This window comes from Yoonia vestfoldensis, from assembly GCF_002158905.1.
Lineage (GTDB): Bacteria > Pseudomonadota > Alphaproteobacteria > Rhodobacterales > Rhodobacteraceae > Yoonia > Yoonia vestfoldensis_B.
Genome location: NZ_CP021431.1, coordinates 3155162 through 3210275 on the forward strand (window position 1 = coordinate 3155162; position 55114 = coordinate 3210275).

A 55114-nucleotide genomic window follows, 5' to 3' on the forward strand; every position below is an offset into this window, starting at 1 on the left:
ATACGGTCAAAGCGAAACTGCCGGTATTCTCGGTCGCCATCAGCATTGCGTGCAATGAGATAATGCCGCGTGCCAACAATCACGGCGTGAGGCTCGACCAGTCGCTTGCGCGGCCCCGGATCACGCGCGCCTTGATACAAAATCTCGACCAGCGTGGGTCTTCGAAGCGAAGTGAACAGAAGATTTAGATATTCCTCAGACACCTTCCGGGTTGGCTCTGGTCGTGAGGCAAAGCCGTTCGCCAGCAGCAGTAGTTCTGAGTATTTCTTGGCCCCGTGCATCAAGGGGCGTGAATATGACGCCACAAGACGATCTCGGGCAGTCTCCAGCGCTTTGGCCTCGTCATGAGCGCCATCGCGCCCAGCGCGTCGGATCGCCAGATCAAGAGCTGCCAATTCCTTCTCTCTTAGAACACGGTGCTGGATGTAAGGCACATCGTGCAACGACCACCAACGGCGACGGTCATTATCGTCCCAAGTTTCGACGCCGCCAAACAGGTCTTCGAACTTGCGCAGCATCCGGCGCGCTGTGCGCTCCTCAACCTCGAATTCTTCCATAATGAGCCGCAAGGAGATACCTCGCCGACGCGCATTGGCCATTTCAGCCATCCGGTAGAGCTGTTCTGCTTTGACGAAAGACATGGGCAAAGCTTATTTTACGGTTGCAGCAACAAGGGGTAAGAGACTGCCCCCATAGGCAGTTTACAATCAATCGTCGAGGCCGAATCGTCATCGGTGATATGTCTGTAAGTGGTCAGCAAGCCTCAGATTGAAATGGAAATTTGCCGCTGGAGAGGCCTGCTCGGCTCGTCACGGCAAAAAGGCAAAGGAAGCTGCTGATGAGTTTACCGCAACGTGTTTTCTACACTATCCACGAAGCTGCCGCACGCTGGGGCTGCACGATATCTGACATCGCTGGCTGGGCTGACATGGGATCATTGAGGATCGTCACAGGGATCCCACCCGTGGAATGTGATGGCAAGCGCGCTGGCGGGATGGTGCAAATCCGACCAATGGATATCATTCCCATATTCCGCCGCTGCGGAACGGGACCACAATCCGCGCATCTTCAGCGCATTCGCCCACTCGAGGAGAAAGAGTGGCTGTATATCAGCGCACCTGAAGTGGGCGTCGTCGTCTCGATCGGGGACGTCATGATCCTGGGCGAAGATCTTCAGCTTTTCGAGGACGCACATAATCTTTTCGGTCGGATTGCCGAAGGCGCTGGGCTGAGCGAGGAAGGCGACTATGACTGGTCAGCAATGCATGTCGAAATCACGCGTCGCGTGTTCGAAGAAGGGCTGCCCGCCTCGCAAGGCGCATGGGTCCGCGAACTTCAAGACTGGTTCTCCGCGCAATCGGAAGACGGCACCTTCCCTGATGAACGCTCGATACGTCGACGGCTCAAACCCATTCTTGATGCCTTGAAGTTCAAGAGGCCGAAGCGGTGACACCATTGGGGTTGCTGTGCGGGGCCGTCGTTGCCGAAGACGTGTCTGCGTCGTGGACAAGGCGGGGCTTGGGCTTGAAGGCGCTGGCCACCGCATCGACGCCTGCGCGCAGTGGCGAGTCCATCAAGTGCGCATAGCGTTGGGTCGTCTGCATCTGGCTATGACCCAGCAGCTTGCCGATCATTTCGAGTGAAGCACCCCCGCTGACCAACAATGATGCAAAGGTGTGGCGTAGATCATGGATGCGGACATCTTCGATGTCGGCCTCTTTCTGAATGCGCTTCCAGAACCGTCGGACCTCCTGCACAGGGTGGCCCGGCGTGTCGCCGGGGAACAGCCAAGGGCAGCCAGGATAGTCAGCCTGAAGGCGCTGGCGCACAATCACAGCAGCCTCTTCAGAGATCGGCACGCGGTGTACGCGCCGTTGCTTGGTCGTGGTTGCAGGTTTTGTCCACGACAGATGTTCGAGGTTGAAATCCTCAAAACGCGCCTGACGGACCTCCCCCACACGCGCCCCGGTCAGCATGCACATCCGGATGATATTCGCAGCTCGCGCGTCTTGGGCCCCATCCAGCGCTGTGGCAAGGCGTGCAATTTCCTCTTGTGACAGATATCGCTCGCGCGGTGTCTCCATGCGGCGGCGAAACCCCATGGCGGGGTTATCCTCGCGCCACCCCCATTTGACGGCATAGGCAAACATCTTTCTGACCACCTCGCCCACGCGGTTGGCGCGTACCGGCGTAGGCTTGGACCCTTGCAGCTTGCGCGCGCGATTATTGGGGTTGGCTTTGGCGGGCCGCGCGCGTCCCTCGGCGACCTTGTTCAGCAGCAGTTCCACATCATACGAACTGACCTCGGTCACCAGCATCCGGCCCCAAGCCGGTGCGATAAACTTCGCCATCATCGATCGCTGATCGGCCGCGTTGAGCTTGGCCAGATGCGTCAGGTGCAATTCCATGTAGCGCGTAATCAGATCCGTGATCCGTGGCGCCTCGCGCAGGGCGTCACGGTTCGCCAGGGGATCGCCCCCGGCATCGATATACCGGCGCAGCTCCTTGGCCCGCGTGCGCGCCGCCGACACGCTCCATTCTGGCCAGCGGCCAAAGGTCATGCGACGTTGCCTGCCCGCATAGCGGTAATCGAGCGTGAAGGCGCGGCCGCCACCCCGATAGATGCAAACAGCAAAACCACGCACCTCTGTGTCAAAGATCTGGTAATCCCGGCCCTCGATGGGCGCGGCGTCGCGTACCACCACTTCTGTCAGTTTCTGTCTGTTCACCATCCGTAGACCTCTCTCTTGCCTCTGTCATGACGCGTAGATCGCGCCCCTTATCAAGCAGAGCATGGCGCGGGGGGTGGCAGGGAGGCACGGGGTGGCACGCCGGAGACACTCCGCCTGCCACCCCTTGTTTTATTGGGGAATTGCGCGCAGGGCCGTCTGAGGTAGGTGCGGCGCCCATCATGATTTCGCCCCACAGGCACCATTGAGATCCGGAATCACAATCAAAACCAGACGATAGTGGCACAATCTTCAATAAAATATGGGGGTGGCACGCGTTCATGCGCATTGCCACCCCCTGTTTGCACGCCAATGCGCGCGAAAGCCCACGAATAAACTGGTTTGCACAGAAACATGCGCGAGCGCGGAGCACGGCCAAATTGCTGCGGCGCAGCAGTGCCTGTGACTGCTGAGGTTAAAGTGACGAAAAGCCAATAAAACATGGGGTGGCACGGGGGTGGTAGTTTGCGTGCCACCCCGTGCCTCCCTGCCACCCCCAGCGATGTGCGTGAATGGTTTGCAGCATTTGCCCACCTTCGGGCCATCACACTGGAGACATAACATGCACGAAATCATGAACGCCAAAGGAGGCCGGGATACGTCGCAGGCTCTGCTGAGCGGTTGGATCAGCCGCGCCGATCTTGCCCAGGAACTCGAGGTCACTGAAGGGACCTTAAGGCGTTGGACATTGGAGCGCTGGGGGCCGCCCTGCATTCGCGCAGGTCGCAAGATCTATTACCGCCGCAGCGCCGTCATTGAATGGCTAGAAGACCAAGAAGCGGCAGACCTTCGCCGCGCGCGTCGGGGGGCACGCCGATGAGCATCCCCCTGCCCTACCGCCAACGGAGCCGGCGCGCTGAACGTGATGAGGCGCGCGCAGACTGGATTGACGAGCGGCGGCGCGAGGCCCGCATCGTCGTGGCCGACGTCATCCATCATTCCGACCATCTGCTGCGCATCGCCTGCAATGTGCTGGTCCGCCATGGCGAAACACCTGAGGAACGCGAGGACGCGCGGATCTTGCTGGTCGTGCTGGAGGCCAAGACTCCGGGGCGCGGCCATCATCACAACCAGGATCCGGAGGTGGAGCAATGAAGCGGCGTGGAACACCCGAGGCAGATCTGCAACGCGCTGTTGTGGTCGCCCTACGCTTTGCCCTGCCCAAGGGGGCGATCGTGCATCACTGCGCCAATGAGGTCACCGAGGCCGGGCCCCGCGGTGCGCGGCGGCAGGCAATCCTGGTTGGCATGGGCGTCCACCCCGGCTTTGCTGATCTCATCGTCCTGTGTGACGGGCGCGTGCTGTTTTTGGAGCTGAAATCTCTGAAGGGACGGCTCAGTCCTGCGCAGGAGGCATTTCGCGATGGTGTGCTGGCGCTGGGCTTTGGCTGGGCGCTGGTGCGCAGCCTCGATGATGCGCTGGGCGCGCTGGCCGAGCACGGATTTACCACAAGGGTCGTGCAGGTCGGCACACCGGACGCCCCGCGCGATGAAAGCACAGACGTGCGGAGGGTCACCTCATGAGCCATGCTGCCACCAACTGGGCCATCCAGCGCCGTGGACTCAAGCCCACCACCAAGATCGTGCTCTGGCATCTGTGTGATCGCTTCAATCCCGACTACGGCTGTTTCCCCTCCCAAGCGCGGCTGGCGCATGATTGCGAGATCAGTCGCTCGACCTTGAATGATCATCTTGGTCAGCTGGAAGCGGCGGGTTTATTGCGCCGTGTGCCGCGCATTCACCCCGTGACCAAACGGCAGATGCCCACGCGCTACATCTTGGGGTTCGAGCCCGGCTTTACCCCGCATGATACGAAGCCGTGTCCAGAAACCGGACACGGCGCATTGCCATTCGATGGGACAGTGTCAGGGGACCAGGATTCCTGCGCGGAACTGGCCGATCCCCAGGACCCGTGTCCGAAAACGGGACACGGGATTGGAGCGCGACCCGTGTCCGATTTTGCCCCTGACCCGTGTCCGGAAAATGGCCAAAGCCGTGTCCGAAATCCGGACACTAACCTTGTAAGAGAACCTTTAAGGGAACCAGTAAAGGAGGAGGAGGACGCGCGCGGGCGCGAAACCGGTTTTGATGATTTTTTTGGAGACCTGCTGAAAGCGCTGGGCTTCAATGCCGACAGCGCACTGCCCGCCTGGTGGCAAGGCTCGCCAGCACGGCAGCACGCCCAGCGCTGGATCGATGATCTGGGAATGTCGCAGGAACGGATCCTTGCCGTAGCCCGCGAGACCCGTGAGGCGCACCCTGCCCCGCCAGATGGGCCCAAGGCGCTTGATCGAGCGATGGAACGTGCGGTACGGCGCGAGGCGCAGCCAGCTGCCAATTCCCTGAAAGCTAAGAGCGGCAGCATATCCAAAAGACAGCCGCAGCCCAGCCCCGATGAAACGGCCGCGTTCTATGCAGCCAAGGTGAACTCCAACGAATACCTGCCCCAAAACATGATCAGCACTGCGACATGCGGATTGATGCTGGAACGCGGACTCGTCACCCTGGAACGCCTCCAGTTGCGGGGAGTGCTATGAGCAAGTTTGATCGCAGATTGCCACGGATGCGGGTACAGCCCAGCGCAGGCGGTAAGCCCAAACGCGCGCTGGGCGTGCAAGCAGCCCTCGAATGGGCCTTCCGGGTTGAGAAAGCCCAGCTGGAGCTACCTCCGCGGCTGGACGCCGATGAGGAAAGTCGCGGCTTCGGGCTGGAGTATGTTCTGATATATCGCGCCGTACTGGGCTGCAAGGTCGATGGCGGACAGTACAAGATGGGCAGCTACACCCATCCGGACGCCGAGGTCATCGCGGCCACGGTGGCCGGCCTGCCCGACAGCCATGGTGGGATCCGCATGGCCCTGCGCGTCACTGAGCTTGCACGGGCGGGAATGACACCTGACTGGATGCCGGGTGCGGTGCCGCGTTGCGTGCCCCGCGATATCCACCAGAACCGCTACGGCAAGCGCGCCGCAACCGAAGTGGTCGGTACCGCACGCGTCATGGTGCGTGGCAAGTGGCGGACAGTGGACGTTCTAATCTGCCCCGTCACATGGCGGCCCCATCCCAAGCAGATCGCATCGGCGCGGCGTGGCTATGAGGATTGGTGGGCGGCGCTGGATTGGGTGCGGGATGGGTTGGTAGCTGGCGGGATGTTGAGGGAAGTGGAGGTGACAAAGGTGATGCCGAAAGCGCGGCCTTGGGAAACCAGCTGATAACGTCGCACCCGGCCCAGACCGGCCATGCATGCGCTGAAACAATGCTGCAGTGCAGCCCGTCAGAGCGGCCATCCCTGGATCGTGCAGCATTTTTTGGATGAAACGTGATCAGCGGACAAAGCAACGCGTTAACACAGCTTCACCGATGAGCGTTCTCATCTCATCGGAACAACCCTGAAGCCACTGTGTTTTTCAAATTCGCCATTCAGAAGAGCCCCAGACTCCGTGAGCTCGACTTCCATTGCGTCATTCGCGCCTGCGAAGCGTCTCGTCGAGCCTCTGCTGCCATGTCCACCAGCAGGCCCGCCGCAAGGTTCAGTCCTGTTGTTGACTCCAGAAAAAGACCCGTGCTGGACGGCGCATAGATTACGGCGTCTGCGATCTCTCGGCTCCAATGACAGTATTCATCGGAAACCACGATGCATGCTCTGCCCTGTTCTTTTGCTAGTTTTGCCAGCTTGTTGCTTTCAGCCGCATACGGCACGACATCAAGTATCACGACCGCAGTTCGATCTGCTGCTACAAACGGGTCGTCGATCAGCTCGGCCAGCATTCCGTCATGTGCGGCCAGGAATTGGACCGCGCTTCTTGCGATAAGCAGTCGGCGGGCAAAGTCTTCGGCAATGCCACGGACAGATTGGAAACCCGTCACGAACACGCGCTCAGCCGAGTTTAGAATGTGTCCTGCCTTTGCCCACTCTTGCCCGGAAGTTTGCTCAAAGATGTTTCTGACAACCGCCAGCTCTGCTTCAAGCACGGATTGCCATCGCGTTCGGACCTCTGCACGCTCAACCCTGCCGATGCCTGAGACGACGTATCGTTCTCTGGCAAGAACCTTTAGCTCACGCATCCCTTCACATCCCAAGCGGCGCAGTAAACGGCCGATCGTGACCTCTGGCACTCCGACCCGCTCAGCCAAGGACCGCCCGGTTTCCATAGGGAGGACATCAAGATTAAGGAGCATAAACTGAGCTAATTTCGCCTCTTGCTTAGGCAACTGGGCAACTGATTCGGTCAATTTTTGAACAAATTCATCGTAGGTAAACTGTGGGTAGGACGCAAAGCCTGTCGACATTATCGTTCCTCACTCGTTAGAAAAATAACATTTGACAGATTTGTTACTCTTGAACCAACCTTCATGCAATACCAAAGAATAGACGTCTCCAGGCCGCTCTTAGGCCAAACAACAGGGAATTAAGAAAATGAAAAAAACGCTCAAAGCAACTCTCCTTGCCACATCTGGACTTATGATTACATCGGTCGCACATGCAGAAGGTTCGTTGAATCTTTATAACTGGGGCGATTACATCAACCCAGCAGTCTTAACCAAGTTCACCGAGGAAACCGGTATCGAGGTCACGCTCGATACATACGGATCAAACGAAGAGATGCTGGCAAAGATCCAAGCTGGCGCAAGCGGCTATGATCTCGTGTTCCCGTCCGTGCATATGCATGACATCATGTTCCAACTGGGCCTCTTGGCTGAAACCGGGATTGGGTCGAATCCGGCGTTCTCGAACATCGACTCTCAATTCATTCGCGCACAAACCGATCCCGAAGCGGCGTATTGTCTTCCCTATGCGTGGGGAAATGTCGGGATCGTCTACAATCGTGATAAGGCCGAGGGTATTACAGGCTTTACCGACATGTTCGCCCTGGCAGATGCTGGCGAAAAGATCATTCTGTTGGATGACCTGCGCGAAACGATTGGTATTGGTCACATCATGATGGGAACGTCAGTCAACTCGACTGATGAGGCCGAAGTCGAAGCGGCCGCCCAATACATTATCGACCGCTCTGATGCGATTGCCGCGTTTAGCTATGACAGCATCCCATTGGTTCAGTCCGGCGACGTTGCCGCCGCGGCTTGGTATGTTGGTGCCAATATCTTTGTCCAAGAAACACCCGATGCCATTGGCTACATCATCCCGGTCGAAGGCGCGACGATGTATCAAGAGGACATGTGCGCGCTTGCCGACGCTCCAAACCTTGAGAACGCAAAACTGTTTATGGAATTCTATCTGCGCCCCGAGGTGGCGGCCCTTAACGTTGAACAACAGTTGAACGGAACCCCAAACATCCCCGCCCAAGCGCTTATTCCTGCTGAAATTGCAGGGAACGCGACGATCTATCCACCAGAAGACGTCATGGAAAAGCTGCAATTGTTCGTCGATCTTGGGCGCGATCTGCAACTTTATAACCGTGAGTGGACACGTATCAAAACGTCCCAGTAGCATTTCGATAGCTTTACAAACGGGCGCAGCCCCTAAGCTGCGCCCAACATCAATTGTGCGGGGCTTCCTATGACAGAACTTCTGGAAATCGAGCACGCCTCAAAGCGGTTCGCAACGCCTGACGGGCGCTTTATCACCGCGTTGGACGATGTGTCGTTGAGCGTTGGAGCAAACGAATTCCTGACACTTCTGGGGCCGTCGGGCTGCGGTAAGACCACGCTATTGCGAACGATCAGCGGCTTTGAGGACTTAGACAGCGGCAAGATCCACATTGATGGCCGCGACGTTTCAGATTGGCCTGCGCATAAGCGGCCCGTAAATACCGTCTTTCAAAAATATGCCCTGTTCCCGCATCTGAGTGTAGCCCGCAATGTTGCCTATAGCCTGGAGATAGCCAAGGCGCCCAAGCCGGAAATTCAGGCCCGTGTTGGCGAAATGCTGGAACTGGTTGGCCTTGGCGGATTTGGGAATCGCAAGATAACCCAGTTGTCGGGCGGCCAACAACAGCGGGTTGCCCTTGCGCGGTCGTTGATCGCCCGCCCCAAAATCCTGTTGTTGGACGAGCCGTTGTCAGCACTCGACAAAAGCCTGCGCCACAAGATGCAGCAAGAGCTAAAGAGCCTACAGCATGAAATTGGGATCTCTTTCGTATTTGTGACCCATGACCAAGAAGAGGCGCTGACCATGTCAGATCGCATTGCGGTCCTCGGGCACGGAAAAATCCAACAATTGGGATCGCCTGAAGACCTGTATCGCCGCCCTTCCAGCGCGTTCGTCGCTGAGTTTCTGGGAGAGAGCAATATGTTTGATGGTCAGGTTTCGGCCAGCGGCCCGCGTGATGCCAAAATTGACCTGGTGCTTGGACAAAGCGTTTCCGTCGCGAAAGACAACCTGAGCGAGGGGCAAGCCATCAAGCTGCTTATCCGGCCCGAGGATGTCGTGATCAATCCGCCAACTGGATCAGTCGGACTGACATTTTCGGGAACCGTTTCGGAAACCTATTTTGTGGGAACGGACTATCAACTCGTCGTGCAGACCCCGAACGCAGGGCCGATACGTGTCACGACCCGCGTCGGGTTTGCGCAATCCCCAACTGTTGGCGCGGACATTACGCTCCACGTGCCAAATGATGCGATCCACGTGATCACAGACGAGGCTGCATGACCATGTGGAAACCCAAAAGCCTGGCGCAGCGCCGCAAGTTGATGCTTTTCGGCCTGCTCACCCCACCGACCGTTTTTCTTGCGGTTTTCTTTATCGTCCCTCTTGGGATAATGCTCGTATACAGCTTTCTCGAACCGGGTCTTTATGGAGGGGTCGTTTGGAGCTTTTCAGACCTGAACTATGGTCGCATTTTGGGATGGGCAGATACCAAGTACGAAAAGTTCGACCCGGTCTACCTCGGCATTCTGTTCACATCGGTCCGGCTGGCGGGGCTCACGGTGCTGTTAACAATGCTCATTTGTTACCCTGCCGCCTTCTGGATTAGCCGAATGAGCGCTGGGAAAAAGAACCTGTTCTTGTTCCTAATCACATTGCCGTTCTTTGTCAGCTTGGTGGTGCGCTTGTTTGCATGGGTTCTTATCCTGCGCCCGACTGGGTTTTTGAACCAGGCCCTCATCGGTCTTGGCATCATCAATGAGCCATTGGAAATCATCTACACCGATTTGGCGGTTATTATTGGGATGACCTACGTCTTTATTCCCTTCATGTTCCTGCCGCTCTACGCATCGGTTGAAAAACTGGACATGAGCTTGATCGAAGCGTCAGCCGACCTCGGCGGAACAAAGCTACAGACTTTTCTGCGCATCATCCTGCCTGCAACGCTGCCAGGCATTGTAGGAGGCTCGATCATCGTTTTCATCCCCGCGCTCGGCAATTTCATCGTGCCGTCAGTTCTTGGCGGAGCAAAGGTTCTGATGATCGGGAACCTTATCGAACAACAGTTCCTGTCTGCTCGGAACTGGCCGTTCGGGGCTGCTCTTGGAATGATGGTTATGGGAACAGTGCTGATTTTGCTGATCTATTATGTCCGGCTCTTAAGCCGGGAAGATAAAAATGCGGAAGCCAAATGATATGCTGAAATCCCTGCGAAAACGCATCAGCGCACTCTCGGTCTATGGCTTTTTCTTCTTTGCCTTTGTCTATGCGCCAATCCTATTGATCGTCGTCTTTTCGTTCAACGCGAACCCCGTCAATATGATGATCTGGGACGGCTTCACCTTCGAGTGGTACAAGACAATCTTTGGCTATCAGACCGCGCTGACAGAATCCGCGCTTTACATCGACTCGACAGAAAAACTGCACGATGCCGTTAAGAACAGCCTTTTGATTGCCTTTACGACGACGCTCATTTCAACAGTTTTTGGCACTGCCATCGCCTTGGCAGTCGCGCGCTTCCGGTTCAGGCTGCGCGGCTTCTACCGTGGACTGATGTTCGTCCCGATGATCATGCCTGACATCATTCTGGGCATCGCGCTATTGGTGTTTTTTGTCAGCGTGGGCATCAATCTTTCTGTCGTGACCATCATCATCGGGCATTGCACCTTCTTGACGTCATATGTCTTTGTTGTGGTATCTGCGCGTATCGCGGATATGGATGAGGCTCTCGAAGAGGCCTCGTCCGATCTTGGCGCAGACGGATGGACAACCTTCCGGCGGGTGACGCTACCTATGATCTTGCCGGGCGTCATCGGCGGTGCCCTTCTGGCGTTTATTATCTCAATGGATGACCTTGTCATCACTTACTTCATTGCAGGCGTCGATAGTACCACACTGCCCGTCCATATCTTCGGCATGCTACGCCGCGGCATCAAACCCGAGATCAACGCCATCGCAACCGTCATGCTACTCTTCTCGATCGTCATTGCCACGGTTGGGCTCTACCTCCGGTCAAGAAAGCCATAAAATGAACCTTCCCCATAGAAAGCCGCGCGCGCGTGACATCGGCATTCCGCTGAACGGCATCCCCGGCGCCTTGAATGCGATTACAGATGTGTCGGGTGTGCTTGTGGGCACATGTACACTTTCATCACACAGTGACCCGTCCTTGGCGCGGGGCCCTCTTCCAGTACAGACGGGCGTAACGGCAATCTTGCCGCGTGGGTTCGAAACTACCCCACACCCCGTCACGGCAGGTCAGTTCACCCTGAATGGCAATGGTGAAATGACGGGGGCACATTGGATCCGCGACGGCGGATGGTTCGTCGGGCCTATCATGATCACCAATAGCCACGCCATCGGCATGGCGCATCACGCCGCGACCAAATGGATGCTAGAGCAGTATGCACATGAATGGCAAAACAACCACCTTTGGGCATTGCCGGTCGTGGCCGAAACCTACGACGGTGTTCTTAACGACATTAACGGAATGCACGTGACCGCCGATCACGCCAAAGCAGCAATCATGAAGGCAAAATCGGGCCTCGTGGATGAAGGCAACACCGGTGGTGGAGCGGGAATGATATGCTACGAGTTCAAGGGCGGCACCGGTACGTCATCTCGCAAGGTCGTTTTGGGGGACAAAGAGTTTGTTGTTGGCGCGCTTGTCCAAGCAAATCACGGCTTGCGACCTTGGTTCACCGTCGCGGGAGTCCCCGTTGGGAAGCACTTATTGGATGATCGTATTCCCGGAATGCCAACTGAGCGAGGCTCCATTATTGGCGTGATCGCGACAGATATCCCCATGTCTTCTGGGCAACTTGAACGTTTGTCGCGCCGCGCAACAATTGGTATCGGTCGTGGTGGCACACCCGGTGGAAACAACTCCGGTGACATCTTTGTATCGTTCAGCACGGCAAACAAAGCCCAGATGCCACAGCTGGATGGCGTCTGGGTTACCAAGACAACCCTCAACGACGAACTGCTGGACAAGGTTTATATGGCTGGGATTGAGGCTGTTGAAGAAGCAATACTGAACGCAATGCTTGCAGCCGAGGATGTTCCGCTCGCACGCCCAGAGAACGGCATCTGTCGTGCGCTAAAACAAAATCAGCTGATGGAAGTATTAAAAACTAGAAATGTCCAAAGCTAATATTGCCGTCGCTCACCCCGTAATTTTCGTCGTCTTTCGATTCAGGATTGGCGCTGATGGTCTGGATTGCTAACTTTCGCGGCACTCAAGCATTTGAAGAGGTATGGCTCTGAGTTGACCTCTACAGTGCAACAGGGAAACGCGATTTCGTCGCCTGTATGTGTCCGCTTCTTTCAATAGAAACCGTCAAGCTCGCACTTGCAGCGAATGTCCGCAATCCGTCGATTCTGTGGAAAAACTAACGTTTGTGAGCGCAGAAATGGCTATTCCAAATGCGGCGTGAGCGCCTTTCCTGTCAGGCTTTTCGCGTTTGCTGCGGTGCGGGAAAGATCTTGGCCAGTTTCCGGAGGTTCTGGGCGGTTGCGGCGAGGAGGAATTCGTCATTTGCGCCGCATGGACCACGTAATCGCAGTCGGCCTAAGCCAAGGATGCGTTTGAGGTGGGCAAATAGCATCTCGACCTTTTTTCGGAGCTTCATCGAGATGTCGTATTGGCGGGTCTTGGCGATGTCGCGGGCGACTTGGCGGGCGTCTTCATGCTCTTCGCGGGTGATCTTCCGCGCCTCGGCGTTGGGGCAGCATTTGGCTTTGGATGGGCACGCTTGGCAGACGTCCTTCAATGCGCGGTAACGGGCTGTGCCCTTGCCGGTTGGTCCCCGGTTCGGGTCCGAGTAGTTGCGGCGGAACTGCTTCAGCTCATGGCCCTCGGGGCAGATATATTGGTCGTTCTCGGCGTCCCACTCGAACTCTGCCCGCGTCCAGGTGCCGTCGCTGCGTCCGGACTTGTCGAACACCGGGATGTGGGGCGCGATCTTGCGATCGACCAGCCAGCCCAGCATCGGTCCGGTGCCGTAAGCCGTATCCGCGATCAGGCGTTCGGGGTGCAGATCGAACCTGGCCTTCGCCCGCTTCAGCATGGTCTTGGTCGATCCGACCTCGGCCTGCCGGATCGACCTTGTGGCTTCTACATCGACAATCACGCCATGATCCGTGTCGATCAGGTAGTTGTCGGAATAGCTGAAGAAAGCGGGCCCCTTGCGCGCGGCGGTCCACTGGCTGGCCGGGTCCGAATGCGAGGTGAACTTGGGCTGGACCTCGCTGGCCGCACCGAATGCTGCCTCGTCCAGCGTGTCGAGATACTCGCGCACGGCACGGGGTGCATCCGCCGGATCAATCCGCGCCGCGTCCCAGTCGTCCTTCGGCGTAGAGTTCTGCTTGTTGGCATCGGCCTCGATCAGGCTGGCATCAATCGCCATGCGCTGACCGCTGACCAGACCTTCCGCGATGCAGCGCGCGACAGTCGTCTCAAACAGATGCCGTAGCAACTCGCTGTCGCGGAAACGCCCATGTCGGTTCTTTGAAAACGTCGAATGATCCGGGACCCGGTCACTCAGGTCAAGCCGGCAGAACCAGCGATACGCGAGGTTCAGATGCACCTCTTCGCACAGCCGCCGTTCGGACCGGATGCCGAAGCAATACCCGACCAGCAGCATCCGGATCAGCAGTTCGGGATCGACCGACGGACGGCCGGTGTGGCTGTAGAAACCGGCAAGATGGGTGCGGATGCTGTTCAGATCGACAAACCGATCGATGGAGCGAAGAAGGTGGTCTTGCGGAACGTGATCTTCCAGCGAGAACTCGTAGAAGAGTGCTGCCTGCGCTTCCTGTCTCGGTCCCAACATTGCTCAATTCTCCCGCTGGTCAGAAGAATTGAATCAGCAACTTACGCTTCGATCAAGCACGACTTTTTCAACAAAATACGTCCTGTCGGTTATAAAAACGCTGGCACAACGCTTCCTCTGGTGGTGCATTTTGCAGCACTTGGCTATTGGCTGAAGTATCAGATAGCGCATGCGGAGAAACACATCATGACGGCGACGAATGAAGACGACCCTCGCGGTCTTGCTCTTGCTGTGACGGCATATATCATGTGGGGGTTTCTGCCGCTTTATATGAAAGCTCTTGCCCATGTGCCACCGATAGAAGTGATCGCGCACCGGGTGATCTGGTCGGTTCCGATTGCCGCCGTGATCCTGCTCGTGATGCGGCGCACAGCCGATATCCGCGCAGCTCTTTCCAGCCCGCGCGCGCTGGGCATGGCAGCGGTGACTGCGGCGCTGATTTCGGTCAATTGGGGGATTTACGTCTGGGCGATTGGGTCGGGGCATGCGCTGGATGCTGCACTTGGCTATTATATCAATCCGCTTTTCAGCGTCGCACTCGGTGCCCTGCTGCTCGGCGAAAGGCCGCGCGGGGCTCAGCTTTTTGCAATCGCGCTGGCGGCAGTGGCGGTCATAGTATTAACGGTCGCGGCGGGCCAGATACCGATAGCGGCACTAGGGCTGACGTTCAGTTGGGGGTTCTACGCCTATTTCAAGAAGAGCCTCCCTGTTGGTCCGGCACAGGGCTTCTTTCTCGAGGTGCTACTGCTGACCCCACCCGCGCTCGCGATCATCACTTGGGCGAGTATGAACGGTCAAAGCCATTTTGTTACGGGATCAGTGATAGATACTTGGCTGTTATTGAGTGCGGGGCTTGTGACGGCGGTGCCGTTGATCATCTACGCCACCGGGGCCAAGCTTCTGCGGCTCTCAACGATCGGCATCCTGCAGTACATCGCGCCAACAATGATCTTTCTTACCGCGGTTTTCGTCTTTGACGAACCGTTTGGCACAGCGCGGATGATCGCCTTTCCGATGATCTGGACAGCACTCGTAATCTACACTGTTTCGCTCATCCGCCAGTCCCGTCACAAACGGCACCACAAAATGGTCACACCTGATCCAGTGTGACGGGGGAATGTTGAAGCTCTCACCAAAGCAGTCGTAATGCTAGATGACCAGTTACCGTTGGAAGACCGGCCGAGAACGCTCTTCTGTGCACCACGCAGGGCACCAGTACTGTTGACGGCGCTTTAAGCCGTCAACAACCGGTTCGGTAAAAAGACAATGGTCCTTGCCAATGGAGGCATGTCGCGATCCTAGCAACTGCGCACAAATCACCGCAGCCCACGCTGCACAACGCGGATCTCGGACCTGCCAGTGGTGAGTTGACACATGAGCATCGGGCTCACCCCCCTCCCATGGTTCCTCCGTGCCCCTTTATGTATACGGGGGGGCTTGGCGCGCCATTTCGCTAGCGCGTGGCTTTTTCACCGGGGAATCCACTTCGAAGCCAGTTTGGTCGGCGGCCAAAATAAAGTGACTCAATTACAAGGGGTTGGACGCTCAAAACTGGCTCTCAGGGTGGATTCTTGAGTGGTTTAGTCAAGAATCCACCTGGCCAAAAGCGAGCCAGTTTAGCCAAACAGGGAAGCCACTCCGGCCGTGGACCTTTTTGTGGTCAGCAGAACACGTTGATTCAAAACGTAAAAAGAGTTTGACAAAGCTGCCCCCCTTGACTCATACACAAATCATCGAAGATCTGCGCCCGGAGAATAACCCTTGCGGGCGCTTTTGTTTTCCTGACATCGCGGATCCTGTTCTGGTCGCCGATTATGCCGGCGTGAGCATCGGTATGTCGCCCCTGCCCTAAATGAGAACCGTCCATGGACCTCGTCTTTGCGCCGAGCCAGATTGAAAGCTGGTCGATTGCCCGGCTGCGCCCCTACGTGCGCAATGCCAAGATGCATAGCGATGACCAGGTGGCCAAGATCGCGGCCAGCATGGCCAAGTTCGGCTGGACTGTCCCCTGCATGGTCGCCGACGATGGCGAACTAATCGCCGGGCATGGCCGGGTGCTGGCCGCGACAATGCTGGGGCTGACGGATGTGCCGGTCATTCGACTTGGGCACCTTGATGAAGCCGAGCGGCGGGCCTACCGGATCGCCGACAATAAACTGACCGAACTGGGTGACTGGGACGAAGCCATGCTGCGCGACGAGATCGCGGGGCTGCTGGCGGATGATTTCGACCTGTCACTGCTGGGGATCACTGATGCAGAGCTCGATGCGCTGCTGCAAGACCCCGATGCGCTGGGCACTGATGGTCCGGTCGAGGGCGAGGATGACATTCCGGATGTGCCGGTGACGCCGGTGTCGGTCCCTGGTGATCTCTGGCAGCTCGGGTCGCACCGGCTGATCTGTGGTGACAGTACGTCGGCCGATGTCGTCGGACGGCTACTTGGCGAAGTGAAGCCACTCCTCATGGTTACCGACCCGCCCTATGGCGTGGAATACGACCCAGGCTGGCGCAACCAGGCGGGTGCGGCCAAGACCAAGCGCACCGGTAAGGTGCTGAACGATGACCGTGCGGACTGGCGCGAGGCATGGTCCTTGTTTCCTGGCGATGTTGCCTATGTCTGGCACGGCGCGCTGCATGCTGCGACCGTGGCAGAAAGCCTCACGGTGACAGGCTTCAATATCCGCTCGCAAATTATCTGGGCAAAGGACCGGTTGGTGCTGAGCCGCGGTGATTATCACTGGCAGCATGAACCTTGCTGGTACGCAGTGCGCGCCAAGGGCAAAGGGCATTGGGCGGGCGATCGCAAGCAGACGACGCTCTGGCAGATCGCAAACAAGGATCAGGATGCTGACACCGTCCACGGCACGCAAAAGCCGGTTGAATGCATGCGGCGTCCGATCCTGAACAATTCAAGCCACGGTCAGGCCATCTATGAGCCCTTCATGGGTTCCGGCACCACGTTGATCGCGGCGGAGACGACGGGACGCGTGTGCTTAGGGGTCGAGTTGAACCCGGCCTATGTCGATGTGGCCATTGAGCGGTGGCAGGCCTTCACCGGCGAGGACGCCTTGCTTGTGGAAACCGGCAAGAGCTTTGCCGCCCTCAAATCAGAGCGGCTGGCGGCATGAGCCAGTCGCGCAGAATGTCGCTGATTGAGGCCGTGACCAACGTCGTGGTCGGTTATGTGCTGGCCGTTGCGACGCAGATCGTGGTGTTTCCAAGGTTTGGCCTTCAGCCAAGCCTTGGCGAAAACCTTGCCATTGGGACAGTGTTTGTTGGCGTTTCACTGTTGCGAAGTTACTTGCTGCGCAGGCTCTTCGTGCGGCTGCGATGACGGCGCAGATCCATCATTCGGCAGCGAATACACTGTGCCCCGCCCGTCTTGCTTCTCGGAGATGACTGGCAGGCCCAGCTTCTTCTTCAAACCACCAGAGATCAGACCGCGAACACTATGCGCCAACCACCCCGTCACAGCGACGATTTCAGCGATGGAGGCCCCCTCCGGCCGCTGCAGCAAAGCGATGATCTGCGCCTGTTTCGTGCCCGTTCGCGGGGTCGACGTCTTGGGCGCCGGTGCTTCCGCTGAATGCTGACGGACCGCAGCCATGGTTTTGACGACCACCGGTTCGATTCCGACCGCCAGCAACCCTGCGTCGGTGACGACCAGCGTGGTGCCGTGACCATCACCGGTTTCGCGCCAGAGGGGTCCGCCTTTGCGGGTGTCGGCATCGACCTCTTCGAGCCAGCCGCGGTCGATCATCATGGTCACGACCTTCTTGGCAGCAGCGCCATGCAGCCCCTTGGGCAGCGGCATGGCAATGTTGTCTGCGCGCTGGGCGCCCGTGGTCAGGATCAGGCTTTGGGTTTTGGTAAGGTTGGGCATGGTAGCCTCCGGTCAAACGGGCAACGCAGGATGCGTGCCCTTCTACCGGCATTGGCCCGCGCGAGCGCGGGCGGGCCCGAACGTGATGGGTGCAAGCCTCAGTCCGCGTCTGTCATCGCGGCCGTCACGGCAAAGTGCTGCACCCAACCCGTCAGATATGGCAGCCCCACGGGGATGCCCTCCTCGCGCGCGGTGCGCTTGCTGATGCGCCAGTCCTGCCACCGGCGGATTGCTGAATTAATGGCCGCCTCGCTGTCAATGTTGCAGCCCGTCATGTTGCCCACCACGTCATCGGCAAAGTGGCGGCCCATCCGGCTGTCGAGAAAGTCGCGGATCCCGATCATCTCGTCTTCGGTGTCGGCGCCGATGGCTGCGGCGATGAGGCGGGAAGCCAGCGTCCAGACCTCTGCGCTACGCCGCTCGCGCTGCGGGCAGTTTGTCAGGGTTTGGAAAAAGCCGTAATCTTCGTTGCGGCTGGGCAGAATGGCGTGTGCGGTCATGGGCTTGGATCCTTTGGTGCGGTGCATCGTTTTGCTGAAACAACCATCGCTCTGACAGGGCGATTAGCGTAGTCAATTCGGCGCAATTTGATTGCTTTTTTTACACGCCCCGCAGGGAGGTCAGTTCACGCCATGCACCGGCTTGCCAGATATAAAGATGGCTAAGTTCGCAGGTGGGCTGTTGCAGAATGCGAGGCGCGCGCGGCGGATCAAAACAGTCCAGTGCTTCGGCACGCACTTGCCGGATTTCGCGGGCGGCAAGAATGTCCTCGGGTGTCCAACGCGCCAGAGCGGGCAGCATATGGGAGGGGTATCCGTCGAAGTGAACATACACATGTGCCCATTTGTCAGGCCCTGTCTGGATGGCGATCTGTGCGCGCGTGCTCATGACCAGTCCTCCTTCAAATCAGCTGCAGCTCAGCCAGCACGGTGCTGGCGGCGGCCAGCTGGCTAGTCGGCAGTTCGATCTTGATGTGCGAGAAGATATCCGAGGCTTCAGCCTTGATGCCTGCGTCCCGCAGCGCCGTCTCGACGGCTGCCGCGATGGCGTCGGGGCGGCTGCGGTCGAAGTGGTCGGGTAGCATTGCATAGTCGATGCGGATGGTTGTGGTGGCCATTGTCATGGTGTGCTCCTCAAGCCTGCTGTTCGATCAGGGCGAGAATGGCGATCGCCATCCCGCCGAGATACTCGCTGCGACGAAACACGATATCGTCGATCTCGCCTGCGCAGGTGATGGCGGGATCAACAGCCAGGCTCTCGGCCATATGCGGCAGCAGGCTTTTGGCTTGGGCGTTGTAACGTTCTGCGAGGGTCATGGGTCTGTCTCCGTTCTGGCGTGTTTGCTTGCACTGAGAATCGCTCTGACGGGCAGTATAATCAACTCAAATAGATCGGCTTTCCCGTTTATTTACAATATGTTGAGGACATGCAAAGCGCCATGGAAGATCTATCTGAACGCGCCTATGCAGAACGGTCCGGTCTGTCGCGTGGAGCCGTTCAGAAGGCCCGCAAGAATGGTCGCCTGGTGCTTTTTGCCGATGGGTCGATTGATGCGGTGGCGTCTGATGCACGCCGCGGTGCCATGACGGATCCGGATCAACAAATGCGGTCGCGTGGTGGTGTTGGGGGTAGTGGTTCTGCTGGTGATAGTGCGTTGATTCTGCTGGTGATAGTGCGTTGATGTAGGCTGATAAATGCTACGTCAACCACCATCATTTTCCCCCTCGTCAGACATTGTTGGGTTCTGGAGCGAAGGTCGGTTTTAAGCCCGACTTCCAAGTTGCGGCATCGCAAATAAGGTCCGCTTTCAGAAAACTGAAATTTTGCCCTCGAAGGAAACGTCCCAAAGTTGACGTTCATTGTGACTGTCAGAACTACTATATCGCATTCTCCAAAGTGCCCTTAGATTGCTTACGCGTTATTTCGCTGGCACCCACGTCGTTCATATGGATACAGTTTTCACTAGCACCCGTTGAACCCATCACGGATCTAAAGAGCGAAGCTTTCAGCTACGCTTCTATGGCACCATAACACATAGAAGCTCGAATATGATGGAGGCCCCAAGAAATGCTGTGTTTCCGCTTTGATCAAAGGGCGGGGACACTTCGACGAGGTCTGCGCCAATTATGTTCACTTTGTCCAATGCGCGAACAACCTGAAGTGCTTGGTAGGAGTTTGGTCCCCCAATTTCGGGGGTGCCAGTTCCGGGCGCAAAGCTAGGGTCCACAAAATCTATATCGTAGGAAATATAAGTCTCAGACTCTCCGACAATATCGCAGGCCTCTTGCATCACGTCGTCCACACCGCGTGCATGAAATTCTTCAATCGGTATGACACGAATTCCGACAGCCTCAGCGAAATCACGGTCTTCGCTGTCGTAGGTCGTGCCGCGAATACCGATTTGAACGACTTTTTTGGGATCAAGAAGCCCCTCTTCAACCGCGCGGCGAAACGGCGTTCCGTGAGTGTACCGTGTGCCGCCGAAATAGCTGTCAAAAAGATCTGTGTGGCTGTCGAAATGGATCATCGAAACAGGCGCATCTTTTGCCAAAGCACGCAGCACAGGCAGGGATGTCAGGTGGTCCCCACCAGCCGTTAGTGGACGAATGCCGGCCGCCTTCACGTTTTCATAAAACGCTGTGACTCGCGCCATTGTCGCCATCAAATCCGCCGGGTTGGGCGCAACATCGCCAAGATCTGCACAGTTGGCCAATTCGAACGGACGCACACCAGTGCCTCCATTTTGTGCCCGCATCATTGTCGACATATCCCGCAGCTGGCGGGGGCCGTGGCGGGGGCCGGGGCGGTTTGTGGTTCCACCATCCCACGGCACACCGATCAGGCCAATATCGACGTCTTTGATCTTCGGATCGTCCAGCGCAACATGCGGCAGGCGCATAAACGTCGGGATACCTGCAAAACGCGGAAGATCGAAACCAGACACCGGTTGAAAATATGTATCACTCATTGCTATTCTCCATTAGCGCATCACGCTGCCGCCGTTTACGCCAAAACATTGGCCGGTGATGAATGTACTGTCGGGGCCCGCGAGATAACGAACCATCGACGCGATTTCTTTTGGGTCGCCAAAACGCGCCAAAGGAGTAGCGAGGTCTTTTGCAAGCGCCTCTGCGCTCATGGATTCAGGTTTTGTCATGTCTGTGGCGATTGATCCGGGCGCGACGGCGTTGACCAAGATGTCCGGCGCGAATTCATGGGCCATGCTGCGCGTCATGCTGATGATGGCACCCTTTGATGCGCAATAGGCGATCATGTTTTCACGTCCCAGAACGCCCAAATCACTGGCAATGCAAATGATCCGCCCCGTCGTGGTGCGCCGCACAAAGGCCCGTGACGCAAGAAACGCACCCCTCAGATTAACGGCGATGACGCGATCAAAATCTCGCACTTCAGTTTGCGAAAGTGGGGCTTCTTTCAGGATGCCCGCGTTGTTCACAAGGATCGTTGCCACGCCCAATGCCTGTTGCGTTGAGGTAAAGAAACTGTCGATTTCGCCCTCATTGGAGACATCACAGACAAAGGCAAACCCTTCGCTGAGGGAATTGATAGCGACCAAGGTTTCTGCCGCCTCGGGGTCATCGGCATGACAAAAGGCAACCTTCGCTCCCTGCTGCGCCAATGCAATACAAATCGCCCGCCCAATGCCGCGTGATCCCCCTGTGACGATCGCGGTCTGGCCTGAAAGGGTCACGACATCACCTCACCACGATCGACGTTAATGGCCTGTCCTGTGATGTTGTGGCCGCCATCGCTGGCAAGGAACAGATAGGTGTCGGCCATGTCTTCGGGGGTCATCAAGCCATGAATGGCCTGTGCAGACATGACGTCAGCGAGCAATCCGTCTTCGGTGGTTCCGCTGGTTGTCGCCAGTTCACTCAAAGAAGCCATGGCAGGGCCCGTTTTTACCCAGCCCGGGCAAATAGCATTTACGCGGATGCCGCGCGGCCCAAGCTCTTGCGCCCAGGTGCGCATCAGGCCGACATTGGCGTGTTTTGAAGCGACGTAAGCAGAAAACCCCCCCACGGCCGTTTTCGCCCAAATCGACGCGGTGATGATAATGCGCCCGCCGTCTGGGATACGGTTGATCAACGTGTCGGTAACGTTGCGTGTTCCGTTCACGTTGATGGCCATCACACGTTCAAACGTCGCATCGCCGTTGGGGTTTGTTCCACTGAGCGGTGTAGGTTTTTCGAGGCCTGCGTTGTTAACCAGAATGTCAACGCGTTCAATATTGGCAAGCGCGGCTGTTACTGCGCTCGCATCAGAGATATCGCATTTGATCGCTTTCGCCCTACCATGCATCGCGGCGGCGGCGGCGTGTATGCCATCGGTATCGGAGAGGATTGTCAGATCGGCACCCGCCCGTGCGAACGCGGCGGCCACACCTTGGCCAATGCCGCTGCTGGCACCGGTGACAAGAACAGATTTGCCCCTAAAATCAAATGAAATAGACACGTCTGCCCCTCCTAAGTCCGGCGATGACCTTCTTCGCGCATCAAGCGCATCAGTTTTTCCTCAAGCTCTGAATAGCCATCCATCCGGATGATATGTTCCTTATCGCCGATCCTTTTACCACCTTTGAACGCGGGAATAATTTCTTCTTTCAGGCGGCCCGGATGGCTGGACAGAAAGATGATTTTATCAGCAAGGAAAATAGCCTCTTCCAGATCATGGGTTACGATCACCATTGTCGTGTCTGTCTTTTCGGCTACGTCAATCATCAATTCTTGCATCAACCAACGGGTTTCTGCGTCCAGCGCGCCAAAGGGTTCATCCATAAGCAACACCTCTGGATCATTGGCCAGCGTGCGCGCAATCGCAACCCGTTGGCGCATGCCGCCAGACAGTTGCGACGGATAAGCTTCAGCAAATTTAATGAGCCCAACAAGGCCAAGAAAATGATCGGCACGTTCGCGACGCTTTGCCGCATCTACACCGTTCACCTTCATGCCGAATTCGACGTTCTTGCGTACGGACAGCCAATCAAATGATGTGTAGGCCTGAAACACCATGCCGCGATCCTGGCCCGGTCCAGTAACTGTTTTGCCACCAATGACGACCGCACCACTTGTCGGGGTTTCCAGACCTGCCATCATCCTCAGAACCGTCGACTTACCACAGCCTGACGGGCCAAGCAGGACACAGATAGAATTTTGGTCGACGCCAAAAGAAACACTGTCAACGGCCTGCAATGTTTTGCCGCCACCAAGTACAAATGTCTTGGAAAGATCGCGAACTTCAAGTTGGGTGCCAGACATCAGTTCTTAACCTCGAGATAGGGGAACAAACGACGATGAAGCATTCTGAACATCACGTCCGTCAGCAGGCCAAGAATGCCGATCACGACGATACCCGCCAGTATTTCATCGGTTTTCAAGAAGCGCCGTGCGCGCATCATCATTGCCCCAATCCCCGTTGTTGATGCTACAATTTCTGCGATGACGAGATAAGTCCAGCCCATCGCCAACATCTGCCGCATGGCTGTTACGATATCGGGAAGTGCCGCGGGGAAGACGACCTTTAGGACCACGACATAGCGATTAGCGCCCAACGTTAGCGCCGTTTCGATCAGCTCTTTGCGAACATTTTTAGTATGATCCATCACCAAAGTGATCAGAAAGAAGATGACGCCGATCACCAATAGCGCGAGTTTTGGTGCTTCTCCGGTACCGAACCACATCAACAAAATAGGAATAAATGACGGCGCAGGCAAATAACGCCATGCCGATACAAACGGGGCAAAAATCGCTTCAATCGACGCAAATGTTCCCATGGCAACTCCGAGTGGGATAGCAACTGCGCAGGCTATCGCAAACGAAATAAACACACGCCAGATGGAGATCAAGACGTCGCTAGTAAACCCCCGATTTATGAACAAATCATAGGTAGCGGCCAAAACCCTTTGCGGGGACGGCACCAAGAGGTCATTCACCCAGCCGGAACTTGTGGCCAAAACCCAGACACCGAAGAAAACGGCCCAAATGCCGATTGCGGATATCGTGCTTTGCAAATGTCCAACGGAGCCCCGGACCGCAAAGAAGTCCGGTTTGGGTTTGTTGTTTGTCATTCGCTGTCTCATATATCAAAAGCCCTGCGCGAAACATCGGTACGCGCAGGGACTTGGTTAAATCAGTTTGGTTGAAGGTCTTGGCGGTAGCCTGCCGCAACAAGATCACCCATCAAACTACAATCAACACCAGCGGCGGCATCAATCGTGTTTTCCATCAGCCCCAACCTGATCCACCATTCGTTGATAGTCGCGATTGTTCCGGTCATAGCACCATTTTCAATGCCAAACGGCGGCTCACCTTCCAGCACGCCACACATCCGTGCGGACTCATCAAAGTCGAGCATGTAGATGCCGCCATCAAGGCTTTTGCCGTCCGTCCCAATTACATAACCGATGTCTTCTTCAGGCCATTGCAAAAACGCAGCCATTGCCTTGTTCGCCGCTTCGACGTTTTGGTTCCAATAAGTCAGACCATCCCAACGCGCCTTTAGCACAGCAACCGCAGCTTCGCGGTTTTCAGCAATAAAGTTCTTGTTCATATACATCGCGTCCATGTAAATGCCCGACTTCAGAAGCTCGGCATCACCGGTATTGATCACGCTGCGGGCACCAGGGTTTGCCTCAAGAACCTGAGAAATCCATGGCTCGTACATGTAGCCCGCCGCAAGATCGCCCGACAGCATCGGGCCAACGGCCTCGTCTGCATTCAGGTTAATCCATTCGACAGTGTCGAGATCAACACCTTCACGGTCCAACCACATCCCCATCAGAAGATGCCCAATATAGGCTTGGGGTGCGGATACCTTTGATCCGGCGAGCGTCTCGACTTCAACCTCGGGGGCCAAAATGATATGATCAACTCCATAAGACGGGTTCAAAAAGGCTACGTTTACAACATCAAAGCCCTGGTCAACGATGATCGGTGTGTAATCAGCAGTGCAACCATAGACGTCAATTTGCCCAGCCGCCAAGGCTGAGTGACCGCCAAGAGGGTCTTCAAAAATTGTAATATCCAGATCGTGCTCAGGCAGAAAACCTTGCTGACGCGCCAGTTCAAGCATCGCGTATCCCGGCCATGAAACACAGATCCCCACTTTGATTTCATCAGCGGCAGCAGTGCCCGCACTGATGCCTGCAGACAGCAGGGCCGCCGCGCCGAGTGCATTGAAAATTCGCATGAGATGTCCTTTCCTGGTTGAAGTTACATTAAACCCTTATCCAGCAAAATCCTTTATGCAACAAAATATTTAGCTTACTAAAGTTTTTAGTTTGATTTTCCACAAGATTGCCTCTTATAGTTGCAGTATGTGAACGCGAGGAGGCTGCTGTGACTGGACTGAGAGAACGGCAAAAAGAAGATCGTCAGGCCAGAATTGCTCAGGTGGCAAAGTCCCTGTTCCTAAAGCATGGATTCGAAAAGACGACAATTGAAGACATTGCACAGGCGGCAGGCATGTCAGGTGTCACTGTCCATAACTACTATGGGACAAAATCGGGCATCCTATTGGCGCTTGTCGCCGAAAATGATCGCACATTGGTCACCCGATTAAATAAAGAACTGGCAAACTGTCCGCAAACTGTCACAGAAGTTATGCTGTCATTCTCAAAAACGATTATGGAACACGCAGTCGCCAATCTTCGGAAGGTGATTTGGCGGCAGGTGATCGCAACGGTAACAGCCAACGCTGACGATTCCGTCAGCAAACCGTATTTCGATCTGGACCAAGAGCTCGCGCAGGTTCTTGTGCAAAAGATGGAGCGGATGAAAGCAGCGGGGGCGTTGCCGCCGTCTGTGGTGCCCGAACATTTGGGTAAGGCGCTGTTCCACCTTCAGAACGCGCGGTTCATCCAATTTGTATGCTCGGAAAATTTACAAATAGAGGACGTTTTGCGCCGCATCCGCAATGATCTAGACGCGCTGTTTGCGGTTCAAGCGACGGTTACTGCATAGCAAGCGCGTACAGATTTTCAGAAAGGAAAACAATGTTTCTTCATCCTATGTCATGGCCCAATGGCAAGAAGTGCGCAGCATCGGTCACGTTTGATATTGATGCCGACTCTCTTGTGCGGGTCGGGCGGCCTAAAGATGCAGACCTGCGCCTTCAACCCATTTCGATGGGGCGCTATGGCCCGACTGTTGCAGTGCCGCGCATTCTGGAAACCTACCGCCGGCTTGAACTTACGCAGACATTTTTCATGCCTGGATGGGTGATGGAGGAATACCCCGACACTGTTGAGGCGATCCTGAAAGACGGCCATGAGATTGGCCACCATTCTTGGGCCCACGAAGATCCTATGGAACATTCGGACGAAGTAGAGGCCGAGCTTTTCGAGCGTGCACTGGACACTCACATCAAAATGACAGGGCACAAACCGCGCGGCTACCGCGCGCCTGTGTACAGCATCACCCCCGCTATCGTGAACCGATTGATCGAGCATGATTTCCTATATGATAGCTCTATGATGGCGGATGACCTTCCCTACGAGGTTGTCACCAACTCAGGTTCACTCATTGAGATCCCGCCGCACTGGGGAACCGACGATTGGCCGCCCTTCGCACACATGGGTGAGCTGGATTACATCATGCCTGTGCGTGGTCCATCCGATGGCATCAAAGCCTTTATAGAGGAATTTGACGCTATGTATGAGGCTGGAGGGTTCTGGATGCCCGTACTCCACCCCTTCCTGACTGGGCGCCTTGCCCGCTGGCGAGAACTGGAACGGCATATTGAACGGATCGTCGAACAAGGCGATGTCTGGCTGACATCGATGGAGAATATAGCCGAGCATGCGAAATCGACAGGCAGTCGCCTGCGCCAGGAAAACTTGGATACTGGGTCCACACCGGCCACACCACTAACCCCATGACGTCACATTCAAAAGGTGTGTTGATCACGATCTTTGGCGTCCTGCTTGTCGTGCCGGACGCATTGTTTGTTCGGCTGATCGAAGCAGACCCCTTAGTCACAGCCTTTTGGCGGGGTCTCATCGCTGGATTCATTATTTTCGCGCTTGTTCTTGTATTTCAAGGCTGGGGCGCGTTTCTGGCCGCTCTGCGCACGGGACGTATCGGTTTGGTATATGTCCTACTTCTCGGCACGACAAATATCGGCTTTGTCCTCGCGATCGCATGGACAAGCGTGGCGAATGTGGTGTTTATTCTGGCCGCGATGCCAATTTTTGCGACAATCTTTAGCCGCATCTTTTTGGGCGAGCCAATTTGCTTGCGTATGGTGGTGACGATGGCTGCAGTAATGGGTGGGTTGGCAATCATAGCAGCCGGATCACATGAGAACGATGTTTCATCATGGCAAGGTGATCTTTGCGCCCTTTTGGTCTGCGCATCCTACGCCGGCGCTTTGACCGCAGTGCGATGCGTCAAAGACGTCTCGATGATCCCGGCCATCCCTTGCGCGTACCTCGGGACGGCGTTGATCCTTGGGCTTATCTCTATTCCGGGTCCAGATTTCGGCCCACAATGGCCGTTGTTTTTGGCACATGGCGCGTTCATTGGCGCAGCAAGTTGCCTTCTCACGCTCGGTCCGCGCTATATCAAATCAGGTGAAGTTTCTTTGTTAATCCTGCTCGAATCCATCCTCGCGCCCCTTCTGGTCTGGCTCGTCGTAGGTGAAAATCCGGGTCAGAAAGCCTTACTTGGCGGCGTCATAGTGATAAGCGCATTGGTGCTCTATAACATCCATTCAATCCGTTCTTCGCAGGAACGGTGAACCAGATTCACAAGGACATTGATCCGCATTCCAATTAAATCCTTATTCATTGTCAGGCTAGGGGGGCACTGAAAAAGCATCGATTGACACCACAATCTGCTCTTCGGTGAAACGTGATTTGCGCATCGTCTGTTCTCCTTGTTCTGACGAACGTTACAAGAACAAACTCTCCTTTTGAATGGCCCGGTTTATTGGGGGCACGTCAGCTGGCGTGAGGTTTCCAGTCTCCCGCAAGCACGCCGCAAACCGTACAGCGGTTGCAGCGGGGATCAGCAAGCAACGACCGATCTCACGCGCCGAATGGCCCTCTCGGTGTAGAACTTGAAAACGATGGCGAATGTCGGGTGACAAGGGTGCGGGCATGAAACGATCCTCCTGAGCAGTAAGGAATCAGAAATCCGCACACGTGGGAATCCCCAACGATTCAAGATGATCAGGAACCGCTCTAAGGGCTACGCGACAGGTGCAAACCGCCATGGATTTTATTGGGAAATTTCAGACGCGATTCTGATTAATTAGGGTACAGCGACAGCAGGGGAGGTAAAAACATTCACCAACTGTTTGGGTTTTGAGCGGATATTGTTGGCAGAAAACGCGTTCTTTGTGTGCGATGGTTTTAGGCCTGCCACTCAGAGCAATCAACAAATTACGTAGGTAGTATTTGCGAGTCGCTTTTGGGCGCGATCGAATCGCGCTTACTCGACGATGAGTATTTGCCCGTTTACAAGCCCTTCAACTGCTTTGCTGAATGCGCGCCCAACGGCTTCGTTCGAAACATGATTGTGGCCCCTGAAGAAGCCGTCGTATTTAGCGCGCGACACTTCAAGAACTTCCGGGCTAACTGCATTGATGCGGATGCCTCTTGGCATCTCAATTGCTGCGCCTCCGACAAACCCGTCAATCGCTCCATTTGCAGCCGCTGCGCCAGATCCACCTTTTATCGGATCACGGTTGAGGACACCACTCGTCAAAGTGAACGAGCCGCCATCGTTCATATACTCAAACCCTGAAAGCACCAAATTTATCTGCGGCAGCACTTTGCCGTTGATGCCTTCGATGAATTGGTCAGTTGTCATCTCATCGACGGGTCCAAAATGCCCATGGCCGACCGCGCAAACCATTGCATCAATTTTGCCGATTGCTTCGTACATAGCTCTAATGCTGGCGACATCTTCAAGGTCAACCTGGATATCACCGCTTGTTTTGCCGACACGGATTATCTGGTGCCTTTCAGATAGTGCCTCGACTGCCGCGTTTCCAACTGCACCGTTTGCACCAACAATAACAACTTTCATTTCGATATTCCTCAGAGTACTTCCCGTAAAATTTTGGCTTTAGCGTTAAGGCTAAATCGTCAGCATTGGACAAACAACTAAAAGGTTGGTGTAGTCTAAGCTGCTTTCGAAAATACTTCCGTGAAAGGCTCCAACCTGCCGATATCCCTACGCCAAAAACCATGGTTTGTTAGGTCCTGATATATGAAATTCTGGGATTTTACGCCAGAGAGATTGAGGCCCACCCAAAACGAGCGGGCCTCAAATATTAGCTTTATTCGAATACTGTCGCCGGATAGAATTTTTCCGACACCCACGCGCCATCTTCGGCACGCATGATCAGGAAAGAACCAGCCGGGGTTCCGCTTTCATCCATCGTCAACGGGCCGGATGCACCCTCAAAGTCGATATTGGTGCCTCCAGCAATTAAATCACGCGCCGCTGCAAAATCGGATACCATCTCCCCATCAACAGTTACATCGCGAATTGCCGAGTTGATTGCCTCGCCGTTGCAGCCTTCCGACCCCTCAAGAGCAAGGGCGACCAACATCGCCATATCATAGGAATTGGCTGCAAACGGGCCAGGTGCAGCACCTGTTTCCATCATCATTTTCGCGGCAAATGTTTGGTAGGCTGGCAATGAATTGTCAGGTTCTGCGAGTTGAACATAAGCCCTTCCGTTCAAGATGCGCGGATCGACGGCTTCAAAAATCTGCGGGACGGCCAGATCTGCAGTCAACAACCACTCGCCTTCAAACCCACCAACGGCGGCTTCTTTCATAACGGTTACGCCTGATTCCTGACCACCAGCCAAATAGATAACGTCGGGATTGTTCGCAAGGACCGCGACCAGTTCAGCCTGATAAGACGGTTGGCCTGGGTTGTAGATCACATAATCGGTGATTTCGACATTGGCCTCTTCAAGGGCCGCGCGAGCAACCTGCGCAGGAGAGATTGTAGACTCTTCATTTTGAACCAGCATGGCCACAGATTTATAGCCCTTTTCGGTCAGCCAGAGACCCGCCGCGGCGCCGTCACCAAGATCCGAACCAACAGTGCGATAAACGTAGTCTCCACCCAGCTCGTCCAAAGTGATTGTACCGGCATAGGGTGAAATGATGGGTGTCTGTCTGCGTTTGGCAAGATCAACAAGCGCCACCATAACGCCGGACGTTGGCCCAAGAATTGCAACAGCACCTTCGGTTTCGATCATCTTGGTGGCTTCACGGATGCCTTTTTCAGCGCTGCCCCCAGTGTCGGCAATAACAGTGCGCAACATCCCGCAAGAGGTACCACCGGCAGCGTTGATTTCGTTGACAGCAACTTCCACACCTCCTGCAACAATAGCACCGAACTCGCCCAGTTCGCCAGTAAGCGGCACCAGCACGCCGACGGTCACATCGGCGGCAGCAAAAGACGGCGCCGCGATGGCCGCTACTGCAGCAATGGCAGTCATGTTACGTAACTTCCTTGAAATTGTATTCATCTGTTTTCTCCTTGTTGGGTCGTATGATCCGGTTTTCCGGTTAGTGTGCCTGTAAAAGCATTTCTTCCAGCCTGCCAGGTTCCAGCAAGTCCGCGCTTGGCAAGGTTTCGCGATTGCGCCCAGCATCAAACATCCAGGTCGTTCGCGATATTTTTAGGATTTTTTCTGGGTTCTGTTCGACGACCCAAATGACGGTCATGCCAGATTGGGCCAGCTCACAAACCCAATCGACGATCCGGTCGACAAAGATCGGCGCCAGTCCCGCAGTCGGTTCATCAAGCATCAAGACCTTCGGCGCACCAATCAACGCATTCGCAACAGCAAGCGTCTGCCGTTCGCCCCCTGACAACGTTGAAGCAAGCTGTGTCGAGCGTTCTTTCAGTATCGGGAACCGTTCATAGGTATTGTCGATACGCGCACCTGTGTCCGCAAAGTTAAGCGCCGAAGCCAATAAGTTGTCGCGCACCGTCATCTCTGCAAAGGTATTGTTCTCTTGCGGAACATAGCCGACGCCAGATCGTGTTGTTGCCAAAGCACTCAATTTAGTAAAAGATTTTCCGTCAATCGTGATCTCGCCACGATCAACAGGTAAGTGACCAGCGATAGTTTTCATCAATGTGCTCTTGCCGGCACCGTTGGGTCCCAAAATACATGTAATCTCGCCGGGCTCCGCGATAAAATTCATCCCATGCAAAATCGTGACCTTCCCATAGCCGCTGTGCAGCCCTTTGACTTCAAGTTTCATGGTCTGCTCCAAGGTAGGCTGAAATTACCGCCGGGTCGTGACGAATAGAATCCGGATCACCCTCTGCAAGCAGCGCACCGTTCTGAAGAACAACGACGCTATCCGCAATGTTTAGCAGAAAGGCCAAATTGTGTTCCACAACGATCAAAGTTGTACCGTCCGCATGAAGCTGCACCAGAATTTCCGACAGTTTCACTTGCAAGTTCGGATCGACCCCTGCTGTGGGTTCGTCTAACAAAAGGATCGAGGGATCACGGTTCAGTTGGCGTGCAACCTCGAGCATGCGAAGTTCACCACCCGACAGGTTTGCAACTGAGTCATGCAACCGGTCCGCAAGCCCGACACGTTCAAGCGCGTGTTCCGCCTTTTCATGTAATTCCACATCTGCAGGGCGCCATCGTCCGAATAGTGCAGCAAGGGGCCCTTCTTCGGAATGCTCTGAACCGACGATGACATTGTCAATTACACTCAAAGACGGAAAAGCGCGTGGCGTCTGAAACGTCCGCCCAAGGCCGTGACCAGCGATTTCAGCAGCCTTGAGCGAAGACAGTTCCACACCATTCATGGCAACACGGCCTTGCGTCGGCTTCAATACACCCGAAATCAGATTGAACGTTGTGGATTTGCCAGCTCCGTTGGGGCCGATCAACCCGAGAAAACCTCCACGATTAACATTAAAGCTGAGGCCGTGTTCACCGCCAACGGCCCGAAATCCATCAAAGTCCATTGCGACGTTCTCGACGCTAAGGATGATATCGCTCATGACGCGTTCCTTTTTGACAATTTTTCCCAAGGCCGCAATCTCAATACGAGTATGAACAGGATTCCCGTGACTATTTCTTCGACCGAAGCAGCAATCTGGGCACCACGTACAGTCTCGAACGGGACCCCTTTGACGAGTTCCTGAAACAATACGAGAGCCATGGCTCCTAAAATCGCACCAACGATTGTCTTTTCACCAGCAAGCACGAGGGCGATCCAAACAAAAATGTAACTTCTGCCGTAAACATTGCAGGTGCGACCAAGGTGGTAATCATCGCATAAAGAGCTCCGGCAAACCCGATCGGAATTGCTGAGATAATAAACACCTGAAGCCGGATGCGGGCGTCGTCTTTGCCGACGGCCTGCGCCGCGATTTCATCATCATGTACGGCGTCAATTGTCCGGCCGAAGGGTGATTTCAACAGACGGTTAAACACAAAAGCCGTGACCAACATTAACACTACGGCAGCAAGCGCGTATCCGACAGTATCGCTCATACCCAGCGTTGTCGGGTCCGGACGTTCGACATTGGCAAGCCCAACACTCCCGTTACCAATCCGGCGCTCATTAAGAAGGAGGGAATGGAAAACTTCGGCAAAGGCAAACGTCGTCAACGCAAGGTATTCGCCGCGCAACCTGAGTGTCGGCCATCCGGTGACCAGCGCAAAAAGCAGCGACGCAACACCAGCGGCAAGGAAGCCGACGTACCAGGGCATGTCGAAACCAAACCGGTATTGGTCAAGGCCGCTTGGAGGCTCTTGTGTGAAAATTGCGTAGGCGTATGCACCTGCCGCAAAATAGGCTACGGTCCCGAAGTTGATCATGCCACCACGGGCATATTGAAGATTTAGCGACAACGTCAGCACTGAGAAAATGGCCCCGAAGGTGAGTGTCGCGATAATGATTGCGTAAATAGTCATCGTGATTTCTTCCCTGCTAGACCCTCTGGACGGAACATTAGCACCAGAATGACGACGCTAAAGGCGACAAGTGGACGATAGCCTGCGGGTATCCAGAATACCGACACATCCATAGCAACGCCGATAATCAACCCTGCTGCGACGACCGCATAAAGTGAGCCGAGCCCCGCAAGGATTGCGACAGCAAGTATCTGTAGTATTTGGTTAAATGCGATATCGGTCGACAGTGTCGCAATTACAGCAAGCATGACACCTGCGAGACCTGCGAGACCCGACGAAATAAGCCACGTAATGCGCGAGGTCGATTTCACATCAATGCCGCGAGACGCTGCAAGCTCCGGGTTGGCTGACATGGCCCGGATCGCAAGGCCCATTGGTGTTTTGTTAAGAAACAACGCGAGGCCGACTGTTGCCAAAGCCGCGAAAACAACGACGATCATCTGGTAATTCGTGATCCGCACTCCCCAAAATCGGTAACTTTCAGCAAGCGGAATGTCCAGGCTGCGAATTCCGGTCCCGACGATGGCATCAACCGACCCGCCAAGGACATAGTGCACGCCGACGGACGTAATGAGCAAGATTGCCGGACCAAGCGCACGGATTGGATCATACACAACACGTCCAATAATCAACCCGACAAAAGCTGTAAAAACGATCCCAACCATTGCCGAGGGAATGATGTGCCAGCCCCAAATCACGTTTAGCCCCCATGTGGTAAAGGCCGACACGCCAAGCAATTCAGGGTGCGCAATATTCAGAAATCCCTCAACGCGGCGGGTGAATGAAAAACCGATCGTTGCAAGAATAAGAAAAGACCCCGTAACAAGACCGGTAAGCACAAGCTGGAAGAAAACTGTCATCGGCCCGCCCCTTCGATCTGATCGGATTTGCCAACCGCCAGATCCGGCCCGCAGAGCATATCTGCTGTTGCTTGAAAATAAATCATCTCACAGTTTTCCCTCATGCTTTTTAAGAAGCATACCCCCTTAAATGAAATCCGCAAAGTATTTATTCATGTGATTAATTAATTTGTTTAAGTTATTGTTTAAGCTTTATAATATAAGAAAATACACACCTTATGAGCAGTGATTTCGACGCTAGCTTCACTGGAAATCACCGCTCCACAGCCGAAAAACTTGTTCAGTCGCGCACTGCCCAGAGTGATTCAAGCCATAGGTGCGCGGCTGAATTCGTTATTTGCCTCGATCAGGCGACTCAGCAAATCGATGAAAACTGCTTGCTCTTCAGCGTTGAGATGCCGTAACAGGGTTCGACCCAAATGGCATCGTTGTGAGTTGATCGACCGTTCGATGTGAGGTGTCGTTGCCCTTGGCACGCTGTGCGGCGTGTCGACGGGGTGGTGCTGTGATGCGCGCCCCAAGTTTTGAACAACGAAAGGACAACGACATGGAAACTTATATCGGATTGGATGTCTCTCTCGCAAGCACTGCGATCTGCACGGTGAGCGCGCAGGGCAAGATCGTCAAGGAAACGACCGCAGTCAGTGAACCGGAGGACCTTGTTGCGACGCTAAAGGCAATTCCTGGGGCTGTTGTTGCAGTGGGCCTAGAAGCCGGTCCTCTCTCGCAATGGCTTTATCGGCATTTGACCGACGCAGGCTTTGCCACAGTGCTGATGGAGACGCGGCAGGTGAAGGGTGCGCTGAAAGCGATGCCCATCAAGACGGACCGTCGGGATGCAGAGGGGATTGCACGGCTGCTGCAGATGGGCTGGTACCGGCCTGTCCATTGCAAATCGATATCAGCTCAAGAGATGCGCGCCCTTCTGGCCACGCGCAAGACTGTCCAGCAGGCGGCGATGAATCTCGAACTATCGATCCGTGGTGTGTTGCGAAACTTTGGACTGAAGATGGGACGTGTTGCAAAGGGTCGCTTTGAAGCGCGGGTGCAGGAACTGACCGAAGGTAATCCCATGCTGGAGGCTGCAGCTACCCCGATCCTTGCATCACGACGGATGCTGCGACAGGAACTGGCCAGTTTGGAGAAGCTCCTGCGCAACCACGCCAAGGAAGACCCGGTCTGTCACTCGCTCATGACGATGCCTGGGGTTGGTCCCGTCGTGGCCCTGACCGTCAAGGCGTCTATTGATGACCCGGAGCGGTTCCGATCTTCCAAGGACATCGGTCCGTGGGTTGGGTTGACCCCGCGACGTGAGCAGTCAGGCGAGCGCGACATCATTGGCCAAGTGTCTCGGGCTGGCGATGTTGGGCTGCGCACGGCGCTGTACCAGGCAGCGACGGTCATGCTGCATCGCGGCCGCAAGAACTGGCTGACCGCATGGGCGCTGAATGTCGCCAAGCGGCGGGGCAAAAAGCGCGCCACTGTTGCGCTCGCGCGACGGATCGGGGTGGTTCTGCATCGTATGTGGAAGGACGGCACGGACTTCCGCTTCACCCGGGAAGAGGCCGCACACGTTGCTACTGCATAGGAGTAACTCTGCGATGCACGCCCAAAACAAGGTTGAAATATAGGAGGTTTGGCCGCGCCCGATGGCGCTGGTTCACCGATGTCCCAACCCGGGACGCGGTCCCCGATGATGCCGTGAGTGCGCTAGTCATCAGGCACGCTGTCTGAGGACGCTGTTGAGATAGGCACGCGGGAACCGCTCTTGGACTTGGCATGATGTGGCAGCCGCAGCGCTGACTACGGACAGAAGCACGATCCCGATGCGGGACAACACTCGGTCGCCAGCGTATCCAGCAACGCGTTTACCCATAACTCACAACACCGATGACGCAGCACGTGGTGGCCAACTTAACCGTTCGGCCATTGGCTTCGTGTCGAAAATTTCTCTTGACCTCGACCACCCTGTTACAGAAGCGGACTCATCAGTTTGTCCTGCGCTGCCGCCATGGCGGGCTGCATTTTTTTAATAAGCATGCGCCCTGCCTGCGTGATCCGTACAACGTTTGCGCGCGCGTCGTCTTTCGACGGCTCTCGCGTCACCAGATCATTACGCACCAGTCTTTTAATGACATCTGCGCCACTGGTACGGTCGATGCCTACAGCTTTGGACAAAGTTAGTTGATCTAGGCCGTCATTTTCCTGCAAGACCGACAAAATAGCAAATTGAACAGCCGTCACACCGTCGGCTCCGCATGCTTCAGCAAACAAACCGACATGAATCTGGTGCAACCGGCGTATCAAATAACCCGGCCTGCTCCAAAGTTGTTTATAACGGCCAGCTAGTTGAGGCATGTGATCGCTTGATGTCATAACGTGACGATACTTGGGTTTGTATTGATTCATTAACAGTTGCCTCCTGTACAGCTTGTGGAGGTTACTAAACCAATTACGAGTTGCTAACAAATTAATTGAGAAGTATGCTCCTTATAATCACGGTTTAACTTCAATTTCAACGAGGAGGTCGCGACATGAAGACAGGTATTGGTGCAAAGGTTCCCCGCAAAGAAGACGCGCGCCACCTGAACGGGACTGCCCAATTCGTCGGTGATATTAAGATGTCGCACCTGTGGGAGGCCGCATATGTCCGCAGCCCCCTTGCCCATGCAAAGATAAAATCAATCACCAAACCAGAAGGGTTTGAGGACCGGGTGTTTTCGATGGCCGACATGGTCGGGCTTGGACCGATAGCGGCTCAATCAACGCTCCCCACATACAATCAGTCTAATCACTGGCCATTGGCCAAAGATAAGGTCAGGTTTGTAGGCGAATGTATTGTCATGTGCGTGGCGCCCACGCGCGCCGAGGCAGAGGATCTAGCGGAGGCCGTCATTGTGGATCTGGAGCCTCTGCCAGTTCATGTCACGGTCGATACTGCCCTTGCCCCGAACGCCGAAAAGCTCCACGATGAATGGGAAAACAACCTGTTTCTGACAACGCAGTTCGACACCGACCTTACCGAAATCCGCAAAACCGCCGCCGTTGTCGTCGAGCGCGAGTATTCAACGGCACGGCAATGCATGGCTCCAATGGAGGGTAAAGGCGCGCTGGCCTATTGGGACGGCAAAGCAGATCAGCTTGTGATATACACCTCGACACAGGTACCTCATTTAATCCGCACAGGCTTGGCTGAATGTATGGGCCTTGATCAGGGCGAGGTACGAGTCATTGCACCCGATGTCGGCGGAGGCTTTGGTTACAAATGCGTCTTGCAGCCAGAAGAGCTGACAGTGGGGTGGGCTGCCAAACATCTTGGCCGGCCCATCCGCTGGACCGAAGACCGGCGCGAACATCTGACTGCCGGTGCCAATACGCGCGAACACAAATACAAAATGACGGCTTATGCTGATGATACCGGTCGCCTTCTCGGCGTGGATGCCGATATCTGGGTCGATGTCGGCGCCTATTCCGTATGGCCGTTCACCGCCTGCCTCGAGGCTGCACAAGCAGGAGGCAACCTGCCCGGACCGTATGATCTGGGCGCTTATGCTTGCCGGACCTATTCGGTCGCCACAAACAAGCCGGGATTCACGCCCTACCGCGGCGTAGCGCGCCCTGGCGTCTGTTTCGCGATGGAGCTGACGATTGACGCCATTGCGCGCGCGGTGGGTCGTGATCCGCTTGATGTGCGCCGCCTGAATCTGGTTCCCGGCAGCAAGATGCCTTACACGAACATCACCGGAAAATTCTATGACACCGGTGATTATCCGGAAGCGGCGCGTCAGGCTGCCGAAATGATCGACGCAAAATCTTTTGCGAAACGCAAAGCAGAAGCGGCCAGCACGGGGCGGCATCTGGGGATCGGATTTTCGTCGTTCACAGAACAATCCGCACACGGCACAAAGGTATTCGCGTCCTGGGGGCTTGCGCTCGTGCCAGGCTACGAACAGGCGATGGTGAAACTGGCCCCGACCGGATCGGTCGAAGTCAAGTCAGGCAACCAAACAACAGGGCAAGGCCTCGAGACGACAATCGCGCAAGTGGCCAGTGACTGGCTGTCACTTGATATTTCCAGCATCAAGGTAACGATGGGCGATACGGGCATGACGCCCTATTCAACGGGCGCTTATGCGTCGCGCGGGATGGTGATGGCAGGTGGTGCTGTGTCAAAAGCATCCGAAGAGCTGGCCCGCCGTATTCGGGTACTGGGTGCCCATCTCCTGCAATGCAAAGCGGAAGAAACCGAACTGAAAGACGGTGCCGTCTTCAGAGGCGCAGCGTCGGTCAGCCTGAAACAGATCGCTCAGGCTTGGTATTTGCGGCCAGATCTGTTGCCCGACAATATCGAAACCACCGGAATGGAAGTCACCGAAGGATACAAGCCAACCATTGATACCGGTGTCTTTACGTATGCCACCCATGCCGCCGTCGTCGAAGTCGACATCGAAACCGGCAAGGTCGACATCCTCGATTATGTGATTTTCGAAGATTGCGGAACGCGGGTGAACCCGCTGATCCTTGATGGTCAATCTTATGGGGGTGCCGCGCAGGGGATCGGTACCGCACTTTTTGAAGAGGTGATTTATGACAGCGCGGGCCAGCCGCTGACCTCTACACTGGCGGACTATATCCTTCCGGGCCCTGCGGAATTGCCCAGTTTCCGCCTTGGTCATTCTGAATCGCCTTCGCCCTACTCGCGTCACGGGATCAAGGGCGTCGGCGAAGGAGCCGCAATCGCTCCCAGCGGGGCACTGGTGAACGCGATCAACGATGCGCTCACTCCGTTTGGGGCCGAGATTAACAGCATTCCAGCCACGCCGCACCGCATACTTCAGGCGATATTCGACGCCCGCGATGCCCGCGAAATGTTGGAGGCGGCAGAATGAAACCAGTTCCTTTTTCACACAATATCGCTGACACACTACAGCTCGCCAGCAAGGCACTCAACACTGACGGCAGCAAGATTATCGCAGGCGGTCAATCCATTGGTCCTATGCTCAACCTGCGCCTAGTGCGCCCGACAACCCTGATTGGCGTCACCCGACTGGAAGAGCTGCAAAAAATTCATATAATAGGCGACACTCTGTCCATCGGTGCTGCCGTCACACATGCACGCATCGAAGACGGCATCGATGGTGTCGATCTTCCGCCCATGATGCGCCATGTGGCCCGCAGCATCGCCTACCGCGCCGTCCGGAACAAAGGCACATTGGGCGGGTCACTTGCCCACGCGGATCCCGCGGCCGATTGGGTCACAACAATGACAGCACTTGATGCGCAACTCGTGATCAGGGACGCGCGCGGAAAATCGCGGCGTGAACCGATGGCCAGTTTCATGCGCGGTGCCTATCGGACGGGATTGCAACAGGACGAATGTATCACCGCCGTGGAAATGCCCGTTGCCATGGGACAGGCCTTATGGGGGTACGATAAAATCTGCCGCAAGGTCGGAGAATTTGCAGATGCGATCGGTGCGATCGTGATACACCCAGATTTGAAATATGCCCGCGTCGTCGTTGGTGCGACAGAAGATGCACCGCTACTGCTGCCGGACATGGCCCGCGAAATTGCGCGCACCGCAACCGCTCCTTCACTGGGTGACATCGACAGCACGCTCGCGACATATCTGCCCGGCGCGTCACGCGTGAAAAGACAACTGTTGAAAACCGCCCTGTCGCGCGCCATTGCAAAGGTTATACCATCATGAATGCCACCGTTACGCCTTCTGTCGCCAAACAGCCAGTATCGTTGATAGTGAACAACATGCCCGAGACTGTTCACGTAACTCCGCGCACGACACTGGCGGAAATTCTGCGCGACCATCTGGATCTGACGGGAACACATCTGGGCTGTGAACAGGGTGTATGTGGCGCCTGCACGGTCATGGTGGACGGACGTCCGGAACGCGCGTGCCTGACCTTTGCCGTATCTTGCGAAGGTGCCGCAGTCGAAACTGTCGAAGGATTCAAAGGCGACGATCTGATGGATCGACTACGGGCCGCGTTTCACCGCAATCACGCGCTACAATGCGGGTTTTGCACACCCGGCATGCTCGCAACTGCGCGCGATCTGGTCGAACGGCTCGATACCGCCGACGAAGTGCGCATCCGCAACGAATTGTCAGGAAATTTGTGCCGTTGCACCGGATACGTCGGGATTGTAAACTCCATCATGCAAGTGATCGAAGAAAGGCGCGCATGCGGCCTTCCGTGCACCGGTACGCCGCGCCTTGACCGCGCCCCACCGACAGGATTCGCGCCCTTTGATGCTGACATCTTCAAACAACCGTCAGCCCCCGCCGTGTCATCCGGGACGATGACTGTTGAAAACGGATGGTCTGTCGTCAAACGCGAGGTCGCGATCAACCATTCATCGGATACCGTCTGGGCGCATTTTTCAGATCTGGACGCGGTCGCGGCCTGTCTGCCGGGGGCGAAACTCGCCCAACATGACGACAGCACTTTTGAAGGTCATATCAGCGTCGCCTTTGGCCCCATTGCTGCAAAATTCGAAGGCGAGGGCACCTATAAAACCGACGATAGTACCCGCATCGGCACCGTATCGGGGCGCGGCAAGGATCGCGGCGGCCAATCCGCAGTCGAAGGTGAACTAAGCTATACAGTCCGGCGCGCGCAAGGCAACCCGGATGCGTCCGTCGTGGATGTCGGGTTCCGGTTCCGTATTCAAGGCATTCTTGGCCAGTTTAACCGGCCCGAACTGGTCAACGGTTTTGTCGATTATATTCTGGGCGAGTTTGTCGCCAACTGCGACTCCGTCTTATCGGGGGGCGAATTGCGCTACAACAAAGGCATCAGCGCGTTTACCATGATCCGCGTCATTATCGCTGGCAAACTGCGGGCCTTGTTTCAGCGAAGCTGACTGCCCAACGGTCCCTAACAAAAAAGTGGGCGCGAACGATAATACGTTCGCGCCCACTTTTTTGTTAAAAACAGTCTTTTGTCAGACCGGACTGTTATGTCAGACTGGTAGGACGAGCGCATTATGGACAAGCAGCGTATCATAAATCGCGATGCGTGATTTCAACAAAAGGCTACCGTTGCCCTGTGTCTCAAAAATATCCTGCATCCGTCCGGCCATATGCAGACGCCCCTCGGGCAATTCAGCCAGCACCTCGATCAGGATAAAATTGGTTTCGGACCTGATTGTCCCAGTGTCGTCTATGCCCAAGATACGGGTATTTGTCATAAAGTGGCGCAAATATCGCGGGCCGAACATGGAGGTCTTGGCGATCGCCATCGCACGATCTTTCATCATGTTCTTGCCTTCGCAGTAGACAAGCCCCACAGGAAGCCCGTGATCGTAGTTTTCACGGCTGACGATATTGTAAAATCCGTCTTCCGTGAAAAACTCTGGCCAGTCTTCCAGATCACCGTCGTCAAGTACGGCACAATAGATCGCGTTAAACGCCTCGACTGCGTATCGGGCATCGCGCACGGCGGGGCTCGTGGCACGCTGCAACGCGCCTGTCACGTCTTTCAGTCCGACATCAAGTGACGGTTTTGTTTCGCGGCTCATACGCCCATCTCCTCGCGCCAGTGCTGATAAAGTGCGCGGATCGCAGCCTCTGATATCAGAGTTTCAGATGTGCCAGCGGGCACGTCGGGATCGAGCTGCACCATGTGATTTGCAGGTTTGGCTGAATTCAGCATTCCGTCCTGCACAAACTTTATCGCCTCGTTGTCTTCCAATCCAAGAAAACCCGCAGGGCCCATCAAATTGCCCTGACGCAATCGGTGGCGTATCATTTCTTCGTCATCGTCCTCGTACCCGAACATGGTCCAGATCATAGTAAATTCGTTTGGACCGTTGGGTACTAGCTGGCGCACGCCAAGCGTGTTCATCTCGCGTTGAACAATTAGATTCGGCCAGACAACCTGCATGGTGACAGACCACGGGCTGTCGAATTCTGGCACATAATCCATCAAACGCGGATCCGATAACGTCATACCATCCCGATACGCACGCATCTCTTTCTTGTTTTCGTCCGAAACGCTCTTGTCGCTCTTGGCCGACGCCATGGTCGAATGGCGGCCTTTGGGGTCGCAGATCATGGCAGACTTGTTACCTGCCACCAAAAGCCCAAAGGTCACCAGAAACGTATGCAGCAATGTCGCGTGATACGGATCTTTCAGATTCTCCGGATACAATTTCCAGTTGCCCATAATAGTATGACGGTAATGACCGAACAGCTTTAGCTTACGACCCGAAAACACGGCGTCAAAGTCTGTCAGCATGGCCTCGCCCATGTAATCCTCGAAACTTTCCATGTTGTCGGCAAAAGACGCAAAAATCACACCGCCGCGCTTTGTAACATTCAACTTACGCAACCCGTGATCCGCCGCATTAAAATCGGCTGGCATTCCGCCCTCTCCGTTGGCACCACGGCGAAACGGAACACCCGCCAGATTGCCTTTCAGATCATAGCTCCATTCGTGGTAAGGGCAGACAAATTCGGTACTGTTACCACGCAGCTCACGGCAAAATTCAGCGGCACGATGCGAACAACGGTTTTCAAAAACATGGACTTCGCCATCTTCGTCCCGTGACACAACAACTGGGGTCGGCCCGACATATGACCGCACGAAATCACCTGTGTTCGGCACTTCACACTCGAGCGCCACATAGTTCCAAGTTGGCCCCTGGAAAATACGCTCGACTTCACGGTCATAGACATCCTGATTGGTATAGACCCAATCAGGCACGCGGGTCAGCCCTTCGGCTGGCCAGACAAACCGGCTCTCAAATGATTGTTGCTTCATGTCATCCTCCTCGTTGTCGCCCGCTTCGGACCCACCGGTCGCAAGCGGCTGTCCATTCGCCATCAAAGACCTTGCTGCACGCAACGCAGACGGATCACCGAAATCTATGACGCATTTGACCCTGCCAATTGCGTCCTGACCCAAAAAGACCGGCGCCTTGTCACCGTCGCGGCGCACAACAGCCATGTCGGGGTCAGTCTGTCCGTAAATCTGGATCGTCGCACCGAACAGATCAGACCAGAACCACGGCGCATCTTCGGCAACGGGACTGTGTCTGGTGATATGCCGGGCAACGCGTTCTGCGCTTAACCGCGCATTCTGCCAGCTTTCCATACGTTGGAACGGTCCGCCGGGGCGCTCCTGACGGACAGCAACATCACCCACAGCGTAAACGCCCGCAAGGTTTGTACGGTTGGCCACATCGACTAGTATCCCACCTTTGTCATGGGTTTTGATGTCAGCGTCCGACGCCAAATCGTCGTTGGGGATTGCCCCAATTCCGGCGATGATGACATCCGCATCAATCAAACGGCCGTCGCCCAATCCCACACCCTTGTCACTGACATTCGTGATGCGCGCACCCAGTTCAATAGAAACGCCGTGCTGCTTGGCAATTCCGGCCAGATAATCGGCGGGTGCCGCGGGCAAAAGACGGGTCATCAAGCGTGGTTGTGCTTCAATCACTGTCGCTTTCGCGCCCAACTTTCGCGCAGCAGAGGCCAGCTCGAGCCCGATGAAACCGCCGCCGATGACGGCAACGCTTTGCGCAGTTTTCAACGCAGCGCCAAGATGTTCGGCGTCGTGCAAATCGCGCAAATAATGTATGCGCGTGTCATCAGACCCGCTAACGACAAGTTTACGAGGGCGCGCACCAGTAGCAAGGACCAGAATGTCATAGGAAATAGTTTCGCCATTCGACAAACGAACCGTTTTGTCGTTAGAATAGATGGCGGAAACACTTACACCCAGCATCATTTTCACCTGCAACTCCGCGGCCTGACCTGCCTGAAAGACATACGCATCTTCAATCGTCGTCACACCAGCCAGCAGTTCCTTTGACAGCGGCGGGCGTTCATATGGCATATGTGCCTCAGACCCTATTAGAACGATACGACCACCAAAGCCGTGTTTACGCACCGCAATCACCGTCTCGGCACCCGCCTGCCCAGCCCCGATCACGACAAGCGTGCGATCATCCGATCCAATGACATGCGCGGTCGTGACCGCTTCATCTAGTTGTTGCGCGGGCGTGTTGATATCCACCCATACAAATCCATCTTCTTGTTTAACTGCATAGGTTGCGATGTCCTTGGAAACCGGCGCGCTAAGTGCTTTGCCGGACCGGATGTCGAACAGGCCTTGGTGCAAGGGACATTCGATGCAGCCACCTTCAACGTGGCCATCTGTTAGATAGGCAAAAGCATGCGTACAGATATTGCCTGTTGCATAAACTTCGCCGTCAACAGCCCATAACGCGATTCGTAGCCCGTCAACCTCTGTGGCGATCGCACCCTGCTCCAAAACCTGCCTAGTCTCAAGCGTCTTGAACCAGTCCATATTACACCCCGTTCATTTCGGCCAAAGTCGGCATACCAAAAAGGCGTGCTGCATTATCATGGCAAATTTTTCTGCGTGTTGCCTCTTCGATCGGCGCGGTTTCTATGAAATCCACCGCAAGACCGGTGTCCTCATATGGATAATCCACAGAGAACATGACCGCATCCGCGCCCATTTCGCCAATCGCGCCAAGGATTGACGGATGTGAACAAACGCCCGATGTGGTGATCAATATATTGGAGCCGAAATATGCCGATGGCGCACGGTCAAGCGATACACCCATCGGATAGGCGCCAAAGCGGCTATCATACCGCCAACGCAAAAACGGCAGCGCTTCACCCATATGGCCAAGGACAAGTTTAACGTCCGGAAAGCGGTCAAAAACTCCTCCGAAGAGTATACGCAAAGCGTGCGAGCCTGTCTCAACGCCCCACCCCCATGTTGCGCCCTGTAGCACTGGCATACCGCCAAGAACATGCGGCGTGACGTAAGCATTTGATGGGTGAAGGTAGAATGGCACGCCAAGTCTTTCAACCTCGGCCCAAAACGGGTCGTAGTCTGTCCCTTCGTAATAGGTGCCATGCGTGTGACTATTAACAAGGCACCCTTGCAATCCAAGTTCGTTCACAGCGCGGTTAAGTTCTTTTGCAGCAGCCTCGGGATCGTGCATCGGCAAGGTCGCAAGCCCACCCAAACGATCAGGTCGTTTTGAGATTTTTTCAGCAATAAAGTCATTGGCACCCATCGCCGCATTGACTGCATTTTCTATGGCTTCACCCTGTGTTCCGGGCCCCGTCAGCGACATAATCGAACGAGTAATTCCACCGCGATCCATCAATTCGATACGTTCACCATCAAAATCGCCAAGACGGCGCATCAGGATTTCAGCCTGATCCTGCGGAATCAATTTCAGAAAAGCCTCTGAATGCTTCTCAAATCCCGGCGCCATAAAATGCTCTTCAAACGTTATCTTGGGTGTCATGGGAATCTCCTGTTAAAGACTATATGAAGTATACTTCCTTTATAAGTCGAAGCAACTGCACCGTGTTCTAATCAAAGGTCGCATACCGGTCATTTTCTAAATACTGGCGCCCTACGGATCAAAGCCCGTTAAGATAGGACAGCACGTCAGCTGATTGGATAACGTCTCCGTATTTCTGATCGATGTCATACAATGCAGCTTCATGTGGCGGTGCGGCACGGTCTGCACAAGCATCTGCCACGACAAGGACATTGAACCCGCTTTGAACAGCATCCACAGCCGACGCCCGGACACATCCCGAAGTCGTCGCACCTGTTAGGATCGTGGTATCAATACCGACGCCCGCCAAATGCGCTGCTAGGTTGGTGCCAAAAAACGCCGAAGCCCCTTTTTTGACCACCACCGCATCATCAGGCAACCGGTGTAACCGCGCGTCAATCTCGACAAGGTGGCTACCTTCGACCAGCGCTTTCATGCCCTGCGCTTTCCGAAGCCAAGCAAGGGTATCCACCTCGGCAGTGTTGAATGCAATAACGGAGAAAATCACCGGAACCGACTTTTCGCGCGCAACCGCAATCAGGCTGTTTGTGACGACAATCTGCGCGTCGGCATCAGACGCCGTGGGATAGCGCGGATCGGTAAAACCATAGCTGAAATCAATAACGACCAACGCTGGCTTAGAACCACGTTGAACACGCACCCCGAAACCTGCGTCTTCATAAACTTTTTTCTGGCTCATGTTACCCTGCCCGACCCTAGCACCGCTCCATCTGCATTTCCTTCACCACAAGATCACCGTCAATTACGATCGGCTCGTCATCAAGAAACAGAGAACAATTGCGCATCGGAATGTCGAGGTGACATGCCGTGTCGTTAGACCCGCCCAACTCATTATTCGGACCGGTCGAAAACATCACGTTGCCGTAGAAACTGCGCGGCTCCATTCCCATGCCACCGGGAAATTCACCTGGCGTCATGCGATGCCATTTCGCATCGGGGTTCATGCCCCATCCTACATGGCTCATGCCCTTGCCGCGCTCGTCGTTAAACCCGTCCATGTAAGATTGTACAAGCTGGCAATCCAGCCCACCCCTCATGTCAGTGATGAACCCTTTTTCGATGGTATAGGTGATCGGGTCGCGGACATACATGTTTTGCGGCAACAACACATCACCCGGTGCGACAACAATCTGGCCGTCAACACCGTCATCATCTCCGCCCGTAAACACAAAACCCGAAGGCCAGTGATCCCAACGGCCCGCCTCGTCGGTACAGGCGTATTCCGCAACAGTCGGATAGGTATTCAGCTTGTAGGTCACATCAGTGCCATGCGGCGATGTAATGCGCATCACCTTGGCTTTCGTCAGATATTCAGCACCGATTTCGACCTTCTCGCGCAGTTCCTTGGATGGCAACATCCGCGCCAGAAGCTCGGGCGGCTCAACCGCCGTAAGTATCCGCGTGCCTGCGTCCTGAATGGCGAACTGTTCCGGCGAAAACAGAAGGAACACGCAATCAATCAACATATCACATGCCTTTAGCGCGTCCACCGCGTCAGGCATGGCGGCAAGGCCGGTTACGCCGACATTCCAGCCGCCGATCGCAGATGGCGCCGGAAGGCGCATATGATACATCGACGCCCCAAGTTGTGCGCCCGCAGCCATAAACGCATTGGCATAATCCAGCCGTTCGTTGCCCTGGGTCAGCACAATAAGTTTTTCGCCTTCATGTACGCCAGACATCTTCAACTGATGCAGGCAAATCTGTGTAAAACTCTCTTGATCCATATCGAAAATCCTCTTTTCTACGCGTCTTCGCTGAAATTCATAACGGCGTCCAAAAATCCCTCAAGGTTGTCCCAAGGGATCATATGGCCCGCGTCTTGCACAACTTTCACCTCGATGTGCGGGGCAAGGCTTTGTATTTCGGTAATGTCGTCTTCGCCAATCACCGGCGCATTACCAGCTTTCAGCAGACGCATCGGCAATTTGATATGCGGCAGGTCGGCATGAATATCGTCGGTGTGAAAACCGTCATACGCTGTCTTGATTGCATCAAGCTGGCAGGTGTGAAGCCATTCCGCCCGCAACCCGACCTGATCATTAGTCCACGTCGGACAGAAAGCCCGCATTTCTTCGGCAGAACAGCCTTTAGTCGCGGCAATAATCGAATCTTCATACCACTGCCATTTAGCAGGATATGCGCGCCTACTAGGTCCGCTGACCGGAGGATCTACAAGGATTAGACCTGACATCGCGTCGCTATTCTTGCGCGCAGCACGAATTGCATTTCGTGCCCCCATTGAGTGCCCAAGGATGACCGGCCTGTCCATATCGCCAGCATCAATAACGCCAAGCGCATCCTCTGCCATTGCATCAAGTGAATAATTAAGATCACCAGCCTGACTTAGACCACGACCCCGCACGTCAAGCACATGAACATCAAACTTTTCGGCCAGCCGCTCTGCGACAAAACCCCATGTAATCGCAGGCGATGTAATTCCGGGAATAAGCAGCATCTGGGGGCCTTCACCTGCATAATGCAACAGGTGTTGGCGGATACCGTTTGCGTGAAGATTATATCCACGTGCCATGTTACGATCCTTTAATATTTGCCCGAAAGCAGCGCGCCACCACCGGGTACCAACGTATCCAGATCAAGCGCCTTCAGCATCGCCCATGTCGTCGCAATCGCCGCCGTTACAACGGGCTTACCGGTCGCCGCTTCAGCCTCGGGAACCGCACGCAGCGATGGCATTTGCACGCAAGCCGACAACACAACGGCATCAACATCACTAGTGTCCATGCCAGCAACAATACCTGGCAGGTTCATCGGATCATGCGCGGCAACTGCAAGATTGTCCTGAATTTCCAGCGCCTTCCACGTTGTGACTTCGATGCCTTCAGCGCGGATGTATTCAACAACCATTTCGGTCAGCGGCTTCATATAGGGTGCGACTACAGCGACCTTTTTGGCCCCCATTGCGTGCAGCCCATCGACGAGTGCGCCCGCAGACGTGATGACAGGCGCCTCGGCCGCATTGTCCTTTGTTACCTGACCCAGACGCTCTGCAGATTTACGGTGATATCCGTGGCCCATCGACATGATTGCAACCAGACAGGCGTAACCCAATACATCGACGCGCGCGTCGCTCAGTTCGAGCGCACAACGGTCACTGTCACCGTCCATAGCCTTCAATTCTTCTTCTGTGACTTTTTTCATACGCATACGACTGGAATGGAATGTGAATGTTTCGGGGTGGACCTGTCCACGCGCACGCAAAAGCGCCGGAATTTCTGTTTCCATCGTTACGTTGGAACTAGGGACAATCTGTCCTACGCGATAACTTCTCATGATCATTCTCCAATATGGACGTTAATCGTGTATTAATTCAAACTTCGATTAATAACAAGCCAACATTTTCCTACAGCAGTTTGTCTTTCGTGGTTCAAAGCAATGGGGTGTTCTCAGGCGCGGTCATTCCCGCGCTCAGGAAAATCACAAGATTATCGAGTACTTCGGTCTTGTCCACTTTACCAAGCTGGTTGTCCGTCAGGTCATTCAGCCGGTCCACGTCATTCAGCATGAACAAATATGCACCAATCAAAAACGCCATACGCAATCCAACGGTAGGTTTGGAAAGCTCAGGAAGGGCGTCAGAAATGGCACTGATGTAACGTTTGGCAGATTGGTCGTAAACCTCGCGGCGCAATCGCAACGCATGCTCTTCCGGTTCAGCATGTAAACGGGCTTGCAGCTTGACAAATGCCGCGCCGGACTCGCTGCTATATTTCATATCCCATTGGGGCGTAAGGTAGGCACGCACAAGCTCTTCGACCGATGGAGCGGCCGGCTGTGCAAGCAATGCGTCAAGCAGCTCTTCACGGCGCCGCCCGATATGTTTTCCACGACGCAGAAACACCTGATCAAAAAGATGTTGCTTGGATTGAAAATAATAGTTAATCAAGGCCTGATTGACATTTGACTTGCTTGCGATGTCACGCATACGGCTTCCGTTATAGCCGTGTTCAGAGAAAACCTGTTCCGCACTATCCAGAATGGCGACCCGTAGATCTTTATCACCCGCAGGGCGTCCCGGACGCCGCTGCTTTGATTTCGGTTTGCTGGAATCAATATTTCTGGTCATCATCTATTGATGCCCCGCGATAAAGAGTTTGTCGAGTTCCAACTCCGGATCATTGCTTCGATGAAAGCGACTCTTGATTCCGGTCTAATCGGCCAGCTCACGTAACGATGAGGGAGGGTAGATCATGTGGTTTTCATATTCTTCGGTTTCGGTTTGGGCAAGGGCGCCGGGAACGGAGTCCCCAAATTGCTCAAGCGCCTGGCGCGCTTCTGCGGGTGTTTTGTTGCCGAGCGACGAGTGCGGCCTGACGTAGTTATAGTCGTATCGCCATAGGGCCAGCTTGCCCCTTCGATCGTCCAGACTGCCAAACAACTCCTCGATCAGGAGTTCATCGCGCAGGCTGCCATTGAAGCTTTCGATGAAGGCGTTGGGGCTTGCCCGGGTCGATGTAGTGCTAGTCGACATTGTTTTCGTTGGCTTATTTCAGGATCGACGAGCTGGTGAACTCCGTCCTTACCCGAATAGCGCCGGGCTTACCGCGCCACTCGATGATGCGGCTCAGGCTGCAAATGACCCGTTCTGCGGGCAATGAGAAGTCCACCTCGATCCCCAGCCCTTCTCGGTTGAAGTCGTCCAGCACATTCAGCAGCCGAAAGGTACGGCCGTCGCCGAGGCGATCCGCCATGAAGGCCATCGACCAGGTCACATTGGGCGCGTCTGGCACCGCCAGGACATCAGGCTTCTCCCGTTTCAGCCGCTTTCAGGGCTTGTTCCGCAGGTTGAGTTCCAGCTCGCAATAGATTCGATAGAAGCGTTTGTGGTTCCAAGGATGCCCCTTGACGTTGCGCAGATGCCGGAAACACAGGCCAAATCCCCATGCCTTTCGCGCATCGGTCAGCCCGGTCAGCAGATCGGCGATCACCTCGTTCTCGGCCTTCAGCCTCAGGCTGTAACGGTAACAAGTCTCACTGACCCCAACAGGAGGCATCAGTCTCTCCCTACGTTGAAAGCGCGGCGCATCGCGCTGCGGGGGACCAGCCCGAGACCCTCTGGGCGCGAGCTATGCGGGCGCGCCGCAGCATCCATGTTCCGCTCTGTTCTGGCACGAGCAGGGCCGCACTCGCCGTTACACACCGGAAATTGTCACCTGGCTGCTTGTTGACGTCATTCGGCGCGCCGGGTTGAAGCCTCTGCAAGGGCGCACCGGGCCACGCGTTCATGATCTGCGCCACTCGATGGTCGTGAACCGTATTCTGCAGTGGTACCAAACGGGCATCAATCCACACGATAGACTGCCGTTCCTCGCGACTTACCTCGGGCATCGGGATATCAACTCCACCCTGGTCTACATCACCGTCACGCAGGATCTGCTGCATCTCGCCAACGAGCGGTTCAGGGCCGTGGGCGCACCATGCCTCAATCTTGGGTGGGAGGTGAGGTCATGAGCAAGACCAACCCGTTCCCGAACCTGATGCGCGCGTTCTTCTACGAATGGCTTGTTGAGCAGCGTAACGCGTCCATCCATACGGTCCGATCCTACCGCGACACCTGGCGGCTGTTCCTGCGGTTCGTTGCGCAGCGCGCGGAAAAGAAGGTTGCGATGATCACGCTGACCGATCTGACTGCCAGCGAAGTTGCTGCGTTCCTGAGGCACACTGAACACGAGCGCGGAGGTACGATCGGCACGCGCAACTGCCGGCTTGCCGCGATCCGCAGCTTCTTCAACTTCGTGGCGACGAGAGAACCCGCATCAATCGCTCAATGCGTGGAAATCCTCAACATCCCGGTCAAGCGTGCGCCGATATCCGAACCCTGTTATATGGAACCGGCGGAAGTGGCAGCAATCCTTGCCCAGCCAGATCGCTCGACCGTTGAGGGCCTGCGCGATCACGCGCTGCTCTCGTTCCTTTACAACAGCGGGGCGCGAATACAGGAAGCGCTCGATCTGTGCCCAGAGATGATCCGCTTCGATAGTCCAGGTTGCGTGCGCCTGACAGGCAAGGGCCGCAAGGAACGCATCTGCCCGCTCTGGCCGGAAACTGTGATGCTGTTGAAAAAGCTGCTGGAGCGAAAACCACGAGCACCGAACCAGCGGCTGTTCATGAACCGTTATGGCGAACCGCTCAGCGCCTCGGGCGTCCGGTTCAAACTTGCGGGCTATGTGAAAGCGGCGGCCGGAATCGAGCCATCGTTGCACAACAAGCATGTGACGCCGCACAGCTTCCGCCACGCTACCGCCGTCCACCTCGTCTCGGCCGGTGTCGACGTCACGGTCATTCGCAGCTGGCTTGGGCATGTGAGCCTCGACACCACCAACCATTACGCGAAGGCGAACCTGGAAACGAAGCGAAAGGCACTGGAACAGGTCAGTCCTCTGGCAACAGCGGTTCATCCGCCATCATGGAAGCGGGATGCAAGCCTGCTCGCCTGGCTCGATACGCTCTGAAATAATGCGGAGGAATGTGGGACGAAAACGCTGACAATCAGCCACGCTGCGCACGTTCCTCCGCATTATGGCCACCTGATGATAAGTCAAGCATCAAAAGAACGATCTAACCGATGCCGAGGCCATCTGTACCGCCTTGATGCGTCCGAACATGAAGTTCGTGCCGACCAAGTCAGAAGAACAACAGGATATTCGGGCCCTGCATCGGGCGCGCCGCCGCCTCGTCAATCACAGGACCGCACTCGTGAGCCAAATGCGGGGCCTGCTGTTGGACCGCGGCATACCAATCACTTTATCGAGCGGACGGGCACATCGGGCCATCCCAGAGATACTTGAGAACAAGACGAACGGGCTGAGTGCAATGAGCCGAGAGGTCATTGGCGATTTGTTCGATTTCTTGGGACAGATTGATGCTCAGATCACAACCTTCGACCGCCGCATTGATGCAGTGTTCAAGTCTAATGAGGATTGCCGCCTGATCGCACGCATCTGCGGTGTCGGCCCAAAGACGGCGACAGCTGTTGTTTCAGCTGTGGGCGATGGCCGTGAGTTCAAGAACGGCCGACATCTGGCCGCATGGATTGGGCTGGTTCCACGGCAGCACTCAAGCGGCGACAAGAGGCTACTCATGGGGATCAGCAAACGTGGAGACAGACATCTCCGAAACCTTCTGATCCATGGTGCCCGATCAGTAGTCCGTGTAGCGCAGCGAAAGACAGACCCCTTCAGTCAATGGGTCAACAGCCTTCGCGAACGACGCGGTATTAACCGCGCTATCGTCGCCGCGGCCAACAAAAGCGCCCGGATCATCTGGGCCATGCTAAACAGAAAAGAACAGTTCCGCGTCCACGCTTAAGCGCGCAACAAGGATTGCAAGAAGATCATGAAATGAACCGACGGGCAAACTCCGGTGTGTGAGGAACCTGGCTTTTATAATGGCCTGCTGAGGCCGACCATTTGTTGAGGCTCACCACGCGGAATTCCCATTTGGGCGCACCATCGAAGGGTGACGCCGGATAGATGTTTGCAACCTGGGACCTGGCGGCGGAACAGATCAGCGAAAATCTTGCAAAGGGAGAGACATCCATAGATGTAAAACGACGCCTCGCTCATCCCATGCCCGCGGCACAGCTCAGAAACTGGCACACCGCTTTCGGCTTGCCGCAGGATCACGATGATCTGCGTCTCAGTGTATCTGCTTGTCTTCATTCGAAATCTCCTCGTTCATTTTGCCGAGAAAATTATACTCTTGCAGCCCCTTAATTTTCGGGGGAGATGACCGAAGCCCACGACGAATAGATGCTGGGCCTTGATGCGATCGCCCCTCCCGTCTATCAACGAGCCCTGTCGCTGCTGGGCGACGATCGCCATTGTCGGGTTGATTCATATTGTAGATTCTACAATTAACCCCCAAATGACTATGGCGATCAGGGCTACAGCAAAAAAGATTTCGATCGGCCTTGGTCACACTGGAGGTGGCTGATGCCGGCCCAGATAGGCCTTTTTCAAAGTGAGCGAAGAAATGAAAAGGAAGCCAGAAAGACGAGAAGTGATTATAGTATGGTTAGTCGTCGCGGGATTAACCCTAGGTGTAGTGTTTTGGGCGTATCTAACTGATAATATCACTTAGTAACGTAAGCGTCAGCGAGTTTGAACTGGCAATATTGCGAACGCGGATGCTGGACGCTGCCCGTGCGAAGGCCAGACGCAGCGAACTACGCTACACCCCGCCGATAGGCTACCTTTGGGACTGGGACGCCGGTATCATGTTCGATCCAGACATGCGGATTTAGGAAGCGATAGGCGCGATATTCACCCGCTTCCAGGAACTGGGCGTGAGCGTTTTCTGTCCCCCACCTTCCCGCCTTCAGTGTGACCTGCGATGTCGCGCCTGACGGAGATTGATGCGGGAGTTTCGCGATGGCGACTACGGGTGAGTTACTCAGGGACTATGGAGTAGAGATACGGGGGAATGGTCAGCGTCGCTGGCCTGATAAGGTCAAGCCGCTGATTGTTGCCGAGACGTTGATGCCGGGTGCGACGGTGAATGCGGTTGCTGCACGTTATGGGCTTCGGGCAAACCATCTGTCAGAATGGCGCAGTCGGGCACGTGACGGCAGATTGGTTTTGCCTGCGAGTGATGACGACGGCTTTAGTTTCACATCGATCGTGGTGTTGGAGGATGGCGGCGGTGATTCAGAGAAGTGGCTGCGCAAATCTGAACAGCTGGGATAAGTGGATTTTCCGCGCAACAGCAGCATGATGCTGCAAGCGAGCAGAAGACTATGACAAGACGACCGCGCCGGAATCACAGTCCGGCATTCAAGGCAAAAGTGGCCGTGGCCGCGATCAAGGGCGAGAAGACGCTGATCGAGCTGGCACAAGATTTCGACGTTCATCCGAACCAGATCAAGCAGTGGCGCGATCAGCTGCTTGAGGGTGCGACTGGTGTTTTTGGGGACGCCGCGAAGGCCGAACCAGAACAGGTGATCGACGTGAAGACCCTGCATGCGAAGATCGGAGAGCTGACGCTGGAGAATGATTTTTTGTCCGGCGCGCTCGGCAAGGCGGGTCTGTTGCCGAGCGCAAAAAAATGATCGATCCCACAGCCAAGCTGAGCGTCAGCCGTCAGGCGATCATGCTGGGGATCAACCGGGGCAGTGTCTATTACACGCCTCGGCATCCACGCGGGTTTCGGCCTGCCAAATATCGTTAAGGTAACCTTTGGCTTTGGCCTGAACGGACTTCGGCATCGCGTTCAGAACATTGCCGGTCTCTTGTGGAACCAGCAGCGCTGCTCTTTCGTCGCGCCAAAGACCTCGCGCAGAGCATTCCAGAAGCCCAGGGCACCATCGCCAATGGCCAGGTCAGGCGCGTGGGTGAGTCCGCGTCGTTGCAAAACAAGGAGCAATTCGCGCCAGCTTTGGGTGCTTTCACGATAGCCGTCAGCCAAGCCGATGATCTCTTTGCGGCCCCACTCATCTGCCCCGATCAGCACCAGAACGCATTGTTTTTTCTCGGCCATTCGGGGTCGGAAATAGACGCCATCCGCCCAGATGTAAACGAACCGCCGCGCGCTCAGATCGCGCCGTTGCCAACGGTCATACTCATCCCACCAGTCAGCCTTGAGCCGCGATATCGTGGTCGAGGACAGCCCTGCGGCATTGGTACCAAGCAACGCCGCGAGCGCTTCGTGAAAGTCGCCAGTGGAAAGGCCTTTGAGGTAGAGCCAGGGCACCAGCTCTTCGATGGATTTGGCTTTACGCAGGTAGGGCGGCAGGATTGTCGAGCTGAACCGAACTTTCTCGGCGGCTGCTCCCCAGTCCCTCACGCGGGGCACCTTGACTGGCACCGCGCCAACCCCTGTCATCACCTCGCGCTCAGGCAGGTGACCATGGCGCACCAGCCGCGCGCGGCCATCATCCGTTTTGTCGGATGCATAGGCCTCCAGCAGAACAGCGAGTTCGGCCTCGACGGCTTGCTCAATCAATCGCTGTGCGCCAGACCGTAAAAGTGCTGTCAAAGGAACAGGTGAAAATCCCTGTGGATCGAGCAGTTGGGTAACGGTATTTGGTATGCGGCGGCCCCGCCCCATTGATTTGGCCTGTTCCAGACGCGTGAGGTGCCTGCGAGAAGGTCTGCGTTAGCAGATCGGGGTTGCGCATGGCGGACGGTGGCGA

Annotated in this window: 55 protein-coding genes and 6 pseudogenes (2 of these 61 cut by a window edge); 28 read left to right on the plus strand and 33 right to left on the minus strand. The window is 55.5% G+C overall.

All coding sequences use genetic code 11. The features are described from left to right. Positions 1 to 641: the 5' portion of a helix-turn-helix transcriptional regulator gene (locus LOKVESSMR4R_RS15795; RefSeq protein WP_087210491.1), read on the minus strand. The gene continues 352 nt to the left of window position 1, outside the view; 641 of the gene's 993 nt are visible here — the first part of the coding sequence; it begins with the start codon at positions 639 to 641; the stop codon falls past the left edge of the window. Between the two features lie 197 nt (positions 642 to 838). Between LOKVESSMR4R_RS15795 and LOKVESSMR4R_RS15800 the strand changes: the two genes are divergently transcribed. Further along, on the plus strand, positions 839 to 1450 hold the full coding sequence (locus LOKVESSMR4R_RS15800; protein WP_087213404.1) for a hypothetical protein: 612 nt from the start codon (positions 839 to 841) through the stop codon (positions 1448 to 1450). Here the strand turns inward: LOKVESSMR4R_RS15800 and LOKVESSMR4R_RS15805 are convergent. After that, a complete protein-coding gene (locus tag LOKVESSMR4R_RS15805; protein WP_087210494.1) occupies positions 1431 to 2732 on the minus strand; it encodes a tyrosine-type recombinase/integrase in 1302 nt (433 codons plus the stop codon). The two genes, LOKVESSMR4R_RS15800 and LOKVESSMR4R_RS15805, sit on opposite strands and share 20 nt — an antisense overlap. 559 nt (positions 2733 to 3291) lie before the next feature. Here LOKVESSMR4R_RS15805 and LOKVESSMR4R_RS15810 point away from each other — a divergent pair. Genes LOKVESSMR4R_RS15810 through LOKVESSMR4R_RS15830 form a run of 5 tightly spaced genes read left to right on the plus strand, consistent with a single transcriptional unit; the run spans position 3292 to position 5939 of the window. Then, the gene (locus LOKVESSMR4R_RS15810) at positions 3292 to 3549 is read left to right on the plus strand and encodes a helix-turn-helix transcriptional regulator (protein ID WP_087210497.1); all 258 of its coding nucleotides are present in this window, start codon (positions 3292 to 3294) and stop codon (positions 3547 to 3549) included. Continuing rightward, complete coding sequence (locus LOKVESSMR4R_RS15815) at positions 3546 to 3824, plus strand: hypothetical protein (protein ID WP_087210499.1); 279 nt, start codon at positions 3546 to 3548, stop codon at positions 3822 to 3824. The genes LOKVESSMR4R_RS15810 and LOKVESSMR4R_RS15815 overlap by 4 nt, the downstream gene beginning before the upstream one ends. After that, positions 3821 to 4252 carry a nuclease gene (locus LOKVESSMR4R_RS15820; RefSeq protein WP_087210502.1) on the plus strand — a complete coding sequence of 144 codons (432 nt, stop codon included), beginning with the start codon at positions 3821 to 3823 and terminating at the stop codon, positions 4250 to 4252. Before LOKVESSMR4R_RS15815 ends, LOKVESSMR4R_RS15820 begins: the two co-directional genes overlap by 4 nt. Further along, the gene (locus LOKVESSMR4R_RS15825; protein ID WP_087210505.1) at positions 4249 to 5265 is read left to right on the plus strand and encodes a helix-turn-helix domain-containing protein; all 1017 of its coding nucleotides are present in this window, start codon (positions 4249 to 4251) and stop codon (positions 5263 to 5265) included. Before LOKVESSMR4R_RS15820 ends, LOKVESSMR4R_RS15825 begins: the two co-directional genes overlap by 4 nt. Beyond that, positions 5262 to 5939 carry a hypothetical protein gene (locus tag LOKVESSMR4R_RS15830; RefSeq protein WP_204248687.1) on the plus strand — a complete coding sequence of 226 codons (678 nt, stop codon included), beginning with the start codon at positions 5262 to 5264 and terminating at the stop codon, positions 5937 to 5939. Before LOKVESSMR4R_RS15825 ends, LOKVESSMR4R_RS15830 begins: the two co-directional genes overlap by 4 nt. 208 nt (positions 5940 to 6147) lie before the next feature. Here the strand turns inward: LOKVESSMR4R_RS15830 and LOKVESSMR4R_RS15835 are convergent, their stop codons facing one another. Then, positions 6148 to 7017, minus strand: a complete 870-nt coding sequence (locus LOKVESSMR4R_RS15835; RefSeq protein ID WP_087210511.1) for a MurR/RpiR family transcriptional regulator — start codon at positions 7015 to 7017, stop codon at positions 6148 to 6150. A 127-nt stretch (positions 7018 to 7144) separates the two neighbouring features. Between LOKVESSMR4R_RS15835 and LOKVESSMR4R_RS15840 the strand changes: the two genes are divergently transcribed. From LOKVESSMR4R_RS15840 to LOKVESSMR4R_RS15860, 5 genes are all read left to right on the plus strand, one after another. Then, positions 7145 to 8176, plus strand: coding sequence for an ABC transporter substrate-binding protein (locus LOKVESSMR4R_RS15840; RefSeq protein WP_087210514.1), 1032 nt, complete (start codon positions 7145 to 7147; stop codon positions 8174 to 8176). Positions 8177 to 8245: 69 nt separating this feature from the next. After that, on the plus strand, positions 8246 to 9340 hold the full coding sequence (locus tag LOKVESSMR4R_RS15845) for an ABC transporter ATP-binding protein (protein WP_087210517.1): 1095 nt from the start codon (positions 8246 to 8248) through the stop codon (positions 9338 to 9340). Beyond that, positions 9337 to 10251, plus strand: coding sequence for an ABC transporter permease (locus LOKVESSMR4R_RS15850; protein ID WP_237331820.1), 915 nt, complete (start codon positions 9337 to 9339; stop codon positions 10249 to 10251). Before LOKVESSMR4R_RS15845 ends, LOKVESSMR4R_RS15850 begins: the two co-directional genes overlap by 4 nt. Position 10252: 1 nt before the next feature. Further along, entirely contained in the window at positions 10253 to 11083 is an 831-nt protein-coding gene (locus LOKVESSMR4R_RS15855; protein ID WP_087213407.1) for an ABC transporter permease, read from the plus strand. Position 11084: 1 nt separating this feature from the next. After that, positions 11085 to 12209, plus strand: a complete 1125-nt coding sequence (locus tag LOKVESSMR4R_RS15860) for a P1 family peptidase (protein WP_087210523.1) — start codon at positions 11085 to 11087, stop codon at positions 12207 to 12209. 295 nt (positions 12210 to 12504) lie between these two features. On the opposite strand, the gene LOKVESSMR4R_RS15865 is transcribed toward LOKVESSMR4R_RS15860, so the two are convergent. Then, a complete protein-coding gene (locus tag LOKVESSMR4R_RS15865; RefSeq protein ID WP_087210526.1) occupies positions 12505 to 13890 on the minus strand; it encodes an IS1182-like element ISRssp12 family transposase in 1386 nt (461 codons plus the stop codon). A gap of 186 nt (positions 13891 to 14076) precedes the next feature. On the opposite strand from LOKVESSMR4R_RS15865, the gene rarD reads away from it, so the two are divergent. The 4 genes from rarD (at position 14077) to LOKVESSMR4R_RS20795 (ending at position 17224) form a co-directional block, all read left to right on the plus strand. Further along, positions 14077 to 15000: an EamA family transporter RarD gene (rarD, locus tag LOKVESSMR4R_RS15870; protein ID WP_087213411.1), complete on the plus strand. Its 924-nt coding sequence runs from the start codon at positions 14077 to 14079 to the stop codon at positions 14998 to 15000. 195 nt (positions 15001 to 15195) lie between these two features. After that, on the plus strand, positions 15196 to 15261 hold the full coding sequence (locus LOKVESSMR4R_RS20625; RefSeq protein WP_087213414.1) for a DUF4113 domain-containing protein: 66 nt from the start codon (positions 15196 to 15198) through the stop codon (positions 15259 to 15261). 494 nt (positions 15262 to 15755) lie between these two features. Further along, on the plus strand, positions 15756 to 17018 hold the full coding sequence (locus LOKVESSMR4R_RS15885) for a site-specific DNA-methyltransferase (protein WP_087210532.1): 1263 nt from the start codon (positions 15756 to 15758) through the stop codon (positions 17016 to 17018). Between the two features lie 14 nt (positions 17019 to 17032). After that, entirely contained in the window at positions 17033 to 17224 is a 192-nt protein-coding gene (locus tag LOKVESSMR4R_RS20795; protein ID WP_420645918.1) for a DUF7220 family protein, read from the plus strand. Here LOKVESSMR4R_RS20795 and LOKVESSMR4R_RS15895 read toward each other — a convergent pair. The 5 genes from LOKVESSMR4R_RS15895 to LOKVESSMR4R_RS15915 all read right to left on the minus strand — a co-directional run bounded on the left by LOKVESSMR4R_RS15895 (position 17174) and on the right by LOKVESSMR4R_RS15915 (position 19089). After that, a complete protein-coding gene (locus tag LOKVESSMR4R_RS15895) occupies positions 17174 to 17773 on the minus strand; it encodes a DUF3489 domain-containing protein (RefSeq protein WP_087210537.1) in 600 nt (199 codons plus the stop codon). The genes LOKVESSMR4R_RS20795 and LOKVESSMR4R_RS15895 overlap by 51 nt on opposite strands. Positions 17774 to 17871: 98 nt before the next feature. Then, positions 17872 to 18273, minus strand: coding sequence for a hypothetical protein (locus tag LOKVESSMR4R_RS15900; protein ID WP_087213417.1), 402 nt, complete (start codon positions 18271 to 18273; stop codon positions 17872 to 17874). A 100-nt stretch (positions 18274 to 18373) separates the two neighbouring features. After that, a complete protein-coding gene (locus LOKVESSMR4R_RS15905) occupies positions 18374 to 18661 on the minus strand; it encodes a hypothetical protein (RefSeq protein WP_087210540.1) in 288 nt (95 codons plus the stop codon). 13 nt (positions 18662 to 18674) lie between these two features. Next, entirely contained in the window at positions 18675 to 18896 is a 222-nt protein-coding gene (locus LOKVESSMR4R_RS15910; protein WP_087210543.1) for a hypothetical protein, read from the minus strand. Positions 18897 to 18906: 10 nt separating this feature from the next. Then, positions 18907 to 19089 (minus strand): hypothetical protein, encoded by a 183-nt coding sequence (locus LOKVESSMR4R_RS15915; protein WP_087210546.1) that lies wholly within the window; start codon positions 19087 to 19089, stop codon positions 18907 to 18909. A gap of 122 nt (positions 19090 to 19211) precedes the next feature. Between LOKVESSMR4R_RS15915 and LOKVESSMR4R_RS15920 the strand changes: the two are divergent. Next, a pseudogene (locus LOKVESSMR4R_RS15920) lies at positions 19212 to 19433 on the plus strand (hypothetical protein); the annotation flags it as partial. Positions 19434 to 19790: 357 nt separating this feature from the next. Here the strand turns inward: LOKVESSMR4R_RS15920 and speB are convergent. The 6 genes from speB to LOKVESSMR4R_RS15950 all read right to left on the minus strand — a co-directional run bounded on the left by speB (position 19791) and on the right by LOKVESSMR4R_RS15950 (position 24982). Then, a complete protein-coding gene (speB, locus tag LOKVESSMR4R_RS15925; protein ID WP_087210549.1) occupies positions 19791 to 20741 on the minus strand; it encodes an agmatinase in 951 nt (316 codons plus the stop codon). 12 nt (positions 20742 to 20753) lie between these two features. After that, complete coding sequence (locus LOKVESSMR4R_RS15930) at positions 20754 to 21485, minus strand: SDR family NAD(P)-dependent oxidoreductase (RefSeq protein ID WP_087210552.1); 732 nt, start codon at positions 21483 to 21485, stop codon at positions 20754 to 20756. After that, positions 21482 to 22249 carry an SDR family NAD(P)-dependent oxidoreductase gene (locus LOKVESSMR4R_RS15935; protein WP_181417235.1) on the minus strand — a complete coding sequence of 256 codons (768 nt, stop codon included), beginning with the start codon at positions 22247 to 22249 and terminating at the stop codon, positions 21482 to 21484. Before LOKVESSMR4R_RS15935 ends, LOKVESSMR4R_RS15930 begins: the two co-directional genes overlap by 4 nt. 11 nt (positions 22250 to 22260) lie before the next feature. Then, positions 22261 to 23052, minus strand: a complete 792-nt coding sequence (locus LOKVESSMR4R_RS15940; RefSeq protein ID WP_087210555.1) for an ABC transporter ATP-binding protein — start codon at positions 23050 to 23052, stop codon at positions 22261 to 22263. Continuing rightward, positions 23052 to 23861 (minus strand): ABC transporter permease, encoded by an 810-nt coding sequence (locus LOKVESSMR4R_RS15945; RefSeq protein ID WP_087210558.1) that lies wholly within the window; start codon positions 23859 to 23861, stop codon positions 23052 to 23054. The genes LOKVESSMR4R_RS15940 and LOKVESSMR4R_RS15945 overlap by 1 nt, the downstream gene beginning before the upstream one ends. A 62-nt stretch (positions 23862 to 23923) precedes the next feature. Further along, complete coding sequence (locus LOKVESSMR4R_RS15950; protein ID WP_087210561.1) at positions 23924 to 24982, minus strand: ABC transporter substrate-binding protein; 1059 nt, start codon at positions 24980 to 24982, stop codon at positions 23924 to 23926. A gap of 149 nt (positions 24983 to 25131) precedes the next feature. Here LOKVESSMR4R_RS15950 and LOKVESSMR4R_RS15955 point away from each other — a divergent pair, with 149 nt between their 5' ends. From LOKVESSMR4R_RS15955 to LOKVESSMR4R_RS15965, 3 genes are read left to right on the plus strand one after another with little or no spacing between them, the layout of a single operon-like run. After that, positions 25132 to 25755 carry a TetR/AcrR family transcriptional regulator gene (locus LOKVESSMR4R_RS15955; protein ID WP_157898252.1) on the plus strand — a complete coding sequence of 208 codons (624 nt, stop codon included), beginning with the start codon at positions 25132 to 25134 and terminating at the stop codon, positions 25753 to 25755. 32 nt (positions 25756 to 25787) lie between these two features. Then, positions 25788 to 26672: a polysaccharide deacetylase family protein gene (locus LOKVESSMR4R_RS15960; RefSeq protein WP_087210567.1), complete on the plus strand. Its 885-nt coding sequence runs from the start codon at positions 25788 to 25790 to the stop codon at positions 26670 to 26672. Positions 26673 to 26689: 17 nt separating this feature from the next. Continuing rightward, entirely contained in the window at positions 26690 to 27532 is an 843-nt protein-coding gene (locus LOKVESSMR4R_RS15965) for a DMT family transporter (RefSeq protein ID WP_335673968.1), read from the plus strand. Between the two features lie 695 nt (positions 27533 to 28227). On the opposite strand, the gene LOKVESSMR4R_RS15970 is transcribed toward LOKVESSMR4R_RS15965, so the two are convergent. From LOKVESSMR4R_RS15970 to LOKVESSMR4R_RS15995, 6 genes are all read right to left on the minus strand, one after another. Then, positions 28228 to 28827, minus strand: coding sequence for a short chain dehydrogenase (locus LOKVESSMR4R_RS15970; protein ID WP_087210573.1), 600 nt, complete (start codon positions 28825 to 28827; stop codon positions 28228 to 28230). 253 nt (positions 28828 to 29080) lie between these two features. Continuing rightward, on the minus strand, positions 29081 to 30292 hold the full coding sequence (locus LOKVESSMR4R_RS15975; RefSeq protein ID WP_157898253.1) for an ABC transporter substrate-binding protein: 1212 nt from the start codon (positions 30290 to 30292) through the stop codon (positions 29081 to 29083). A 40-nt stretch (positions 30293 to 30332) separates the two neighbouring features. After that, positions 30333 to 31037 carry an ABC transporter ATP-binding protein gene (locus tag LOKVESSMR4R_RS15980; protein WP_087210581.1) on the minus strand — a complete coding sequence of 235 codons (705 nt, stop codon included), beginning with the start codon at positions 31035 to 31037 and terminating at the stop codon, positions 30333 to 30335. After that, complete coding sequence (locus LOKVESSMR4R_RS15985) at positions 31027 to 31800, minus strand: ABC transporter ATP-binding protein (protein ID WP_087213424.1); 774 nt, start codon at positions 31798 to 31800, stop codon at positions 31027 to 31029. The genes LOKVESSMR4R_RS15980 and LOKVESSMR4R_RS15985 overlap by 11 nt, the downstream gene beginning before the upstream one ends. 166 nt (positions 31801 to 31966) lie before the next feature. Then, positions 31967 to 32719 (minus strand): branched-chain amino acid ABC transporter permease, encoded by a 753-nt coding sequence (locus LOKVESSMR4R_RS15990; protein ID WP_087210584.1) that lies wholly within the window; start codon positions 32717 to 32719, stop codon positions 31967 to 31969. After that, on the minus strand, positions 32716 to 33579 hold the full coding sequence (locus tag LOKVESSMR4R_RS15995; RefSeq protein ID WP_087210587.1) for a branched-chain amino acid ABC transporter permease: 864 nt from the start codon (positions 33577 to 33579) through the stop codon (positions 32716 to 32718). The genes LOKVESSMR4R_RS15990 and LOKVESSMR4R_RS15995 overlap by 4 nt, the downstream gene beginning before the upstream one ends. A gap of 547 nt (positions 33580 to 34126) precedes the next feature. Between LOKVESSMR4R_RS15995 and LOKVESSMR4R_RS16005 the strand changes: the two genes are divergently transcribed. After that, the gene (locus tag LOKVESSMR4R_RS16005) at positions 34127 to 35167 is read left to right on the plus strand and encodes an IS110 family transposase (RefSeq protein WP_087213186.1); all 1041 of its coding nucleotides are present in this window, start codon (positions 34127 to 34129) and stop codon (positions 35165 to 35167) included. 383 nt (positions 35168 to 35550) lie between these two features. Here LOKVESSMR4R_RS16005 and LOKVESSMR4R_RS16010 read toward each other — a convergent pair whose 3' ends face one another. Beyond that, on the minus strand, positions 35551 to 35988 hold the full coding sequence (locus LOKVESSMR4R_RS16010; protein ID WP_157898254.1) for a MarR family winged helix-turn-helix transcriptional regulator: 438 nt from the start codon (positions 35986 to 35988) through the stop codon (positions 35551 to 35553). Between the two features lie 125 nt (positions 35989 to 36113). On the opposite strand from LOKVESSMR4R_RS16010, the gene LOKVESSMR4R_RS16015 reads away from it, so the two are divergent. The 3 genes from LOKVESSMR4R_RS16015 to LOKVESSMR4R_RS16025 are packed head-to-tail and all read left to right on the plus strand — an operon-like array spanning position 36114 to position 40461. Further along, positions 36114 to 38468, plus strand: a complete 2355-nt coding sequence (locus LOKVESSMR4R_RS16015) for a xanthine dehydrogenase family protein molybdopterin-binding subunit (RefSeq protein WP_087210596.1) — start codon at positions 36114 to 36116, stop codon at positions 38466 to 38468. Further along, positions 38465 to 39289, plus strand: coding sequence for an FAD binding domain-containing protein (locus LOKVESSMR4R_RS16020; RefSeq protein WP_087210599.1), 825 nt, complete (start codon positions 38465 to 38467; stop codon positions 39287 to 39289). Before LOKVESSMR4R_RS16015 ends, LOKVESSMR4R_RS16020 begins: the two co-directional genes overlap by 4 nt. Further along, complete coding sequence (locus tag LOKVESSMR4R_RS16025) at positions 39286 to 40461, plus strand: 2Fe-2S iron-sulfur cluster-binding protein (RefSeq protein WP_087210602.1); 1176 nt, start codon at positions 39286 to 39288, stop codon at positions 40459 to 40461. The genes LOKVESSMR4R_RS16020 and LOKVESSMR4R_RS16025 overlap by 4 nt, the downstream gene beginning before the upstream one ends. A gap of 99 nt (positions 40462 to 40560) precedes the next feature. Here LOKVESSMR4R_RS16025 and LOKVESSMR4R_RS16030 read toward each other — a convergent pair whose 3' ends face one another. The 9 genes and pseudogenes from LOKVESSMR4R_RS16030 to LOKVESSMR4R_RS20495 form a co-directional block, all read right to left on the minus strand. Then, positions 40561 to 41118 (minus strand): aromatic-ring-hydroxylating dioxygenase subunit beta, encoded by a 558-nt coding sequence (locus tag LOKVESSMR4R_RS16030; protein WP_087210605.1) that lies wholly within the window; start codon positions 41116 to 41118, stop codon positions 40561 to 40563. Next, complete coding sequence (locus LOKVESSMR4R_RS16035; protein WP_087210609.1) at positions 41115 to 43919, minus strand: FAD-dependent oxidoreductase; 2805 nt, start codon at positions 43917 to 43919, stop codon at positions 41115 to 41117. The genes LOKVESSMR4R_RS16030 and LOKVESSMR4R_RS16035 overlap by 4 nt, the downstream gene beginning before the upstream one ends. A gap of 1 nt (position 43920) precedes the next feature. After that, positions 43921 to 44901: an amidohydrolase family protein gene (locus tag LOKVESSMR4R_RS16040; RefSeq protein ID WP_087210612.1), complete on the minus strand. Its 981-nt coding sequence runs from the start codon at positions 44899 to 44901 to the stop codon at positions 43921 to 43923. Between the two features lie 118 nt (positions 44902 to 45019). After that, positions 45020 to 45640, minus strand: a complete 621-nt coding sequence (locus LOKVESSMR4R_RS16045; RefSeq protein WP_087210615.1) for an isochorismatase family protein — start codon at positions 45638 to 45640, stop codon at positions 45020 to 45022. 16 nt (positions 45641 to 45656) lie between these two features. Next, positions 45657 to 46688 (minus strand): leucyl aminopeptidase, encoded by a 1032-nt coding sequence (locus LOKVESSMR4R_RS16050; RefSeq protein ID WP_087210618.1) that lies wholly within the window; start codon positions 46686 to 46688, stop codon positions 45657 to 45659. Between the two features lie 17 nt (positions 46689 to 46705). After that, positions 46706 to 47494, minus strand: coding sequence for an alpha/beta fold hydrolase (locus LOKVESSMR4R_RS16055; protein WP_087210621.1), 789 nt, complete (start codon positions 47492 to 47494; stop codon positions 46706 to 46708). 11 nt (positions 47495 to 47505) lie between these two features. Continuing rightward, entirely contained in the window at positions 47506 to 48207 is a 702-nt protein-coding gene (locus tag LOKVESSMR4R_RS16060; protein ID WP_110280944.1) for an Asp/Glu racemase, read from the minus strand. Between the two features lie 142 nt (positions 48208 to 48349). Next, positions 48350 to 49051, minus strand: coding sequence for a TetR/AcrR family transcriptional regulator (locus tag LOKVESSMR4R_RS16065; RefSeq protein ID WP_237331821.1), 702 nt, complete (start codon positions 49049 to 49051; stop codon positions 48350 to 48352). Positions 49052 to 49258: 207 nt separating this feature from the next. Continuing rightward, positions 49259 to 49964 (minus strand): annotated as a pseudogene (locus tag LOKVESSMR4R_RS20495) (integrase core domain-containing protein); the annotation flags it as partial. A gap of 465 nt (positions 49965 to 50429) precedes the next feature. On the opposite strand from LOKVESSMR4R_RS20495, the gene LOKVESSMR4R_RS16090 reads away from it, so the two are divergent. Next, the gene (locus LOKVESSMR4R_RS16090) at positions 50430 to 51434 is read left to right on the plus strand and encodes a tyrosine-type recombinase/integrase (protein ID WP_087210634.1); all 1005 of its coding nucleotides are present in this window, start codon (positions 50430 to 50432) and stop codon (positions 51432 to 51434) included. Positions 51435 to 51519: 85 nt separating this feature from the next. Further along, positions 51520 to 52290, plus strand: a pseudogene (locus LOKVESSMR4R_RS16095) (IS110 family transposase); the annotation flags it as partial. Between the two features lie 236 nt (positions 52291 to 52526). Here the strand turns inward: LOKVESSMR4R_RS16095 and LOKVESSMR4R_RS20290 are convergent. Then, positions 52527 to 52643: pseudogene (locus tag LOKVESSMR4R_RS20290) on the minus strand (transposase); the annotation flags it as partial. A gap of 711 nt (positions 52644 to 53354) precedes the next feature. Between LOKVESSMR4R_RS20290 and LOKVESSMR4R_RS16105 the strand changes: the two are divergent. Together LOKVESSMR4R_RS16105 and LOKVESSMR4R_RS16110 are read left to right on the plus strand one after the other, a co-directional pair. Continuing rightward, positions 53355 to 53669, plus strand: a complete 315-nt coding sequence (locus tag LOKVESSMR4R_RS16105) for a transposase (RefSeq protein ID WP_110280949.1) — start codon at positions 53355 to 53357, stop codon at positions 53667 to 53669. A gap of 50 nt (positions 53670 to 53719) precedes the next feature. Next, positions 53720 to 54114 (plus strand): annotated as a pseudogene (locus LOKVESSMR4R_RS16110) (transposase); the annotation flags it as partial. On the opposite strand, the pseudogene LOKVESSMR4R_RS16115 reads toward LOKVESSMR4R_RS16110, so the two are convergent. Continuing rightward, positions 54107 to 55029, minus strand: a pseudogene (locus LOKVESSMR4R_RS16115) (IS256 family transposase); the annotation flags it as partial. The pseudogenes LOKVESSMR4R_RS16110 and LOKVESSMR4R_RS16115 overlap by 8 nt on opposite strands. 68 nt (positions 55030 to 55097) lie before the next feature. On the opposite strand from LOKVESSMR4R_RS16115, the gene tnpA reads away from it, so the two are divergent. After that, on the plus strand, positions 55098 to 55114 hold the beginning of the coding sequence (tnpA, locus tag LOKVESSMR4R_RS16120) for an IS66-like element accessory protein TnpA (protein WP_087210644.1). Its footprint extends 445 nt past the window's final position; the window shows 17 of its 462 coding nt (coding positions 1–17); the start codon lies at positions 55098 to 55100; its stop codon lies beyond the right edge, outside the window.

What these genes read in the sequence shown, in the direction of transcription:
- LOKVESSMR4R_RS15800 (WP_087213404.1), top strand. Translation starts at nt 839, where the DNA reads ATGAGTTTACCGCAACGTGTTTTCTACACTATCCACGAAGCTGCCGCA.
- LOKVESSMR4R_RS15805 (WP_087210494.1), bottom strand. Translation starts at nt 2,732, where the DNA reads ATGGTGAACAGACAGAAACTGACAGAAGTGGTGGTACGCGACGCCGCG.
- LOKVESSMR4R_RS15810 (WP_087210497.1), top strand. Translation starts at nt 3,292, where the DNA reads ATGCACGAAATCATGAACGCCAAAGGAGGCCGGGATACGTCGCAGGCT.
- LOKVESSMR4R_RS15815 (WP_087210499.1), top strand. Translation starts at nt 3,546, where the DNA reads ATGAGCATCCCCCTGCCCTACCGCCAACGGAGCCGGCGCGCTGAACGT.
- LOKVESSMR4R_RS15820 (WP_087210502.1), top strand. Translation starts at nt 3,821, where the DNA reads ATGAAGCGGCGTGGAACACCCGAGGCAGATCTGCAACGCGCTGTTGTG.
- LOKVESSMR4R_RS15825 (WP_087210505.1), top strand. Translation starts at nt 4,249, where the DNA reads ATGAGCCATGCTGCCACCAACTGGGCCATCCAGCGCCGTGGACTCAAG.
- LOKVESSMR4R_RS15830 (WP_204248687.1), top strand. Translation starts at nt 5,262, where the DNA reads ATGAGCAAGTTTGATCGCAGATTGCCACGGATGCGGGTACAGCCCAGC.
- LOKVESSMR4R_RS15835 (WP_087210511.1), bottom strand. Translation starts at nt 7,017, where the DNA reads ATGTCGACAGGCTTTGCGTCCTACCCACAGTTTACCTACGATGAATTT.
- LOKVESSMR4R_RS15840 (WP_087210514.1), top strand. Translation starts at nt 7,145, where the DNA reads ATGAAAAAAACGCTCAAAGCAACTCTCCTTGCCACATCTGGACTTATG.
- LOKVESSMR4R_RS15845 (WP_087210517.1), top strand. Translation starts at nt 8,246, where the DNA reads ATGACAGAACTTCTGGAAATCGAGCACGCCTCAAAGCGGTTCGCAACG.
- LOKVESSMR4R_RS15850 (WP_237331820.1), top strand. Translation starts at nt 9,337, where the DNA reads ATGACCATGTGGAAACCCAAAAGCCTGGCGCAGCGCCGCAAGTTGATG.
- LOKVESSMR4R_RS15855 (WP_087213407.1), top strand. Translation starts at nt 10,253, where the DNA reads ATGCTGAAATCCCTGCGAAAACGCATCAGCGCACTCTCGGTCTATGGC.
- LOKVESSMR4R_RS15860 (WP_087210523.1), top strand. Translation starts at nt 11,085, where the DNA reads ATGAACCTTCCCCATAGAAAGCCGCGCGCGCGTGACATCGGCATTCCG.
- LOKVESSMR4R_RS15865 (WP_087210526.1), bottom strand. Translation starts at nt 13,890, where the DNA reads ATGTTGGGACCGAGACAGGAAGCGCAGGCAGCACTCTTCTACGAGTTC.
- rarD (WP_087213411.1), top strand. Translation starts at nt 14,077, where the DNA reads ATGACGGCGACGAATGAAGACGACCCTCGCGGTCTTGCTCTTGCTGTG.
- LOKVESSMR4R_RS15885 (WP_087210532.1), top strand. Translation starts at nt 15,756, where the DNA reads ATGGACCTCGTCTTTGCGCCGAGCCAGATTGAAAGCTGGTCGATTGCC.
- LOKVESSMR4R_RS20795 (WP_420645918.1), top strand. Translation starts at nt 17,033, where the DNA reads ATGTCGCTGATTGAGGCCGTGACCAACGTCGTGGTCGGTTATGTGCTG.
- LOKVESSMR4R_RS15895 (WP_087210537.1), bottom strand. Translation starts at nt 17,773, where the DNA reads ATGCCCAACCTTACCAAAACCCAAAGCCTGATCCTGACCACGGGCGCC.
- LOKVESSMR4R_RS15900 (WP_087213417.1), bottom strand. Translation starts at nt 18,273, where the DNA reads ATGACCGCACACGCCATTCTGCCCAGCCGCAACGAAGATTACGGCTTT.
- LOKVESSMR4R_RS15905 (WP_087210540.1), bottom strand. Translation starts at nt 18,661, where the DNA reads ATGAGCACGCGCGCACAGATCGCCATCCAGACAGGGCCTGACAAATGG.
- LOKVESSMR4R_RS15910 (WP_087210543.1), bottom strand. Translation starts at nt 18,896, where the DNA reads ATGACAATGGCCACCACAACCATCCGCATCGACTATGCAATGCTACCC.
- LOKVESSMR4R_RS15915 (WP_087210546.1), bottom strand. Translation starts at nt 19,089, where the DNA reads ATGACCCTCGCAGAACGTTACAACGCCCAAGCCAAAAGCCTGCTGCCG.
- speB (WP_087210549.1), bottom strand. Translation starts at nt 20,741, where the DNA reads ATGAGTGATACATATTTTCAACCGGTGTCTGGTTTCGATCTTCCGCGT.
- LOKVESSMR4R_RS15940 (WP_087210555.1), bottom strand. Translation starts at nt 23,052, where the DNA reads ATGTCTGGCACCCAACTTGAAGTTCGCGATCTTTCCAAGACATTTGTA.
- LOKVESSMR4R_RS15945 (WP_087210558.1), bottom strand. Translation starts at nt 23,861, where the DNA reads ATGACAAACAACAAACCCAAACCGGACTTCTTTGCGGTCCGGGGCTCC.
- LOKVESSMR4R_RS15950 (WP_087210561.1), bottom strand. Translation starts at nt 24,982, where the DNA reads ATGCGAATTTTCAATGCACTCGGCGCGGCGGCCCTGCTGTCTGCAGGC.
- LOKVESSMR4R_RS15960 (WP_087210567.1), top strand. Translation starts at nt 25,788, where the DNA reads ATGTTTCTTCATCCTATGTCATGGCCCAATGGCAAGAAGTGCGCAGCA.
- LOKVESSMR4R_RS15970 (WP_087210573.1), bottom strand. Translation starts at nt 28,827, where the DNA reads ATGAAAGTTGTTATTGTTGGTGCAAACGGTGCAGTTGGAAACGCGGCA.
- LOKVESSMR4R_RS15975 (WP_157898253.1), bottom strand. Translation starts at nt 30,292, where the DNA reads ATGAATACAATTTCAAGGAAGTTACGTAACATGACTGCCATTGCTGCA.
- LOKVESSMR4R_RS15980 (WP_087210581.1), bottom strand. Translation starts at nt 31,037, where the DNA reads ATGAAACTTGAAGTCAAAGGGCTGCACAGCGGCTATGGGAAGGTCACG.
- LOKVESSMR4R_RS15985 (WP_087213424.1), bottom strand. Translation starts at nt 31,800, where the DNA reads ATGAGCGATATCATCCTTAGCGTCGAGAACGTCGCAATGGACTTTGAT.
- LOKVESSMR4R_RS15990 (WP_087210584.1), bottom strand. Translation starts at nt 32,719, where the DNA reads ATGACTATTTACGCAATCATTATCGCGACACTCACCTTCGGGGCCATT.
- LOKVESSMR4R_RS15995 (WP_087210587.1), bottom strand. Translation starts at nt 33,579, where the DNA reads ATGACAGTTTTCTTCCAGCTTGTGCTTACCGGTCTTGTTACGGGGTCT.
- LOKVESSMR4R_RS16005 (WP_087213186.1), top strand. Translation starts at nt 34,127, where the DNA reads ATGGAAACTTATATCGGATTGGATGTCTCTCTCGCAAGCACTGCGATC.
- LOKVESSMR4R_RS16010 (WP_157898254.1), bottom strand. Translation starts at nt 35,988, where the DNA reads ATGAATCAATACAAACCCAAGTATCGTCACGTTATGACATCAAGCGAT.
- LOKVESSMR4R_RS16015 (WP_087210596.1), top strand. Translation starts at nt 36,114, where the DNA reads ATGAAGACAGGTATTGGTGCAAAGGTTCCCCGCAAAGAAGACGCGCGC.
- LOKVESSMR4R_RS16020 (WP_087210599.1), top strand. Translation starts at nt 38,465, where the DNA reads ATGAAACCAGTTCCTTTTTCACACAATATCGCTGACACACTACAGCTC.
- LOKVESSMR4R_RS16025 (WP_087210602.1), top strand. Translation starts at nt 39,286, where the DNA reads ATGAATGCCACCGTTACGCCTTCTGTCGCCAAACAGCCAGTATCGTTG.
- LOKVESSMR4R_RS16030 (WP_087210605.1), bottom strand. Translation starts at nt 41,118, where the DNA reads ATGAGCCGCGAAACAAAACCGTCACTTGATGTCGGACTGAAAGACGTG.
- LOKVESSMR4R_RS16035 (WP_087210609.1), bottom strand. Translation starts at nt 43,919, where the DNA reads ATGGACTGGTTCAAGACGCTTGAGACTAGGCAGGTTTTGGAGCAGGGT.
- LOKVESSMR4R_RS16040 (WP_087210612.1), bottom strand. Translation starts at nt 44,901, where the DNA reads ATGACACCCAAGATAACGTTTGAAGAGCATTTTATGGCGCCGGGATTT.
- LOKVESSMR4R_RS16045 (WP_087210615.1), bottom strand. Translation starts at nt 45,640, where the DNA reads ATGAGCCAGAAAAAAGTTTATGAAGACGCAGGTTTCGGGGTGCGTGTT.
- LOKVESSMR4R_RS16050 (WP_087210618.1), bottom strand. Translation starts at nt 46,688, where the DNA reads ATGGATCAAGAGAGTTTTACACAGATTTGCCTGCATCAGTTGAAGATG.
- LOKVESSMR4R_RS16055 (WP_087210621.1), bottom strand. Translation starts at nt 47,494, where the DNA reads ATGGCACGTGGATATAATCTTCACGCAAACGGTATCCGCCAACACCTG.
- LOKVESSMR4R_RS16060 (WP_110280944.1), bottom strand. Translation starts at nt 48,207, where the DNA reads ATGGAAACAGAAATTCCGGCGCTTTTGCGTGCGCGTGGACAGGTCCAC.
- LOKVESSMR4R_RS16065 (WP_237331821.1), bottom strand. Translation starts at nt 49,051, where the DNA reads ATGATGACCAGAAATATTGATTCCAGCAAACCGAAATCAAAGCAGCGG.
- LOKVESSMR4R_RS16090 (WP_087210634.1), top strand. Translation starts at nt 50,430, where the DNA reads ATGAGCAAGACCAACCCGTTCCCGAACCTGATGCGCGCGTTCTTCTAC.
- LOKVESSMR4R_RS16105 (WP_110280949.1), top strand. Translation starts at nt 53,355, where the DNA reads ATGGCGACTACGGGTGAGTTACTCAGGGACTATGGAGTAGAGATACGG.